Raw genomic sequence first — 57,671 nt, forward strand, 5'->3', positions numbered from 1 at the left:
TGGCACTCCATTAAACACAACACTTTGGTAGAAAGGCGTACTTGTACTAACACGAATAATATATCCTCTGCCGATATCCATAGGGGTATTACCTCCTTGTGCTTCCCAAGCTCCATTTGTATACCTGAAATAACGATCACTCGTCCACAAACCACCCAGTGTTTGACCTGCTACCGGAGAGCTCCAATATTCGTAATCTAAATCTTTCAATTCAGGAGTCGTGCGTTTATAAGTTATTGATCCGCTATTTACTGCATTATTATTTATCTGCACTAAACTCGCATTGTTCTCGAATGTCAATGTACCATGAACATCTAAACCGTTTATAATTTTTAATACTAATTCAGAACCAATAGCATCACCAATAGTAACCTTTTTACCCGAATTGATTACACAAGAACAAGAATTTACTGTAACTGGCAGGTTGTAATCAGCATCAAAAACAACATAATCGTTTATTGTTGGAACTCCAGCAGGTGACCAGGAGCCATTCCATATTTTTGTCACCAATGGCTGTATTGTAGCAGATGCACTTGCCGAAACACATGCTGCACCTGTTTGAGACGTTACTGCATAATCTCCCGCATCAAGTCCTGAAAAGCTTCCTGTAGTATTGGTTACTGCTGCCACCACCGGATTAGTACCTGTCAAAGTATATACAGTTCCTGGAGCTGTTGATGTAACAGCTATTTTTCCTTTAGGAGCTGCACAAGTAAGTGCTGTTACTGAAACTCCAGGTGCTGTTGGCGGAACTGTGCTTAACGTAACCCCTAAAAAACTCCAACAAGACAAATTATCTGCCTTAACCGAAACTATTTCTCTTAATAAACTAGTACCCGTTCTTACTGTTAAAGTTGTCGTTCCATGTCCGCTTAACTCTGTCCAATCCGATGGAATTATCCAAGTATAGCCTGTAGCTCCTGTAACTGGTGCTATACTAAAAACGGCTGTAGTTGACGGGCAATAAATTGCACTTCCATTTGAAGCATAGGATATTCCATTCAAAGAAATATTTCCTGAATCAGAATTTACATGTAACGTTACAACACTTGTGGTCACTGATGGTGTACAGGTTCCGCTTACCACACAACGATACTGATAGTTATTCATCCCTATAGTCGCTGCTGTGATGTTCATCGTGTCAGTTGTCACATTCGAATATACTCCAGTGTTTGAAAGATCATTAAAAATTGTTCCTCCATCGGTGCTTAACTGCCACTTATACGTAAGCCCAGCTCCAGAAGCCACTACGGCAAATGAAGTGTTATCTGATTCGCATACAGTACTGTTTGATGGCGGTGTGGTTATGGCTGGAGCAGTGTTGACTGTTACAGTTGCGCTTCCTGTAATTGTGGTAGAACAGTAAGCTGTATCTTGATACGCTACACTTTTTAAACTATATACAAAACTACCGCCAGAAGCTGTTGAAACTGCTACACTTGAAGTATTGCTTGCACCAACTCCTATATCTATTGTTTGATCCGAACCTCCATTGATTTTATAAGTTACAGTTACGGAAACGGTTTGAGGGTTTGTAAAAACAATATTGGGAGACGAAGCGCCTAAACACACACTGGTTGTACCGCTAATACCAGCTGTAGGTATTGGTCTAACTTCAAGATTAGCAGTTTCATCTGCAAATGGAGCCGTTCTTGTACAAGAATTTCCATTAGTAATTGAAATTAATGTATAAGCTGTATTAACAGTTGGGTTACCTCCTGCCGCAAAAGTAGTTAAAGATGCAGTTCCGATGGATTGAATATATAGTTGTGAGTTAGCCTCATTTCTATATGTAATACTATAACCAACAGCTGGTCCAAAAGACGAGTTCTCTGCGTCAAAAGTTAATTGTGGGCTGTCACCTGCACATATGGTTGGTGCAGAGAAACCACTAGATACGTTGTTGGGTAAGGCATTAATCAGGATTGCTCCCGAAACTGCACTTGTAACCGACGGTGCACATGTTCCGCTGACAACACAATAGTAATAAGTTGTTCCGGCTGTTGTAGTTGGCGGTGTATAACTCGATGATGTTGCTGAACCAATAGATGTACCTCCTGAATTGCTTGCTGTAGCATTGCTAAACCACTGATAACTAAGACCAGCTCCTGCTGCCGTTACCGACATGGCGGTCGCTGTTCCATTTAAGCAAATCGTTTGTGCCGCTGTTGACTGACTGCTAATTGCCGGCAGGGCATTGATCAGGATTGCTCCCGAAACTGCACTTGTAACCGACGGTGTACATGTTCCGCTGACAACACAATAATAATATTTTGTGCCTGCTGTTGTAGTGGGCGGTGTATAACTCGATGATGTTGCTGAACCAATAGATGTACCTCCTGAATTGCTTGCTGTAGCATTGCTAAACCACTGATAACTAAGACCAGCACCAGTAGCCGTTACTGACATAGCGGTGGCTGTTCCATTTAAGCAAATCGTTTGTGCCGCGGTTGACTGACTGCTAATTGCCGGCAGGGCATTGATTAGGATTGCTCCCGAAACTGTACTTGTAACCGACGGTGTACATGTTCCGCTGACAACACAATAATAATAGGTTGTGCCTGCTGTTGTAGTGGGCGGTGTATAACTCGATGATGTTGCTGAACCAATAGATGCACCTCCTGAATTACTTGCTGTAGCATTGCTAAACCACTGATAACTAAGTCCAGCACCAGTAGCCGTTACTGACATAGCGGTGGCTGTTCCATTTAAGCAAATCGTTTGTGCCGCGGTTGACTGACTGCTAATTGCCGGCAGGGCATTGATTAGGATTGCTCCCGAAACTGTACTTGTAACCGATGGTGTACATGTTCCGCTGACAACACAATAATAATAGGTTGTGCCTGCTGTTGTAGTGGGCGGTGTATAACTTGATGATGTTGCTGACCCAATAGATGCACCTCCTGAATTACTTGCTGTAGAATTGCTATACCACTGATAACTAAGACCAGCACCAGTAGCCGTTACTGACATAGCGGTGGCTRTTCCATTTAAGCAAATCGTTTGTGCCGCGGTTGACTGACTGCTAATTGCTGGCAAAGCATTGATTAGGATTGCTCCCGAAACCGCACTTGTAACCGACGGTGTACATGTTCCGCTGACAACACAATAATAATATTTTGTGCCTGCTGTTGTAGTGGGCGGTGTATAACTCGATGATGTTGCTGAMCCAATAGATGTACCTCCTGAATTGCTTGCTGTAGCATTGCTAAACCACTGATAACTAAGACCAGCACCAGTAGCCGTTACTGACATAGCGGTGGCCGTTCCATTTAAGCAAATCGTTTGTGCCGCGGTTGACTGACTGCTAATTGCTGGCAAAGCATTGATTAGGATTGCTCCCGAAACCGCACTTGTAACTGTACAACCACTAGAAAATGTAACTACACAATAATAATAAAGAGTACCCGCTGTGGCTGTAGAAGGAGTATAAGAAGCTGAAGTAGCTCCTGAAATACTGGTTCCTCCTGAAGCAGAAGCCGTAGTATTACTATACCATTGGTATGAGCTTATACTATTCCCCGACGCTGCACTAGCTACAATTGTTAAAGCAGTAGCAACACTATTTATACATACTGTTTGCCCTACTGTTGCCGGCTGAGTAGTGATTGCTGAAACATTTACGACAGCATTTACCGTAGCATAACAAGTATTAGGATACGTACTAGTAACTGTATAAGTGGTGGTGGTAGTTGGACTGGCTATAACTACATTTCCCGAAGAAGTGTTTAATCCTGTAGTAGGCGTCCAAGAATAGGTAGGGATTAAACCGTCACTAGAGGAAACTGGAGCCGTAGAAGTTGTCCAAGTAGGTGACCCCGACAAAGTAACCGATGACGACCCAACAGCACTATTTGAAATAGTACCCGTACCTTCATTTAATTTATAATAAGCCACCAAACCCGTACTGCTTAACGGCACAGTTTTATCCTTATATGCATTTATTTCTGTAGCTGATCTCGCTACATTCCATAAACGTATTTCATCCATAGTACCCGCCAAGTTAGGATCGACTCCATATTGTGATTTACCAAAATAGCTATTTGTTTTTGTGATAGCAGCAGGAGTAAGAGTCATGTTAGTATTTGAACCTATAGCTGCTCCATCCAAATACATAATACCTGTTTTTGCGGCTGCATTATAAGTTATGGCCAAATGATGCCATGTATTTGTAGTAATTGACGTGTTACCATCAATACGCTGCTCATTATTGTTACCATTAATGGTTATTGCATATCTAGGCAACTTATTTCCATCAAATCTTGGGGTAAAAAACATATTATTGGTCATACCTGAACCAAAATCAAAAATACGTTGCCAATTGGTGGTATTATCTGTCCAGTAAAGCATGGTCTCAAACGTAAAATCTGTTGTTGTGCTTAATGGGTCTCCATTAACAGTCATATAATTACCACCATCCATAGTCACTGCATTACCAGAATCACCAGCCGCTGTTAAAGTAACGGATTGCCCAGAACAAATGTTTGATGTTAATTTATCAACCGTAACTACGGGTACTGCGTTTACTGTTGCCGTTACTGCGGTTCTTGTAGCTGAAACACAATAATTTGTAGTATTTCTTGCTTCAGCATAGTAGGTTGTTGTACCCGAAATGGAAGGTGTTGTATAACTTGAATTATCCGTTAACAGAGCTGTACCCCCACTAGATGCTGCATACCAATCTATCGTTTGTCCAGAACCTGGAGTTGCTGATAAACTTACGATACCAACACCACAACGTGAGCCATTAGATACAGAAGAAGGGGGCGTAGGAGCCGTACAAGTAGCTGTACCTACATTAACAATACCTGTCGTTGCTGCAAAAAAAGTATTATTGGTATTGGCTGCAGTTGAACTTGTGCTTCCCCATGTCCCAGATGGTGTTGTGAAACCTCCTAAAGTTAGTGTCCCCGCAGGATGAGTTAAACCAGTACCCAAATTAGCTATTACTCCAGAAGCAATAGACAAATTGCTATTTATAGTTGTTGCTGCTCCAAAAGTTTTCGTTCCTGAACCAGATAATATAAGATTATTGTACGTTATAGCAGTTGTACCTAAGCTTTGTGCGCCAGCCTTATTGAATTCCACCGTTCCTGTACCCGCAGTAAAAGTTCCGCCAGTACCACTAACATCACCAGCTATTTCCAACACACTAGAACTTCCTTGCAAAGTCCCAGCAGTTCTTATCCAATTTCCTGTAAATGCATGTGTTAATGAAGTTCCTAAATTCAATGTTCCTCCTGTTCCATTTATCGTTAATCCTACTCCATTTACATTGCCTGTAAATGTGGCTGTACCTGCCGTTTTAGTCATTGAAACTGTTCCTGCAGTCGTAAATCCAGCTATACTTTGAGTAGCAGTTCCTGTAATTGTAACTCCACCTGATATACCTGTTATAGTACCGCTTCCACTATTTATAAGATCTCCGTTTAAGGTTAACAAAAAAGTTGACATATCTAAACTTGTATTATTATTCAGCGTCAAAGCGGCATTTGTAGTAACAGCTCCCCCTAATGTTTTAGTCCCAGAATTAGAAAATGTAAGATTACTATAGGTTACCCCCCCTTTTACTGTTTGATTACCCGCACCACTATAATTTACAGTATTACCGGCGGTATTTGCAGTAAGAGTACTAATTGTAGGTACAGTTAAATCATTTATATATAACACGCTTGTAGCCGTTGCGTTATTTAAAGATGTAATAGTTCCTGAATTATTAAGATTAATTATTCCTCCAGTACTATTGGTAATAGTTGCAATTGCACCAGAACCATTAAGATTTAGCGTACCTGTATTTGTAAAAGTCGTAGAACTTATTGCACCGGAACCTGGATCTATATTTGCTGTTGCATTATTGGTAATAGTAGCTATAGAGCTGATACCCTGAATAACAAGTGTATTCGATGCCGGCGATGCGTTGGTTATTGCACCTGTTCCCAAAAGTGCTGTCGAAATGTAAAGATTACCGTTGTTGGTAAGTGTAACACCTGTTACAGTAACATTTGGTATTGTTAGATTTCCTAATAATCCCTGAGCATTAGTACTAAATGTCTGAACTCCTGCACCTGCCGTAAAAGTTCCGTTATTCGTAATTCCTCCTCTGAATTCTATAGCTTCACCCGCTGTATTATTCCATGTTCCACCTGAATTTACAGTAACCAAACCTGTGAAAATTTTTGTTCCAGTTGTACTACTATGTATTAATGTTCCAGAGATTGAAGATGTACCGCTTACAGTAAAATTTTTGTTATTAACTGTCAAAGTAGCCGAAGCATTAATCGTTAAATTATTACATACTGCCGTAGTTCCAGATGTAGCTGTAGAGATAGTTGGCATATTTGGTACTCCGCTAGGTATTATTACATTAACAGCAGAAGTTGGCACTGCATTTGTAGACCAGTTGGCACCTGTATTCCAATCTGTACTTGATGAACCATCCCAAGTAGTCTGTCCTAAACCAAATTGAAAAATCAATAAACAAAAGAAAAGTATAATTCTATTCATAATATTTGGGGGTATTTGGAAATGCAAAAAAGTAATTTTAATTTCATATAATCAGATTCATTCAATTAGTGAATTGATTTCTCAGGCAAAAAATATTCATAACTCGAAATCCATGCGGATTCGAATACGAATACTAGCGATAATCTTTAGAAAAAAAAGGAAATAATAAGGCTAGCGCAAATACAAAAGATTTACTGAATCTTTTCTTGTGCTATCCTGTTTGATTAAGTGATCAAACACAACCATTATTATCAATTTTGACAAAATAGAATAATAATTTTTTAGCTTATTTATCTGGGGAGATAAAAAAGCAGCTACAGTAGGTAAAGTTTTATTCATACAATTTAGGCATTGGGGGTGAGGCTATTCTTTTATTATTCAAATTCACAAAACTGTTTCCATATTTTTTAGATACAAAAAACAGCTCTCATTTGTATTTTGTTTTATCTATTCTAAACAAAACACACTTAATATGCTACAAATCTAAACATTAAAAAAATAACAACAATCATATTTTTTTAAAATCGTATGAAAATTTCAGCAAAAATAGTAAAAGCCATCACATTCAAAAAATTGTGACGACATAAAAAAGCCTCATCTTGTATCTACAAAATGAGGCTAATAGCGATTTTTTTTTAGAAGCAAGATTATAAAATAACTTTACTGGTTGTCCATTTACCGTTTTTAAGCTGGGTTTTAATAATTAATACTTGCTTAGCAACACCTAAGTCGTTAATCACATATTCATTGGTATTGATATTTCTTTTTTCAAACAGCTGCTTTTGTCCCATACTGTATATAAAAATCTCATTTATGGGAGCTTCTGTTGCGTTAATCGTTATCTGATTATTTTCAACCGAAACAATCAATGGGTTTCCCTTTCCGCTATAAAGTTTTTTAAGAGTATTAGCATCAATTGAAACCAAATCTACTGGAACTGACACAATCGGTTCGGTTACTACTGGAGCAGGAACAACTGGAACTGTTACAACCGGTTCAGTTACAACTGGAGCAGGAACAACTGGAACTGTTACKATCGGTTCAGTTACGACTGGAGCCGGAACAACTGGAACTGTTATGATCGGTTCGGTTACGACTGGAGCAGGAACAACTGGAACTGTTACGATCGGTTCAGTTACGACTGGAGTCGGAACAGCTGGAACCGTTACAACCGGTTCAGTTACAACTGGAGTCGGAACAACTGGAACTGTTACAACCGGTTCGGTTACGACTGGAACAGGAACAACTGGAACCGTTACAACCGGTTCAGTTACAACAGGAGTCGGAACAACTGGAACTGTTACAACCGGTTCAGTTACAACTGGAGTCGGAACAACTGGAACAGTTACAACTGGAACAGTTACAACTGGAACCGTTACAACCGGTTCGGTTACAACTGGAGTTGGAACAACTGGAACTGTTACAACCGGTTCAGTTACAACAGGAGTCGGAACAACTGGAACTGTTACAACCGGTTCAGTTACGACTGGAGTCGGGACAACTGGAACTGTTACAATTGGCTCTACAGGAGGTGCAGGACTACTATTAACATAAAGTAACACAAAACGGTCATCAAATCTTCCAGCTAATGTTGTAAAACTGTAAGTGCCATTTTTTAAATTATGGGTAACGCCAGTAACTAAATCTTTAAGAAAAACATCTTGATTAACCAACAAGCCATCTACATGATCTATAGTAATATTAAATGTGCCAACTATCGTCGTTTTGTAACCCAATGGTACTTCATCGGTTATCAAAAATGGCAGGCCTCTTCCTTGAATGGTGAGATTCTTACCTCCATTAATACTGTAAAAATCAACATATGGATTCGAATCTAAAGTAACAGCATCATACAGTTTATCCCAGCCATTGGTTGCTCCAGTAATATAAGCAACCAATAATTGCTTAAAAGCTCCTTCTGCATTGGAAAAATTCAGCCAAACTCTATTTCTTTCTATAAGACTCTTTTTTGAGTCACTTGAATTCTTAAAAGCAATACGCTCTAACTTAATTTCATTATTACCTGCCGAAGCTTTTGCATTCATCTCTTTTCCGAAAGAAACTTGTGAAATCAAAAAAAGACCACACATTAAAAGTAAAATTGTTTTCATAAGAATAGCCTGTTAAATTTATATTCAGTATTCAATTAATCATCTAAATAGGTAATTTGTTATTCTGGAATTTAAAGCATACTCGAATTTAACGAATAAATTTAAAAAAACAGAAGAAAAGCATATTTAATCGATTAAAAACATATTTTATTATTTATAATAATAATTAACTTACAAATAATATTATTTAAATTTTACAAACAGCCCATTTGGCAATTAAAAGAAACAAACACTGAAAATTAAATTTTTGTCAATTTTATTTTGATCTCAAAAAAGAAAACTAAAACATTTTTGGAGAAACAATAAAAATGAAGCACATTCTATTTCTTCGTTCGAAAAAATTACTTTTGCGTCTAGACAACTAAAACATAACATTGCTCATGAAAGAAGTCTATTCGATCAAAGAAGCCATTCAAAAAATAGAACATTTTTGTGCTTATCAGGAACGCTGCCATGAGGAAGTGGTATCCAAGTTATGGAGCATGAAATTGGATGCGTCAGAAATAGACGAAGTTATAGTGCATCTAATTGAACACAATTTTCTTAATGAATCACGGTTTGCCTGCAGTTTTGCCCGAGGAAAACACCGCATTAAGCATTGGGGTAAAATCCGAATTACCAATGAGCTAAAAATGCGAAATATCAATCAAACACTGATTAATATTGCCCTGAAAGAAATTGAACCCGAAGAATACATCACCACATTTGAAGAATTGGCCGAAAGAAATTGGAACTCCATCACAGAAAAAAATGTCCTAAAAAAAAGAAAGAAATTTTGTGACTATATGCTCCGCCGAGGATTCGAGAGCAATTTAGTTTATGACAAAGTACGAGAGCTGGAGAATGCTAACGCCTGATACTGTTTTTCGTAAAGATTCACGAAGAAAACACGAAGATTCTCCAAATGAATTGAGAAGTAAACTCAAAAAAACTAAACATTCAATTGCTTATTTTAGACTAAAAAACTTTGTCAATCTCTGCAAAACCTTAGCAAATCTTTGAGAAATAGCTGGCTTTTATAAACTTAAAAGAACACTCACCGCATTTCCTCCAAAACCAACGGCATTGACCAAGACCTTACGAATAGGTTTCGTCTGTTTTTTTGCTTCCGCAAAAGGAACTCCGATGAACTGATTATGCTGCATCATCAAAATAGCCATTTCCAAGCTCAAAATTCCCGATGCGCCAAAAGTGTGGCCAATTTTCCATTTGTTGGTTGTCAGCAATGGCAAATCCGTACCGCCCGAGACTGAAGATCGAACTGACGAACTAAAAACTTTCTCAATCGCTCTGTACTCAGTCAAATCCCCTTTTATAGTTCCGGGAGCATGCATCACGATGGCATCAACTTCGGATAAATCTGTATTTGCTAAAGCCATTTTCATTGATTTTTGAAAACAGTCCGCTTCTGCCGAAATCGAAATGTTGTGTTCCAATATTTCAGTAGCATAGCCAATGCCTTCAATAAAAGCCAAGGCATTTTCTTTTTTCCCTATTTCGAGACAGCATACTCCTGCTCCTTCTCCCAAAATCATCGTATTTAGTTTTTTATCCAAGTCCAAAGCGCGATTTGGGTATTTTTCGTCACTTTTAGAATAAATTTTCAGAGCCCGCATTTGACCAATCGTAAAATCGGTTAAAGGTGCTTCACTGCCGCCAACCAAAAATTTATCGGCCATACCCGATCGCAGCCACGCTACTCCATTAAGAACCGCATGCAGTGCCGTAGAACAAGTGATCGAATGTGAAATTTCAGGTCCTGAACTCTGCAGATCATGTGCCACCCAAGAAGAAATATTCCCTAGTGTGGTCGTTGGCGAAGCCAAAGTCTGCGCTTTTCCACTCTCTAAGTATTCCTGAAAATGTTTTTCAAATAAATCAGTAGCTCCACGGGAAGAACCAATGTTGATTCCGAAAATATCCTTATCATTCCATCCCGCTTTTTTAATCGCTTTGCGTGAAGCAGCCATTGCAAACAGAACGGATTGATCCAGAGACTTATATTTTATGTCCGATTGCCGTAATGCATCAACTTCTGCCTTAGAATCCTCATCAAGTACGGCAACAGCAGTGTTTTGATGATCCAGAAATTGTGTTGAGAAACAAGGACTTTCAGAAAGGTAATTTTTCCAAACCGCATCAGACGAATTCCCTAATGACGAAATGGATGTTATAGCGGTTATGGAGATGATTTGTGACAAAATATTCTATTGTGATTTGACCGCAAAGGTCGCAAAGTTTTACGTAAAAAGACAACTATTTAAACACTAAGAGCACCAAGATTGCACTAAGGGCGCTATTTAGAATAAAAACTTTCTGGACATTGTGTCTTCTTAGTGCCCTTTGTGGCTAAACTCTAAACTATTTCCAATGCTTTTTCGACTACTTCATACACTTTTTGCAAGTGCGCATCAGTAATCACATACGGAGGCAAAATGTACACAATATTCCCAACTGGACGCAAAATCACGCCATTATCAATAAAGAAATCATAAAGCCTGTTGCGTAAAGTTCCGTAATAACTAGCAGAAGTCTCTGTTTTTATTTCCAATGCAAAAATAACCCCGAGCACTCTTGTGGCTGTAACCATAGGATGATTTTCAATCCGTTTTTTAAATGCTAAATGGMTTTTATTAATTCGGATCAAATTATGCTGCATTGCTGCTGTTTCCAACAAAGTCAAACTAGCCAAAGCAGCTGCACAACCCGTAGGATTTGCGGTGAAAGTATGTCCGTGAAATAACGCTTTATTGATATCTTCATCATAAAAAGCATCAAAAAGAGCTGAAGTAAAAGTAGTAATCGCCATAGGAATGGTACCACCCGTCAAGGCTTTAGACAAACACATCATATCCGGTTTTTGGGTCAAATAATCGCAGGCAAACGTTTTTCCGGTTTTTCCAAAGCCTGTCATTACTTCATCGGCAATTGTGAGAACATTGTTTTCTTGGCAAATTTGGATCAATTGATCCAATGCTTCGGGTTCGTACATCACCATTCCGGCTGCTCCCTGCACTAAGGGCTCAAAAATAAATCCAGCGCAATTATGATTTTTTATAACTGCTCTCAGCGTATCAAAACTTGCCTGCTCCTCTCCTTTAACCGGTACTGGAATCCGGACCACATCAATGAACATCCCTTGAAAAGCCTGCGTATAAAACGAAATTCCGCTAGCAGCCATTGCTGCAAAAGTATCGCCATGAAAAGCATTTTCAAAAGCTATTATTGTTGTTCTCTTTTCGCCTTTATTATAAAAATACTGCAAAGCCACTTTAATCGCCACTTCAACCGATGTTGAACCATTATCGGAGAAAAATACTTTCTTTTGATTAATCGGTAAAATAGCTAACAGTTTTTCAGCCAGAATAATGGCTGGCTCATGCGTAAACCCGCCAAACAAAACGTGCTCCAATGTGGTCAGCTGTTTGTAAATTGCATCGGCAATAAACTTATTGGAATGTCCATAAGGATTGACCCACCAAGAAGCAATGGCATCAATGTATTCTTTGTTGTTTTCGTCCCAAAGCAAAGCGCCTTCACCTCTGGTTATTGCAATAGGAAGAGCTGCCGTTTTGTGCTGTGTATAAGGATGCCAAAGATGTTGGCTGTCTCTTTCGATTAAAGTCATTAGATAAAAGAATTATAGAAAACAGAGTATAGAAAAAAGACTAAACACTGTGATTTTTGACAAAGATAAGAAAGTCTATTCTCTTTATTCTATATTCTATAGTCTTATAAGCTCAACAGTATCTCCCGAAACCGATCCGCATATTCTTTGATTACATTTTGGTCAAAATACGGTTCCTGTTCAATTCGTCCAATGCATTTAATCCCAGTTTTGTTCAAAATAATTAACTCTGTCGCTTTATTTTCTTCTCCGGAAAAAATAATTCCCCCAATCACTATTTTACGATTAAGCAACGCTTCTATCGTAAGCAGTGTATGATTGATACTGCCCAAATAATGTCTTGAAACCACAATTACTTTGTAATCGGGCTGGATTAAATCAATAATACAATCCGTATTATTCAAAGGAACAAAAACACCTCCAGCTCCTTCAACAACCAAATGGTTTTCGGTTTCTGGTTCAATTATTTGTTTCAAATCAATGGTTACTCCGTCTATTTCAGCGGCAAGATGAGGACTGGCCGGAGTATTCAGCAAATAGCTGTTCGGATGAATGATTGTTTTACCATTGGAAGCAAATGATTTTACTTTATGGCTGTCTGAATTGTCCAAATCTCCCGCCTGAACTGGTTTCCAATAATCGGCTTGCAAAGCTTCAACAATAATGGCAGAAGCAATAGTTTTGCCCACATCGGTAGAAATTCCTGTAATAAATAGTTTCATGATTTATGGCCACGGATAATACGGATACTACTGATTATCACTGATTTTTTAAATTAATTTTTCTGTCATTTGTATAGATAAACCTTTTAAACTCTGGTTCTTCTCCAAAATTCAACAATAAGCCTACTTCAATTTCTGTTGCTTTTAGATAATTCATTGTTTGAGCCACATGAACATTCATAAGTAATTCACAAGCTTTAAGTTCGACTATTACTTTGTTCTCAACTAATAAATCTGCGAAATAGTCGCCTATAAGTTGTTTTTTGAAATAAACTTTAATTTGCTTTTGAGCTTCAACTTTGTAGCCTCTTGCAATCAATTCAAAATACATTGCATTTTGATATACTTTTTCAAGGAAACCAGCACCAAGTTCATTATAAACTTCATAATAAACTTTTAAAATTGAATCTGTTATAGACCCGTGTAATAAATCTGCCATATTAATCTGTGTAAATCGGTAATATCCGTATTATCCGTGGTCCAATACGCAACGTTTTTAATTATTCTTTGCATGTCTTTATGTTTTCTCTTTGCGAAACTTAGCGTAATCGTACATTTCAAAACACAAAAATACCAATAAAAAAACAAACCCATCATTGCGATGGGTCTTGTTTTATTACTCTTCTCTTAGCTCATCAAGAACTTTCCTGATCTCTTTGGCATATTTCCCGTAAAAAAAATGAACCCACCATTCCAGAGCCAAACCCATAAACAAAATTGAAAAAATAACGATCGAAAATGTAGTAACCAAAAAAGGAGTACTGTTAAGCCCTTTAGCAAAAAAATCAGGAATTTGGTAATATATGAACCCCAATAAAAACAATATAACAAACGGTATTAACGCAAATCCGAAAGTTTTATACAGTTCCATATTCAGCCGAATATCAAAATAGGTCTCATACAGACTGTCTTTAGTACTTAAAGTTGTTCTTCCTAATCTCCTGTAAAAAATATATAATTTCACCAAATAATAAATGCAAACCGCAACAAATATGGAAAAAAGCAAATAAAATGGCATAACTGTATTGGCAGGAACTTCAAAAATAAAAGGAACAAATCCAATTATTACAATGGAAATTATTTGATATAAAAATTCCTTTTTTAAATTATTCTTAATTATTTCCAAAGGCGTATTTGCCGATTTTATTTTGTCCAAATGGGTAGGAAGACTCACGCTTTCTGTTTTTTCGTTCTCCCAAGCTGATTGTATATCCTTAAAGTCCATAACCTTGTTTTTTTATAATTTCTTTTAATTTGTCTTTTGCCCTGTTCAGCTTCACTCTTGCATTTCCTTCTGAGATACCTAAACTGACTCCTATTTCTTTATGTGAAAATCCCTCAAGCTGATAAAATATAATGGCTTTGTCAATTTTATCCAATTCCTGAACAGCTTTGTAAAAATGATGCAGCTGACTTTCTTTGTGGTCAGAATCACTTTCTTCTTCCTTGATGTTTTCTGAGGCTATTTCATATTTGTCCACCTTTCGTTTTTCTTTCTTCAAAAAAACTATCGAGGTATTAATCGCCACTCYGTACATCCAAGTCGAAAATTGACTTTCGCCTTTAAAACTGTCATAGGCTTTCCACAACTGCAGGACAATCTCCTGAAACAGATCCTGCTGATCGTCCCAATTATCCATATACATTTTAGAAACCTTATAGAGAATTCCTTTGTGCTGCTCAATACGGGCTAAAAACTCTTGCTCTTTGGTTTTCAAAATTTTAGTTCATTATAGGTTTCACTGTATATCCAGCTTTCTTTAATAATTTGATCACTCCACCTTCTCCTGCTAAATGCGCTGCGCCTACTGCAAAGAAAACACTTTCCTTACGCATCATTTCGGGCATTATTTTTAACCAATTTATGTTTCTGTTATCTAATAATATTTTTTTGGTGTTTACAGACATCAATTCTTTGTCAGTTGTCATCGCATAAAGACTGCCTATATCTTCATTTCTATAATCTTTTATCATAGTATCAGACATGTTGGCATTTATCTTTTGCAAATAAGCAAGCAGTTCATCATCAGTAAATGATTTGTTTAAAATATCCAATTGCTCAGTGGCTTTTTCGAGTCCAACGATTGGCTTATTGCTTTCTTTAGCCTTGGCAAGAAATTCCATTTCATAAAATTTCAAATCGGCACAGCCAAGCGACTTCATAAACAACAAACTCATAACAGTTTCCAGAGTATAACTATCGACCTGAGCCAAAGTAAGTCCTCCGCTATTTTTTAACACATCTTCCAATTGTGCAATTTGTTTTGGGGATAATGTTTTAGACAATGGTTCTTTGCCCATAGCTGCCTGCTGCACTATTTTTAACTCCTCAATATCACTCATATTAACTTCCAAAGCCAATTTTGAGGTTCGAGAGAAAGCGTCTGTGGCTTTAGGTTTCATAACAAAATCTTTCCCGCAGATCATGTGAATGGTTCCAAAAAGATAAGAAGGTTTTGCCAGTCCATTACCTGATACTTCCCACAATACTGAATTTTCACTTTTTTGAGTTTGTGCATTAACTGAAAAATTAAAGACTAATACCGTTACTGCTACAATTGATTTGAATACATTTTTCATAACTTGTTTGTTTTTTGATTGATGATTGAAGTAATCTTATTTAATTACAGCACGTAAGTAATCGAACAATCAAAACGTTACAAAAAAATATTTGTTTTTTTTAAAGAAGTGAGGAAAGGCAGGCCATCAGAGATGAAATTTCTTCTTTTGAATTGAAGTTATGGATACAAAAGCGCAATCTTTCCTGTCCTTCTGGAACGGTTGGCGAAAGTATCGCTTTGACATCAAAACCATTTTGCTGTAGCGAACTGGCAATATTTTTTACCTTTTCATTTCCAGGAATAATGGCGCTTTGTATTGCTGATTTACTGCGGATAAAAAGCGGATTTAAATACAGCATTTTTTTCACCTGATTAAAAAAGACAATGTTTTCTTTTAGTAGTTCAAGTGCATTTTTATCTTTTTCTAAATGATGGTAACCAACTAAAATCGTGGCCACCGAATGAGGAGAAAGTCCTGTGGTATAAATAAAGCTTCGGGCAAAATTAACGAGATACGATTTTAATTCACTAGATCCTAAAACAACTGCCCCATGACAGCCTAAGCCTTTGCCAAAAGTCATTATCCGGGCAAATATTTTGTCCTGCAGCTGCAAATATTGAATCAAGCCTTCTCCTTTTTCTCCAAAAACTCCCAAAGTATGGGCTTCATCAACCACTAAATAACAATTGTATTTCTCTGAAACAGCAATCAGTTCTTCCATATTCGGACAGTCGCCGTCCATCGAAAAAACAGATTCGGTCACAATATAGATTATTGCGGTTTTTTCATTGTTATTGCCATTGAAATTGACAATCTTTTTTTCTAAATCCTCAAAATCATTATGTTTGAACTTATAAGACTTGGCATTCGACAATTGAATTCCATCCCGAATGGAAGCATGGCACAATTCATCGTATAAAATCAAGTCTCCTTTTTGCGGAACAGCACTGAAGAAACCAACATTGGCATCATACCCTGAATTAAACAGCAAAGCCGATTCTGATTGATGAAATTGAGCAATAAAATTTTCTGTTTCAGTATATAAAAAATGATTACCTGAGATTAACCTTGATCCTGTTACCCCATTGCTTTTTATATTATGATCCAATAAAAATTGATGGGCAGCATTAAAAATAGCCTCCGATTTTGAAAAGCCAATATAGTCATTCGAAGAAAAATCGATTAATCCGCTAGGCTTCGGAAGAAAGCGCAATGATTTATTTTGTCTTCGGTTCTCGAGTTTATCGGTAAGATTTTTTGGAAAATTCATAAAAGCAAAGTTAAGAAAATATTGCTTTTAACTATTGGCTTTTAAATCTATCTAATGCAAAAAAAATGCCTGACATAAGTCAGGCATTTTCATTTTAGAACTGAATTGTCTTAATCTGCTAAAACAATTACTTTATTGTCTTTTAACTCRAGAGTCCCAGAGTTAATTTCTAATGTATAATTTTGATCATTTACTTTGGTAAATAAACTTGCTGTTTCTTCGTCTAAATCAAAGCTTGAAGCCGTAATATTAACTGTTCCTTTTTGCAGCAATGAAACTATTGGCGCGTGGTTATTCAACATTTGAAAACGGCCATCTACTCCTGGAACAGAAATAGAAGTGATTTCTCCTGAAAATAATTTTGCTTCTGGTGATACTATTTCTAAAATCATAATTAATTTAGTTAATAGTTGATCGTTGATCGTTGATGGTTGTTTTTAACAACTGACAACTAACAACTAACAACCAATTACGCTTCCGCTAACATTTTTTCTCCAGCCTCGATAGCTTCTTCAATAGTACCTTTAAGGTTAAAAGCTGATTCTGGCAAGTGATCTAATTCACCGTCAATAATCATATTAAATCCTTTGATAGTATCTTTGATATCAACTAAAACACCTTTTAATCCTGTAAATTGCTCTGCAACGTGGAAAGGCTGAGACAAGAAACGCTGAACGCGTCTAGCTCTTGAAACCGCTAATTTATCATCTTCAGACAATTCTTCCATACCAAGAATCGCAATGATATCCTGCAATTGTTTGTATTTTTGAAGAATTTCCTTTACTCTTTGTGCACACTCATAATGATCTTTACCGATAATGTGAGGAGCCAAAATTCTTGAAGTGGAATCCAATGGATCCACCGCAGGATAGATACCTAACTCAGCAATTTTACGAGACAATACAGTAGTAGCATCAAGGTGGGCAAATGTTGTTGCCGGAGCTGGGTCAGTTAAGTCATCCGCAGGAACGTAAACCGCCTGTACAGATGTAATAGAACCTTTATTTGTAGATGTAATACGCTCTTGCATCGCACCCATTTCGGTTGCCAATGTTGGTTGGTAACCTACTGCAGATGGCATACGTCCTAAAAGAGCCGAAACCTCTGAACCTGCTTGTGTAAAACGGAAGATATTGTCAACGAAGAACAATACGTCTTTTCCTTGATCAGAACCTGCACCATCACGGAAATATTCTGCGATAGACAATCCAGAAAGCGCCACACGAGCACGAGCTCCTGGAGGCTCATTCATTTGTCCGAAAACGAAAGTAGCTTTAGACTCTCTCATTCCAGGTAAATCTACTTTAGACAAATCCCATCCTCCATTTTCCATAGAGTGCATGAATTCCTCACCGTATTTAATAATTCCTGACTCCAACATCTCACGAAGTAAGTCATTCCCTTCACGTGTTCTTTCCCCTACTCCTGCGAATACAGAAAGTCCACCGTGACCTTTTGCAATATTGTTAATCAACTCCTGAATCAATACTGTTTTACCTACTCCAGCACCACCAAACAATCCAATTTTACCCCCTTTTGCATAAGGCTCAATCAAATCGATTACTTTAATACCTGTAAATAAAACTTCAGAAGATGTTGATAAATCTTCAAATTTTGGTGCTTGCTTGTGAATTGGAGTTCCGTTTTCACCTKTTTTTGCTAAAGCAGGCAAACCGTCAATAGCATCACCAATTACGTTAAACAAACGACCGTAAACATCGGCACCGATTGGCATTTGGATAGGATTTCCTGTCCCTACTACTTCATAACCTCTGCTCAAACCATCTGTTGAGTCCATCGAAATGGTACGAACAGTGTTTTCACCAATGTGAGATTGTACTTCAAGTACTAATAATGTACCGTCTTTTTTAGTGATTTCTAATGAATCATAAATTTTTGGAAGTTCAACATCTTTTCCGTTGAAAACTACATCGACTACTGGTCCAATGATTTGGGCAACTTTTCCTATTACTTTTGACATTACTTATGTATTTATTAAATAGCTATTTAGGTTTATGAAATACAGCCCATCGAAACTCATCGAATGGATACTTTTTTCAGAGTGCAAAGATAATTTTTTAAAATATAAAATCAATATTTTTTTTTACAAAAAAAGCTAAAATTTTATCGGATTGACTATAAAGCCGTTTCAAACTGTCAAAACAGTCTATTTTGTCTTAAAATCAAAAAACCACCTCGCCATAAACGGGTGGTTTTTTAGCATAAAAAAATTAGAATTATTTTATGACAGCAGGAAATAAACTTTGATATTGTGACAAATCCACTGTTCTCAATGTTGATTCATATTTAGTATTAATAGCATTTATAAAAAGATTAGCAATATAAGCATAACCTCTTGGTGTAGGATGAATTCCATCTAATGAAAAAGCGCCGCCTGTAACATAAGAAGCTGTCATCTGAAAATTCCCAAAACGGACTCCCGTTGAAGACAATTGAGTAAGTGCCGCTTTAGTATCCACAAAAGCAAGTCCTTTAGATTTTGCAACTGCATCGATAGTCACATTATAAGCATCTGTAGCTGTAGCCACTTCTTTAACTTCATCTTTTGAAAGCACCCATTGATCTGCTAAAGGAACAGAAACACCATTAATTTTCGTTTGATCTCCTCCAACCAAAGTACCAATGAAAGTTCTGGCAGTCAATACAACTAAATCTTCTTTGGTCACTTGCCTGTAAGATGGAAGCCCATAAGCTGATAAATTTGTCAAGTAACTGTCCACAATAACAACCGCATTATTACCAGCAGCAAATTTAATTGTTCTTCTTGCTGCTTCTTCAGCAGTCAGCAGTTTATTAGCAACCATGACTTGTAATCCGCCATTGTATTGTGCATAACCCGCATTTAATTGAGCCGCCTTTGTTGCATCCAAAGGAACTGGATTATAAGGAACAGTTGTAAAATAAGGCAACGACGTAACATATGGTAAATTTGCAACTACCCCTTTTGCTCCTTTAGCCGTCAAATTAGTAACCAAGGCGGTATATACATTGGCAAAAACATTTGGGTCTGTAATATCATTTGAACCATAAGTTGAAGGGTCTAAATTTCCTTTTTGATTTACACCCACACCTCCAGATATAGCAAAGCTTAAAACATCATTTCCTCCAATAAATAAAGAAAAGAAACTTGGCGACTGAACCAAAGCATCAGCCAAAACTGTAGAGCTTGCAGAAGTTGAAAAACGCGCATAATACGGATTCGCTTTCCCCGATGCCACTCCGGCTACATTTCCATATCCAGAAGCCACTAAATGATAACTTTTAGCTCCTGGAATTCCCAAATTGCTAAAAGGCCCCGTCAAATGACTCGTTACTTCTGTAGTCGGAGTTCCCGGTACTGAACCAATAATAGGCGATTTATCAGGATTAAATCCCAGAATAGCTTTTCTAGTTTCGGCAATTACATTTCCTCCCAACAACAAGCCTCCAACATTATCAGACATGAAGGGTATTGTAGCGGCTGTACCTCCGGCTGGCATAAACTGTTGCGCTAATATGTTTACATACGATGTTTCCTGACCCGCCTTAAAAAGAGCTCCATCACTATAACCTGCCGCAAAAGAATCTCCTAATGCCACATATTTAGCAAAAGAAGCCGAACCGGGAGTAATCGGAATTTCCGCTGGTGCCGAATCCTCATCATTATTATTACATGCTACAAAGCTTAAAGAAACTAACAGTAGCCATTTGAAATTTTTTATCATTACTATATCTTTTAAGTTTTTATCTTATTTTAATTAAGGATTAATTGTCAATGAAGCGAACCATTGCTGACCTATTGAACCTGCGCCTATTACTTGGATATAATCTTTACCCCCAATATTAGTCCCCCCTACTTTAAACAATAATTTATAAGCTGGAATAGCATAATTGATCTGAGCATCAACAACAGTTGTTGATGGAATCATGCCGTCTGCAAAAGAAGATTGCCATAAATACTCTGAGTTCCATCTAACATTTGTATTAAATCCAAAATTTTTAAACAATTTGGTATTTCCTAAAGATGCTTTTACTCTATGTTTTGGAGTATTAAAGCCTGTAACAAATCCAGGATCTTCAGACTGATCAAAATCTAATTGAGAATAATTGTAATTTGCTCCTAATTCAAAATTTTTATAGACTTTTTTGGATAATCCAACGCCAAAACCTAATGATGCAACATCTGCAGAAGTATTACTGTATACCTGATAAATTCTTCTGTCGCTTCTTGCCAAAGCATAGACCGGACTTAAAGGATCTGACAAATTGATTGCCGAATTAACATTTCCATAATAAACACCTGCTACCCTTGAAGTATTCAAGAAATGATTGTACTGATTATAATATCCATTAATATCTACTGAAAAGTCATTATTGATTATAGCCCTATACCCCAATTCATATGCTTTTACTTCTTCAGGACGAACTAAATTTATGTTTGCCGATTTTAATTTAGCAGCGGCTCCAGCCACATCAGATGGATTCTCAGCCAAGGCTTTACCAAAATCTTGTACCGAAACTAATGTGTATGAATTATTATAAGCATTATTACCGTCCATTGGAACAGTTGCACCAGCACCTGCCAACTGACCCGCAGAACTTACCTTTAAAACTTCAGAAAAACGCACTAAATTTTCTGGTGCAGAACCAATTAATGCAAACGGACCTAAATCAAGTCCAATATACTGATCCTGTGTGGTTGGATTTCTAAAACCTGTTTGATAAGAAACTCTAAAGTTGTGTGTTTTTTGAGCTCCGGCAGAATACACAAAAGATATTCTAGGAGAAACATTACCATCAAAATTTTGACTCTTATCATAACGTATAGACGCAACCAATTTCAAACGGTCTTCTAAAAACAATTTGGAAGCTTGAGTATAAACCCCATATTCGTTGTAACGAATCGGTCCGTCATAATCAGTAAAAATTGAACCGCTGGAATTCATTTCGTATTGACGGGCTGAACCTCCAACCTGAATTTCAGCAAACTTAATTAGCTCTTTAAAATTATAATTGACATCAGAATGGTATATTTTTGACTGATCCGTAAACTTTGCTCCTTCTGTAAAATCAGGATTGGATTTAACTGTATTGAGCGCATTTGCAAACTCGGGAGTTCCTGGCTCAAATCTTACCCCTCTTGGCGCTGAAGGATTTGTAGGATCAGTATTTGGCACTAAATTCAAGCCAGGCGATACATTAGTGTCAGCAAAAGTCCGTGCATAATTTGCCGCTTCATTCGCATCAAGCCCCAAAACAGCAGATGACAATTGGAACGATGTCGCATAATCAGTAAACCAGTTCGTATCCGATTTAGCCATTCTTTGCACATTCCAACCCGCGAAACGCATATCATACGAATTCCCAGCATCTTCGTTTGAACGATACGCTCTTGCAAAAAAGTTTTTCCCTTTCACTTCGATTCTTGTCTGACTCATAAAGAAATCATTCAAAGCATATCTGTTAGCTCCTTGGTAAATAGTATTTCCAATACCTAATTTATATTGAAGTATAATCTCAGTATCATTTGCCCACGGCTTAAAATGCATAGAAAAATCTGCCTTTACACTATTTACTTTATTATCATTTAAATCTTTTTCACGATATCCAGTTCTGCTTACATCCCCGACATTAGTAATAAAAGTAGATACCTCGTCTCCATAAATATTCAACCCGTCATAATTTTGATTAGCATCATGACCAATAGAACCTCCTTTCACACTTCTTCTGTCATCAGCTATCCATTCGGTAGCTTTCATATAATTAAAATTAGCTTTAACTGCAAAATGCTTACTAAAAGCAGTAGCCGCCCTAATTCCCATATCAAAATAATCATTGGTTCCAGCAACATCTTGAGAAGTCTGTCCATATTTTACATAAGAGCTGATTCCCTGATAAACAAAAGGACTCTTGCTGTTCATGAATAAAATTCCATTGAATGCATTTGCCCCATATAAAGCAGAAGAAGCTCCCGGTAAAAGCTCCACACTAGCCACATCAATATCCGAAAGACCAATTAAGTTCCCTAATACAAAGTTCAATGCTGGAGATGAATTATCCATACCGTCCACTAATTGCATAAAACGGGTATTTCCTACTGCAGCAAAACCTCTTGTATTTACTGTTTTAAATGAAATACTGCTGGTATTAAACTGCACTTCTTTTAAATTTTCTAAACCATCATAGAAAGTTGGAGCTGTTGTGCTTTTTACTTGCTGGATCCCCATTCTTTCAATTGTAACAGGTGACTGCAATACTCTTTCGGGTGCTCTCGAAGCAGAAACAACAATCTCATTTAATTTTGTCTCTTCTGAGTTTAATTTCACAATAACTTTTTGGCTAAATGATTCTACAGAAACACTGGAAGAACCATACCCGATAGCTTTAATTTCAAGAGAAAAAGGAAGTGTTTGCTTCGTAATTAAAACAAAAGAACCATCATAATCCGAAATTGCTCCTTCATTTGTTCCTGCCACATTGATACTGGCGCCTGCTACTGGCTGATTCTTTTCATCCGTAACAACCCCCTTGATAGAATTTTGCGCAAAAGATATGCTACAAAAGAATAATGTTAAAAAAAGTAAATACAATCTCATTTGGCTAAATTTTCTTGGTTAATGAAGCCAAATTACATATATTTTTTAATTATCAATAAAAAAAATAAAAAAAATTATTGTTATTATCATCAAAACAACAATATTGATAATAATATTGTATTTTCATAAATTGCATAATTATTAATAAAATAATGACTTATTCGCGTAAAATATTATGCATACATAGTAATTTAGCAATTTCTTTAAATTTATCATAAAAATTTACAACGTTTTCGTAAAAAGCAAAAAGCAAAAAAAAAGCAAGAATAGATCTCGCTTTTTAAAAAAATATGTAATACAGTTTTTATTTATTCAACCGTAACCGATTTAGCTAAATTTCTAGGCTGGTCAACATTACATCCTCTCATTACAGCTATATGATATGATAAAAGCTGTAATGGTATAGTAGTAATCAGCGGGGACAAAGCATCAGAAGTTTCCGGAATTTCAATAACATAATCAGCTAGTTCACGAACTTGTGTATCACCTTTAGTTACAACTGCAATAATTTTACCGCTTCTCGATTTAATTTCCTGGATGTTACTGACAATTTTATCATAATGCCCTTGTTTTGGAGCAATTACAATAACAGGCATCAATTCATCAATTAATGCAATTGGCCCGTGCTTCATTTCGGCTGCAGGGTAACCTTCGGCGTGTATATACGAAATCTCTTTAAGTTTTAAAGCACCTTCAAGTGCTACAGGAAAATTGTAACCACGGCCAAGATACAAACAATTAGGAGCATTCTTGAAAACAGCTGCAATTTCCATTGCTTTAGCATTAGTTTCCAAAGCCTCTTTCACTTTTTCAGGAATGATTTCCAATTCCTGCAGATAGGTATGGAAATCTGAATGAGTTAAAGTTCCTTTAGCTTTAGCTAAACGCAAAGCTAACATTGTCAAAACAGTAATTTGAGTAGTAAATGCCTTTGTTGAAGCTACACCAATTTCTGGCCCAGCATGCGTATATGCCCCTGCATGAGATTCTCTGGAAATAGAGGAACCTACCACATTGCATACACCAAAAACAAACGCTCCATGATCTTTCGCTAATTTTATAGCAGCCATTGTATCTGCAGTTTCACCAGATTGTGAAATTGCAATTACAACATCTTTGCTGTTAATGATTGGATTTCTATATCTAAATTCAGATGCATATTCGACTTCAACAGGTATTCTTGCAAATTCCTCAATAACATACTCAGCAACCAAACCAGCGTGCCAAGAAGTACCGCAAGCCACTATTATAATTCTGTCTGCGTTCAAAAATTTCTCAATATTATCTTCCACCCCAGCCAGTTGAACAATACCTTCATTAGCATGCAGTCTTCCACGATAAGTATCTTTAATAACACTTGGCTGTTCATAGATTTCTTTCAGCATGAAATGATCATAACCTCCTTTTTCGATTTGCTCCAAGTTCATTTGAAGCTCCTGAATATAAGGATCAACAATAGAGTCGTCCTTAATTTTACGAACTTTCATCGGTTTATGCAGTCTAATATTAGCCATTTCCCCGTCTTCAAGATACACTGCATTGGTAGTGTACTCAATAAATGGAGAAGCATCGGAAGCGATGAAATATTCCCCTTCGCCAATTCCAATCGCTAATGGGCTGCCCAGTCTTGCCGCAACAATTTCATTTGGTGTTTTTTTATCAAAAACTGCAATAGCATAAGCACCAACAACCTGATTTAATGCCACTTGAACCGCTTTGCCTAATTTTAATTGTTCCTTTTTTTGAACTTCTTCAATAAGATTAATTAAAACTTCAGAATCAGTATCAGAAGTAAAAGTATAACCTCTTTTTATCAGCTCAACTTTCAAAGGAGCATAGTTTTCTATGATACCATTATGAATTATCACTAAATCCCCAGAATTAGAAACATGAGGATGTGAATTTACATCATTTGGAACTCCATGGGTTGCCCAACGTGTATGACCAATTCCAATCGATCCATTTAGAGTAATTTCATTTTGAGCCTTAATTTCTAAATCAGAAACTTTGCCCTTGGTTTTTGATAATTTTAAAGATTCCCCATCATACAACATAACCCCAGCACTATCATATCCACGGTATTCTAATCGCTTAAGTCCTTTTATTATAATAGGATAAGCTTCTCTATGACCAATATATCCAACAATTCCACACATAGTTTTTCTTAATTAGCTTTAGTATAATAGATTTCAAATTTTACACGCTTGTCATAGTCGGCACTATTACTTGGTATATTATTTCCAAAAACAATAGTTCCTAATGGATTCATTACCGAAGCCATAGGCGCTTTTAACGGAAAATTAGTTTTATCCCTTACCGAATAGAAATTAGGTTTATTAATATTTTCAGTAACAACTAATCCTAGATCCACATTAGTTGAATCATTTTTAACAAGATTTCTAATATGTTCCGTTATTCTAAATTTATACGAATAATGAACTGCATTTGCGGTGGTTTCTTTAGAAAGAATTCCGCCAAAAACAAACTTATCATTTTTGGGATTCGAAGACGTTGTACGGTCGCCATAATCCGCCAAGACTTTACTGTTTTTAAAATCATATAAATAAATTCTTTGAGGAATTTCGCTTTTACCCATGGCAACAGCATTCAAGTGAAACGTTAAATTAGCCTGATTAATAAGAGATTTATTTTTTCTCAAATCATCAAGCTGATCCGAAACTCCATTTGCACCATTAACCAATTCATATCCATGATCAGTTAATTTATATCCATAATTGTCAGTTGGGCTAAATAGTTTCAAAACAGATAATGAACCTTCGCCACCTTTCAAATATAAATTTGGATCTCCTTGAACTTTATTGATATTTGCTGGAGTTGTAGCAGAAACATAATCGGCATTAGGATTACTTTGATTCAATAAACTAACCGTATTTCCAGTCAAATTCAATACAAAAGTTTTTTCAACATCTTTTGAATCAACAGTTTCTGTATATGTTATTGTTATTTTTCCTCCTTTAAAATTAATCATTGCCAACTCACCTGAACTAGCTTCAATATTAAAAAACAAACCTCTAAAATAATTTGTAAACACATTATTATCAACCAAAGAACCTGCTGGTGCATTCAATATTTTAGCTGTAAAAAAAGCTTTATTCAGATTCAGCTGCATTGCCGGAGGAGTCCAAGTTGTTACATCTTTGCCATCTGTAGTGGTTTTCACAGGGTGTTGAGAAGGATCAAAAAAGAATTCAGAATTCTGAGCAGTGTCTGAATCATCGTTTAAAGCATTCCCAATTATATTTTGAGTAAAATCCGAATATTGGTTGTTATAATATTTTTGAGGTTGTGTCAATTGATCCTCGGGATCCAAATTTCTCAAATAATAACCAGACTCATGAACACTGAGCTTCATTTTTGCCTTAGCAGACCCATAAATAGAATCTAAAATATACACCGTTTTTCCTTCACTGTCAACTGTTGCGTCAGGATCTTTATGACTAAAATAAGGAATAGACAAAACAACACTTTTTATTTTTGCAGTCTTTAAATCAAAAGTTGGGTTTACTGATGCCATTGTAAGCTGCGTCACAAAAGTTGCTGTAGTAGTACCAAAGGAAGGATTATCATACACTCCCAAAGCATTTATATCCAAATTATTGGATTGAATAGGTTCAATTTTTTCATTGTATGCAACAACTGGAAATTCTTCCTTAACTATACCAAAAGAATTATCTCCTATAATATCTTCACCAACAACACTAAATTCTTTATCACATGAATTTAAAAGAATAATAAAAAAAAGGAAAGGAATTGTTTTAAAAAAAGAATTTTTAAGCATATTTATTCGTAAAAGATTGATTTATAACAACATATTTTGATAGAATTCAGTATAAGCTACTGCAAATTCGTCCTTAAATTTCAAAGGTAGAAAAGGTTTATTGGAAGATTCTATAAATTTTGTTAAACTTGGAGATAGTCCGTCAGAAGCAATGATAACAGCATCCGAATTACGAACAGTAGTTTTCATAATATTTTCGTAATTAGGAACTTCTAATTCGGCAATAGCTTCATTAGGAATACCGTCAAAACGCACTTTATTTATCATTTCAGCATCTAATGTACCGTCAAAAGACTGGCTGTAAACAGAAGTAACTATCTTAGTATCCGAAAACAAGGCTTCATTCTTATAAAAATGCTTCATATAAACTGGCAGCATAGCAGCCATCCAGCCATGAACGTGGATAATATCTGGAACCCAGTTTAATTTTTTTACGGTCTCCACTACGCCTTTTGCAAAAAAGATAGCGCGTTCGTCATTATCAGGATACATCACTCCTTCTTCATCTGCAAAAGTAGCTTTTCTCTTAAAATATTCTTCGTTATCAATAAAATAAACTTGAATTCTCTCTTTTGGAATAGAAGCAACTTTAATAATAAGAGGCATGTCCAAATCATTCACCACCAAATTCATCCCAGAGAGCCTAATCACTTCATGTAATTGATGTCTTCTCTCGTTAATATTCCCATACCTTGGCATAAAAATTCTAATTTGCCCTCCTTGATCATTAATCATTTTTGGTACGTCATAAGACATTAATGAAACCTCATTTTCAGCGAGATAAGGTACAACTTCAGATGATACGTATAATATCCTCTTATCTTTCATAGTATAAATTGATTAATTATTGGCAATAAAAACCACGCAAAATTACAAAATTTTATGCAGTTATGGACTAAAATATTAAGTTTGCACCTAATTTAAACAAAACAGCCATGCAGATTTTCGACAGAAAAACAGCTTTAATGGATTATTTAAGTTCAATAAAGGCTACAAAATCTTCAATTGGATTTGTTCCAACAATGGGTGCTTTACATAAGGGGCATCAGTCACTGATGCTCCAATCAACACGGGAAAACGACATAACAGTCGTAAGTATTTTTGTAAATCCGACACAATTTAACAATCCGGAAGATTTAGAAAAATACCCCCGTACACTAGATGAAGATGTCATCAAAATTTCTCAAATAAACCCCAATATTATTGTTTTTGCTCCAACTGTGAGAGATGTGTATGAAGGAAAAACCTTGTCTCAGTCATTTGATTTTGACGGTTTGGAAAATAAAATGGAAGGAAAGTTTAGACCCGGCCATTTTGACGGAGTTGGGACTATTGTAAAAATCCTTTTCGAAATTATTCAGCCCACAAGAGCCTATTTTGGGGAAAAAGACTTTCAGCAAGTGCAAATTGTAAAAAAAATGGTCGAGAAAAACCATTTGCCCGTAACAATAGTTGTTTGTCCCATTTTGAGAGAAACCAACAACTTAGCTATGAGTTCTCGAAATGAACGCTTAACTTTGCAACAAAGAAAAGAAGCAGGCATCATTTATAAAATACTAAAAGAGGCTAAAAATAAATTTACAAATACTAGCGCCCAAAAAACAGCTCAATGGGTTCAAAACGAATTTGAGAAAAACAAAGAATTCACTTTAGAATACTTTGAAATTGCAGATGAAGATACACTTTCCACCTGCATCCGAAAAAATAAAAACAAAAAATACCGAGCGTTTATCGCAGTGTTTATCAACAGCGTACGCTTAATAGATACAATTTCTTTAAATTAAAATACCATGCAAATTCAAGTTGTTAAATCAAAAATTCATCGTGTAAAAGTCACAGGAGCCGACTTAAATTACATCGGAAGCATAACTATAGATGAAGCATTATTAGAGGCATCAAATATAATAGAAGGAGAGAGAGTATCAATCGTAAACATTAATAATGGAGAACGTTTTGATACCTATGCTATTGTTGGAGAGAGAAATTCCGGAATAATTACATTGAATGGCCCTGCGGCACGAAAAGTTCAAAAAGACGATATCATCATCATCATTTCATATGCTACATTAGACTTTGAAGAAGCAAAAACATTCAAGCCATGGATTGTTTTCCCTAATGAAAGTGACAACTCTTTGACATAACAGTTTAACTGTTTCATCTGTCACGATACAATAATAATTGTTTATATTGCACACTATTTCTTATAAATAACCAACCCCAAACATATGAAACATTTATTAGCAGTATTAGCAGCCTTTTTTTCCTTTTCTTGTCTTGCACAAATAAAGACAGTCAGTTTTAACTCTGAAAAATTAAAAGAAAAAAGAGACATTTATATCTTATTGCCAGCTTCCTATGAAAAAAACAAAACCAAACAATACCCTTTATTAGTTTTATTAGACGGAGATTATTTATTAAATCCTTTTACCGGCGCATTAACTTATGGTTCCTATTGGGATGATTTACCGGAAGTGATAATTGWRGGCATAAATCAGAACAAAAATGATCAAAGAAATATAGATTGCGGAGTAGATCCAATAACAGGAATGCCAGATGGAAAAAGTGTAGATTTCTTCGATTTTATTTCTCTGGAGCTCATCCCTATGGTTCAAAAGGAATACAGAATAACCAATTTCAAAATTATAGCAGGGCATGACACAACCGCCTCTTTTTTAAATTTCTTTTTATATAAAGACAGACCATTATTTAACGCATATATCTCATTAAGTCCAGAATTTCCTGTAAATATGGAACAAACGTTGCCAGATTTACTAGCAAATTCTAAAATCCCTCTTTTTTATTATTTATCAACTGCCGATGGGGACGAGAAAAAAATGAGAGAAAGAATTATAAATCTTGACACAAGTCTAAAAGCGATTAAAAACCCTGAACTAAATTATAAATTCGAAGATTTCAAAGAAGCCTCTCATTATTCTCTGGTTTTACATTCGATTCCTTCTGCTTTATATCAAATATTTTCAGCAGCAGAGCCAATATCTGTACTGGAATACAAGACTAAAATAGTCACTCTCAAAGAAGGCTATGTTGATTATTTGAAAAAAAAATATGATATAATTGAAAATTCATTTGGCATAAAAAGCCCAATAAGAATCAATGATTTTAAAGCTATAGAATCCGCAATTTTAGAAAACAAAGATTATAACGAATTGGATGCCTTAGCAATTCTTGCTGATAAAAATTACCCAAAAAGCATGCTAGGCGATTATGAACTGGCAATCATGTTTGAAAAAAAAGGAGATAATCCTAGAGCCGTTCGCTATTATATGTCAGGTTTTAATAAAGAAGAAATTGCCGATCTTACTAAAGACATGATGTTTGCCAAAGCAGAAGAATTAAAAAAAACCTATGCTAAAAAACCAAAAATAAAAGGCAAAGTTGGCCAAGACACTTCAACAGATGTACAAACTGATGCTCCTGCAACAGATGTTCCCTCAACTGAAACACCAATTATTGAAGAAAAAAAATAACAATGGCTAAAGTAAAAACAACGTTTTTTTGCCAGAATTGCGGTGCCCAATATTCCAAATGGCAGGGTCAGTGCAATTCCTGTAAAGAATGGAATACTATTGCCGAAGAAATTATACAAAAACAGGAAAAAGCTGCTTGGAAAAGTGAACCGTCTGCTACGAGTAAAGCACCAAAACCTTTACGTATTAATGAAATTGACAGTGCCGAAGAAATTCGTCTAGACACTACCGATAATGAATTAAACAGAGTCTTGGGTGGCGGAATCGTACCTGGCTCCTTAATTCTCTTAGGTGGTGAACCAGGAATTGGAAAAAGCACACTTTTACTGCAGATTTCATTAAAATTACCTTACAAAACTTTATACGTTTCTGGAGAGGAAAGCCAAAAGCAAATTAAAATGCGTGCAGAACGCATCACTCCAAACGGAGACAATTGCTATATTCTTACCGAAACCAAAACACAGAATATCTTCAAACAGATTGAAGCCATTCAGCCCGAAATTGTCATAATCGATTCGATTCAGACACTGCATACCGATTATATTGAATCAACGGCAGGAAGCATTTCCCAAATTCGGGAAACCACAGCCGAACTAATCAAATTTGCCAAAGAAACTAATATACCTGTCATCCTGATTGGTCATATCACCAAAGACGGAACGATTGCTGGTCCAAAAATATTGGAACACATGGTCGATACTGTGCTTCAATTTGAAGGAGACCGCAACCACGTCTATCGCATTTTGCGTTCGCTTAAAAACCGTTTCGGTTCAACCGCCGAAATTGGAATTTACGAAATGCTTGGAAGCGGATTGCGGGAAGTTTCCAATCCATCCGAGATATTAATTTCACACAAAGACGAAGAACTGTCAGGAACAGCAATTGCTACAACACTCGAAGGCATGCGCCCCTTGATGATCGAAATACAATCTTTAGTAAGTACCGCAGTTTACGGAACTCCGCAACGAAGCACAACAGGTTACAACGCCAAAAGACTGAATATGATTCTGGCCGTTTTAGAAAAAAGAGCTGGTTTTAGGCTTGGCGCCAAAGACGTTTTCCTGAATGTAACAGGTGGCATCACTGTAGATGACCCCGCTATCGATTTGGCAGTTGTGGCCGCCATTTTATCTTCCAATGAAGACATTCCTGTCGAAAAAGGGTTTTGTTTTGCTGGCGAAGTTGGGCTTTCGGGGGAAATCCGTCCTGTGAACCGAGTGGATCAACGCATCCAAGAAGCTGAAAAGCTGGGCTTTTCGACTATTTTTGTATCCAAATACAATAAAATTGCTTTGAAAAACACTGGCATAAAAATCCAATTGGTCGCCAAAATCGAAGATGTTGCCAGTCAGTTATTCGGATAATATTTTAAAAAAAGACTATCTTGCCTATTTCAATATGAAAACTAATAAACAAAAGTTTCTTCTTGCTTCCAAAATACTTGGAATCGTTATTGTTACACTCCTAATAGGTTTTCTTGTGTTTAGGGACGAACTTTTGGATCAAGCCATCGATAAAGTTTCTGCCACCATGAAACTGGAATATAATAGTGAATTTGCCATAAAAAAAGCTTCTTTTGATGGTATTTCCGGAATAGAATTGGACGAAATCACTTTGTCCCCAAAAAATCTAGACACGATTTTTAAAATTCAAAAAATAAAAACCAGTGTCAATTTATGGAGATTACTTATTGGTGATGTACAGCTGGGTACTCTTGAAATAAAAAACGGTTATGTTCAATTAACTAAAAAAGGCAAAGTCAAAAATTTTGGCGCTTTCCTAAAAAAAGACAAAAATGAACCGGTTAGTAATAAAAAAAGGGATTACGCCGAATTTGCCTATCGCATTATCAGCAAAGTCCTCAACTTAGTCCCAACGGATATGACTCTTGAAAATTTAGTTTTCAAACTCGATGACAATGGCAAAAAAGCAACCGTAAACTTCAAAAAACTAACTTTATTCGAAACTAAATTAGAATCATCCATCGATGTTCAAACTAATACTTTTGCTCAAAGATGGAGAATCAACGGAATGGCAGATCCTAGGAATAAAAAGGGAGACCTCCGATTTTTCAATATTGACACTGGCGCGATCAAAGTACCTTATTTTGACGAACGCTACAATCTGAAAGCCAGTTTTGACTCCATTCGGTTCAATATTCAGAATATTGACATGAGTCATGGCGAATTGCATTTTGACGGTTACAGTTCCATTTCTAATTTAAAAGTAAATCATAAAAGAATTGCCAATAAAGATGTTAATATCAAAAATGCCAGATTTGATTTCCGCTTCTTGCTGGGTTCTGATTTTATCTCACTAGACAGCAGTTCAACTTTTCAGTTTAACAAAATAAAAATACACCCTTACCTTTCCTATAACACAGAAGAAGATACTGTTTACAGGCTAAAAATCACAACTCCAAAAATGAAGACGCAGGATTTCATCACTTCACTGCCTGATGGATTGTTTACCCATTTTCAAGGCATGGAAGCTACCGGTGATTTTGATTATAAACTGGACTTCATGTTCAATAAAAACAAACCAAACACAATTGTTTTCAAGAGCAATGTAAACAAGCAAAATGTAAACATAACCAAATACGGAAACATTGATTTAGCCAAATTAAACGGAGAATTCACCTATAGAGCCATTGATAAAGGCGTTCCTCAACGACCCGTTTTTGTAGGCGCAAGTAACCCGTATTACACGCCTTTAGACCAAATTTCTCCTTACTTGCAAAAGTGTGTTTTAACGTCCGAAGACCCTTCTTTTATGTCGCATCACGGTTTTATAAACGAAGCCTTCAAACAGTCGATACTTAAAAACATCCGCACCAAAAAATTCTCCCGTGGAGCAAGTACAATAAGCATGCAATTGGTAAAAAACGTTTTCCTTACCAGAGAAAAAACCCTGTCTCGAAAACTGGAGGAAATTCTGTTGGTCTACATCATAGAAAACAACCGAATCACAAGCAAACAGCGTATGCTGGAGGTTTATTTCAACATTATCGAATGGGGTCCAAACATATATGGAATTGGCGAAGCTGCCGAATTTTATTTCCAGAAAAGACCAGCCGATTTGAATGTACGCGAATGTTTGTTCCTCGCTACGATAATCCCAAAACCAAAGAAATTCATGTGGCAATTTGATCAAGAAGGTTTGCAGAAAGCCTACGCTGCCAAACAGCAAACTTTTTTGAGAAATTTAATGTTCCGCCGTGGATTATTGGTTCCCGAAGACACTATTGGTTTGTCTGCTCCCATAACGCTTACAGGTCGTGCTCATTCTTTATTGAATATCAAACTAAAAGATACAACCGTAATCGATTCAACGGCGGTAAAAGAGGAGTTTGATTTTTAATTCTAGAAGGCAAATATAACCCGCAAAGGGCACTAAGAAAACTAAAAGTCCACTAAGCTTTGTACTTCTTTCTTAGTGCCCTTTGTGCAAACCTACTTAAAATTCCTCAAGAAATCCTCCTTATACGTTGGAGAAACCTCAATTTCAGTAGTGTCGTTTAAAGTAATAATACCACCTTTATTATACGATTTCACACAATTCAAATTGATAATATGGGATTTATGAACCCGAAGAAAAGGCAAAGGCAGGATTTCGGAGAAATGCTTTAGAAAACGGCAGACCATTTTCTTGTTTCCGTTATGAAGATACAAATCAGTGAAATTTCCGTTCCCGCGAAGGCGGACGATTTCTTCCATTTTTACCACTTCAAAACCTTCCAAAGTTGGCAAAATTACCTGTTGCTTTTCGGGTTTTGTTTCCTGAAAATTTTCAACGATTATCTTGTTTCGGTTAAAAATCTCGTGATTAAGGATTTGATGATGCACTTTGTTTACCGCAACAATTAATTCTTCAATACTAATAGGTTTCAGCAAATAATAAGCAGCGCTTTGATTCAGCGCTTTCAGCGAATATTCAGAAAAAGCCGTTACAAAAATAGTCTCAAAATGTAAATCCTTGCAGGCTTCGAGAACATCAAAAGCATTTCCAAAAGGCATTTCCACATCCAGAAAAACCAACTGTGGCTGTAATTCGTGCAAAAGCGGAACAGCTTCTTTTATGTTTTGGGCTTCGCCAATAACCTCCACTTGCGGGCAATATTTGCTCAAATAATTCTTGAGCACTTCACGCGCGGCCAATTCATCTTCGACGATAACACTTTTTATCTTTTGAAAATTCATCCTATTTTATCAATTAATGTACAACTAATTTCGACTATAGTTCCCGTTTCCGGCAAGGCTTTCTCATAAATTTGAAAAGAAATATTCTTTTTGTACAACTCATTAAGCAGACCAATACGCTCTTTGGTATTACTCATTCCCCGGGATTGATGCGTTTTCTGATTGCTCGTTTTCAGCTCCTTGCTTTTGGTTAAGCCAATGCCATTATCTTCAATCCGAATCACCACTTTTCTATTGGTCAAATGAACTTGCAACTGCAATAATCCTTTGGCATCCAAATACCGCAATCCGTGCCAAATAGCATTCTCCAAATGAGGCTGAATAATCATATTGGGAACCATCACCCTTTCGGCATCCAATTCTGGGTCAATGCTGATCTTAAAATCAAATTTATCCTGAAAACGCAGGTGTTCCAATTCCAAATATTTTTGCAACTGCTCCAATTCATTGTCCAAGGTAATAAAATCCTTGTTGGAATTCTCCATCGTATTTCGCATCAGATTAGAGTAGGAAGTCAAGTATTTGTTAGCCTCCCGTTCCTTATTTTCGGCTATAAACTGATTAACGCTATTGAGACTGTTGAAAATAAAATGCGGATTCATTTCACGGCGCAACGATTGCAATGCGATTTCTTTGTTCTTGGTTTTGATGGAAAAAAGCGATTTTACAATCCACAGAAACAACAATAAAAGCAATCCTATCGAACTCAAAAGAAAGTAATTGAACGTATTTGTCTTGGTGATTAATTCGTCTTTCAACGATTTCTCTTTTTCCAATTGGCGAATTTTATCTTCACTAACCTGAAACGCTTTTGTATCAATCAGAGTCGTATCGGATTGCACCAATTGATCGAAATTTTGAAGAAATTTATCGTACAAAGCCAAACTTTCTTTGCTATTCCCTTTTCCATTGTAATACTGAGTTAAGGAAATCAAACTCTTTTTGGCTTCGGCAGAATTCCCTTTCTGCAGTGCCAAAGCAAAGGCTTCTTTCAAGGCCGTGATGGCTTTATTAGGTTCCTCCTTTTTGAAATAAAGAGTCGATAATGATCGTAATTGCTTAATCTGAGTAGTAAAATCCTGCTTGGTTTTGGCATCCGCCAAAAGCTTTTCGTTGATTCCAATCGCCTTTTCAAATTGGTTGTCTGAAGCGTAAACCTTGGCAATTTCATTATTGATTTTGATGATCGTTGCCGGCTTTCCTTTTGCGTAAGCGAGCGCCTGATTGTAATTTTCAATAGCAACTTCCTTGTTCTTTTGTTGCAAAGAATTCTCGGCCTTTTGGACATACGCCACCGAAACTTCTTCCAATTTATTTTCCTTTTTGAGCAACTCAATGTTCGAATTGACATAGCCTTCCTGAACCACCGGACTCGCTACGGAACGCAAGCGATTGGCATCATTCAAATTGATTTTTTCTAGGCTTTTGTCTTCCGATATTTCACCTGCTACTTCATAACTCTTAATCGCCGATTTATAATCTTTCTGTGATTCCTGCACCTTGGCGAGGCTTCTCGTTACTCGGGTTTTGTCCTCCGCCAGCTTTAATTTGGTGTAGCTGGCAATCGCTTTTTTAAAGTATTCTTCGGCCTTGGCATAATCTCCTTTATTTTGAAATTCATTAGCCAACCGTTCATAATTTTGAGCGATCTGCGCTTCGTCATTTACATCCAAAGATTTTTGTAAATCATAGGTTGCCCTACTCATCTTAGAAGCGGGCATTGCTTTACTTTTGGACAAAGAATCCTGCGCCTTTGTCCCAAAAGGCAACAGCAACAGACCAAAAAAGAACAAAAAATATACAGTCAGTAAACGCATTTTTTTAAGTTTCTGAGTTACTAAGCAAATTAATAATAGTTGGAGCATAAAGATTTAGCATTTTTATCAGCATTAGTCCCGCTATCCGCTTCAATCTTGTGTCCCTCTCGTCTTTTGAGACGAGACGGTCCACAAGGATTTTCGCTTCTATCGGGGCTAAGAGTCAACATTTTGTTTTTTTAAGTTTCTAAGACATTTAGAATCTTAGCAAATCTCAAAAATCCACTCTGTAAAGTAAAGTATTTTAAACTCCTTTTACAACTCGTTTCACCAAGTGGAAAAACAGTTTCACCATTTGTCCAAAAAAGCAGTGTTTTTAGTTTCTAAGTTTGGTCTGTAATCAACCTTTAAAAAMTAGAAATTATGAAATCGACTCTATTTATCTCAGCCCTTTTGGCAACCACAATCTCTTTCGCAAGCTGTAATCCTTCTAATGCAAGACCGATAAAAAACACTGTGACTGAAAAGCCAAAAACTACAGAAAACAACAAAATTCAAGTCGCACTATTATTGGACACTTCCAACAGTATGGACGGATTAATCGATCAAGCCAAATCCAGGCTTTGGAATATTGTAAACACGCTGACCACGCTAAAATATTCCGGCAAAACTCCCGATATCGAAATTGCTTTGTATGAATACGGCAACGACGGACTCGCGCAACAATCCAATTATATTAGACAAGTAACACCGCTTACCACCGACTTAGACTTGATTTCCGAAAAATTATTTGCTTTAAAAACCAACGGCGGTAACGAATATTGTGGAGCAGTAATCCAGGATGCTACCAAAAAACTGCAATGGGGAAAAGACAACAGCAATATGAAACTCATCTATATTGCAGGAAACGAAGCTTTCAACCAAGGTGGCATAAACTACAAAGAAGCCATAAGCGATGCGATGAAAAATGATATTTATGTAAACACTATTTTCTGCGGAAGCAGTTTGGAAGGAATCAATACCTTTTGGAAAGACGGAGCCGACTATGGAAAAGGAAAATACTTCAACATTGATTCCAACTTAACAGTACAAAACATATCAACGCCTTATGACGATCAAATATCCAAATGCAATGTAAGGATAAACAACACCTATATTGGTTATGGAGCAAAGGGTTCTTCCAAAAAAATGAACCAAGAAGCACAAGACAAAAATGCACAAGGAGTTTCATCTGCCAATTATGCCGAACGCGCCGTAAGCAAATCCAAAGCAGTTTACAAAAATGAAAGCTGGGATCTTGTTGACCGAGTAAAAGAAGATCCAAAAGCCATCGCAAAAATTAAAAAAGAGGAATTGCCAGCAGAACTTCAAAACAAATCGGAAGCCGAACTGGAAGTGATTATTATCAAAAAAACCAAGGAAAGAGAAATCATTCAGAAAGAAATAGGCGAACTGGGTAAAAAACGCCAGCAATATATAGATGCCGAATCCAAAAAATCAAAATCACAAGACGATCTAGGAAATGCAATCAACACTTCTATTGTGGCATTGGCCAAAATGAAAGGCTATACGGTAGAAAGATAAAAGTTTGTATCACAAAGATTCCGAACAAAAAAGAAGATTCGCAAAGTTTTTACCATATAAGACACAATATTTCACTCAAGCCAGAAGCTTTAAAATTTCACTTACATGGCTTATATGTTTCAAAAAACACGTTATTTGTAATGCTTATCACATAAAATTAAAACACTTACTTATGTTTAAAAAAACGCTATTATCTGCCTTTTTATTGATTACCGCTTTTGCTTTGGCACAAAAACCAATTTTCACGACTGCCAAAGTTAAATCGGCAACCGTATATTTTAATGCTGCCGAAATTTCGCAAACCACCAATGTGAATCTGCCAATAGGTACAAGTGAAATCGTCATTAAAAATGTCGCAGTTGACCTAAATGAAAATTCGGTTCAAATAGGCGCTCCAGCTTCTGTAACGGTACTTTCCGTTCAATTCACTAATGACTATGTTTCGGAATATGAAGTAGATTTGAAATCACCTGCGCTAAAAAAAGTGAAAGACAGCATTATTCTAGTACAAAAAGAACTTTTAAAAGTGGGTAATACCAAAAACGCAGAGACCAAAACATTGGCACTTTTAGACAAAAACCAACAAGTTTCAGGGGTAAATTCAGGTTTGAATGTAGTGGAATTAATGAAAATGGTGGATTATTACAAAGCCAAACAAACTGAAATCGCAAATACGATAAATACTCTAACTGAAAAAGAACAAAAGCTCAATGAAATTCTTCAAAAACTAAACAACAAACTCGAAGTAGATACGAGCAAAGAAGAGAAAACCTCATCTGGAAAATTGATTGTTCAAGTGATGAATAATTTGGCTGGTGCCGTTCCTTTGGATATCACCTATTTGTCAAACAATGCTTCTTGGACACCTTTTTATGATTTACGTACCGAAAATGTAACGGCACCAATCAATATGATGTACAAAGCGCAAGTAATTCAAAACACAGGAATCGATTGGAAAAAAGTAAAACTGACTTTGTCCAGCGGTATTCCTAACCAAAATAATGAAGCGCCTTTGTTAAGTTCTTGGTTTTTGAACTACAGAACAAATGACAGGTTACAGGAAGTGGTTGTAGTTGGCTATGGTTCTAGAAAAAAAGGAGTAGCAAATCAATTACAGGGAAGAGTTGCAGGTGTTCAAATTGCTAATGAAGAAATAAAAACACAACCGATAATGCTGGCAGAATCTTCTGTCTCTAACTACACCACAGTTTCTGAAAACCAACTGAATATTTCTTTTGACATCGATATTCCTTATGATATTTTATCGAATGGAAAAGTACACAGCGTGTCTCTAAAAGAAATTAAACTTCCTGCATCCTATAAATTTTATGCAGTTCCAAAAGCAGAAAAAGATGCTTTTTTACTGGCTCAAATTGCAGATTACAGCAAATACAATCTGCTGAGAGGAGAAGCCAATATTATTTTTGAAGGCATGTATGTCGGCAAAACTTTTATAGAACCTAATCAGACTAGCGATACTTTGAGTTTGAGTATGGGCCGTGATAAAAAAGTGACCATCAAACGGGAAAAAGTAGTGGATCAATCGGGTACAAAATTTTTGTCTTCCAAAAAAGAACAAACCTTTACCTTTGATATAACCTTAAGAAACAACAAAAAAGAAGCGATTGAAATGCTGTTAAAAGACCAATATCCATTAAGTTCCAATAAAGACATTGAAATAGAACTACTGCAAAGCGATAATGCTAAAGTTAACCTTGAAACCGGAATCCTAACCTGGCAACTACAGATGAAACCGAATGAAACCAAAAAAATTAGGATTAGTTATAAAGTACGATATCCCAAAGATCAGGTTATAGAGAATTTGTAAGCTTCTTTCAAAACACAATTATAATAACAGGTAACCTTAAAAGGATTCGCTTTTTAATTAAAGTTGAATCCTTTTTTTAATAACAAAAATGATAACCCCTTCTTCACACTCAATTAAACTATTGATTATTAAAAACTTACATAATTAATTTTATTTGTAATTTTGAATTACATTAAAACCTGAAAATTATGAAAACATCCGTTTTGTTATTATTGTTTTCTATACATTTTTCCTATTCACAAACCATCGGCCTGCAAAATTTTGCGTCCGGTTTTACAAGACCTTTGGAAATCACAAATGCCGGAGATGACCGGTTGTTTGTTGTCGAGCAAGGTGGCGTTATAAAAATCCTGAATAAAAATGGAACTATAAACACCACCGCCTTTCTTAACATTACGGGACAAGTGAGTACTGGTAACGAACAAGGTCTACTCGGATTGGTTTTCCACCCCAATTACGCTTCAAATGGCTTTTTTTACACTAACCATACCAACACCTCCGGAAACACGGTAATCACACGATATTCTGTTAACAGTACAAATCAAAATCTGGCCAATGCATCAAGCGGGACAGTACTTTTAACCATTGCACAGCCTTATGCCAACCATAACGGAGGAACTTTAAAATTTGGGCCCGATGGCTATCTGTATATCGGAATGGGCGATGGCGGCAGTGGTGGAGATCCAGAAAACAGAGCACAAAACATAAATGAATTATTGGGGAAAATGCTTCGTATAGATGTAAACTCTGGAAATCCATATGGCATTCCAGCCGGAAATCCGTATGTAGGAATTGCAGGTGCAGATGAAATTTGGGCAATCGGTCTAAGAAATCCCTGGAAATTCTCTTTCGACAAAACACTGGGAAATTTATGGATTGCCGATGTAGGCCAAAATAATATTGAAGAAATCAACATTGCTCCAGCCACACAATCTGGATTGAACTATGGCTGGCGCTGTTACGAAGGTGATGATGCATATAATACTGCAGGCTGTCCTTCACAAACGTCCATGAAATTTCCATTAAAAACAATAAATCATTCTACGGGCGCCTGTTCCGTTACCGGAGGCTATGTTTATAACGGAACCGCATATCCTAATTTTAAGGGATTGTATTTCTTTACGGATTATTGCAATCCGCAAATCGGAATGATGACTTCCAATGGCACCCTCACTTATTCACAAGCCTTTGATGGAAATAACTTTTCGACATTTGGGGAGGACAAAAATGGAGAATTATACGTGGCAGACATTACAAACGGAAACATTTTCAAAATTATTGATACTTCCCTTGCAGTCGACACTTTTGACAAAACACAATTTGCAGTATATCCAAACCCAGCCAATTCTGAAATCATTATCCAAAAATCAAATAAAAACTACCCTACAGAAGTCACGCTTTATGACATGGAAGGCAAAATGCTTTTGAAGAAAAAAACGGAAAATAAGGAATTAAATATTCTCAAAATGGATAATTTTTCAAAAGGCTTTTATATCGTAACTGTCAAAAATGAACAAGGGCATATTTATACCTACAGATTGATAGTGGAATAGCTTAAATAGAAGCCATTACAGGCATTATTTTAATTTAAAAACCCTGTAAAAGTTTTGAATTTGACAGGGTTTCAATTTGTTATTCATTTCCGTATTAAGGAGCTGGATCAGGAATAACAGCCTGAATAGCATCAATCTCTTTTAAAATTTCATTCGATAAGGAAACATCAATGGTGGCAATATTTTCTTTAAGCTGCTCCATTGTTGTTGCGCCGATAATGCTACTGGATACAAAAGGCTGTTGCTGCACAAAAGCCAAAGCCAATTGCGTTAATGTCAATCCATGTTTGCTGGCTATTTCTTGATACAATTTGGTAGCTTCTGCACATTTTGCACTACTGTATCTTGTATATTGCGGAAACAGGCTCAGCCTAGCATTTGGATGACTTTCACCTGTCAAAAATTTGCCAGACAAAACGCCAAAAGCCAATGGTGAATACGCCAATAATCCCACATTTTCACGAAGACAGACTTCTGCTGAAGCATTTTCGAAAAGGCGGTTCAGCAAAGAATATGGATTTTGAATGGTTTTGATTCTGGTCAGATTATGGTATTTGCTTTCTTCCAGAAAGCGCATCAATCCCCAAGGATTTTCATTGGAAACTCCCACGTGTTTTATTTTTCCCGCTTTTACAAAACCGTCTAATGCTTCCAAAACTTCGTGAATATTATCTTCCCAGGCATCTTCTTGAATTTTAAGTCCGCGCTGTCCAAAGCAATTGGTTTTGCGTTCCGGCCAATGCAATTGATAAATATCCAAATAATCGGTTTGAAGCCGCTCCAAACTCTTGTCTAATGCATATTGAATACTCGCTGGTGAAAAATCCAGCTTTTCGCGCATGTAGCCAAAATTAGGATTTGGACCTGCAATTTTGGAAGCCAAAACTACTTCTTCCCTTTTTCCTGTTTTCTTGAACCAAGCACCAATAATTCGCTCGGTACTTCCATAGGTTTCTTTTTTTGACGGAATGGAATACATCTCGGCTGTATCAAAAAAATTAACTCCTTTCTCCAGTGCATAATCCATTTGGGCATGTCCTTCGGATTCAGTGTTTTGCTGCCCAAAAGTCATTGTTCCAAGGCATATTTTACTGACTTTGATATCAGTGTTCGGTAAAGTGGTGTATTTCATTTTTTGGGCAGCTAGGATTCTAAGACGCTAAGTTTTGTTTGAAAGCAAAGATAAAAATTAGTTCATCGATTGTGGATTTACCTAGCTTAATTTTAATCTAGATTGCAAAATAGCCCACAGATCAAACAGATTTGCACGATTTTTTTATCGCTATGCAAAAAGCAAACTGCCATGATTCGAATTTGGATTTTGATGTTTAACAAAAAAGGTCCGCATATAAACAGCGAACCTTTTCAAAACTTAGTATCTTAGCAACTTAGAATCTTCTACTAAAACTCATTCAGCATTTTTGAAATTTCATCCAATTTAGGAGTCAGAATAATTTCGATTCTACGATTTTTTGCTTTTCCTTCGGCAGTTGTATTGCTTGCCAGTGGCGAATATTCACTTCTTCCTGCTGCCGTAAGATTTTGTTTGTTTACTTTTTTATTTTCGCCCAAAATAGTAACTATAGCCGTAGCTCTTTTAGTCGAAAGATCCCAGTTATCAGCAATTGGACCTGAACCTTCATACGGATCATTATCAGTATGCCCTTCTATTAATACGGAGATATCAGGATTATCTCCCAATACTTTCCCTACTTCTACAACTGCTTTTTTCCCTTCGCTTCCTACAGCCCAGCTTCCAGAATTAAAAAGCAGTTTGTTTTCCATAGAAACATAAACTTTTCCATTTTTTTGTTCCACTGTCAAACCTTTGCCTTCAAAACCATTTAAAGCTTTAGAAAGCGTTTCTTTCAGTTTTTTCATACTGGCTTCTTTGGCAGCAATTAAGTCTTCCAGCTCTTTTAACCGCTGGCCGCTTGCATTTAATTTTTCTTGTTCCAATGCTAATGCTTTTGCTTTTGCATCCAATTGTGCCAATAGATCACGATTTTTTTTCATGTTGGCTTCCAATGCTTCATTGCTGTTTTTTTCTAAAGCGGCATACGAATCCTGCATCACCTTCATTTTGTTCTTGGCAGCTTCATAATCGGCTTGCACTTTGGCCAAATTAGCATTAACATCATCCAAATTCTTTTTTAATGCTTCCTTCTCAGATTCCAATTGCGTTTTGGAGGCCAAAAGAGCTGCATTTTCATCAGAAATGGCTCTGTTTTCTTTTTTTAAATCGGCAAACTTGGTTTCCAGTTCATTGTAGATTTTCTTGGAAACACAAGAAGTAGCCAATGCCAAAATTAAAAGTCCGATGGAAATTTTTTTAATCATTTTTGTTAAATTTAAATATTTATGTGTCGTATTTGGGTAACCGTTCTTGAGATACGAAATGCCCTAGCCCAGATAAAAGTGAAAATCCTTTTTATTTTTTTCTTTAAAAAATAAAAAGATTGCAACGAATAGCTGGATTAGCTCCTAAAAATTTTCATTATTTCAAATTGCCATTGATATTCTCATTGAAATTATCTCACTCTATTTCGACCAAAACGGGACAATGATCGGAATGCATGGCATCTGGCAATATAACGGCTCTTTTGAGTTTATGTTTTAGGGAATCGCTCACTAAATTGTAATCAATGCGCCAGCCCTTATTATTACCGCGGGCTCCGGCTCGGTAACTCCACCACGAATATTGATGCGGCTCGCTGTTAAAATGACGAAAACTGTCTACAAAACCAGATTTCATGAATTTATCCAGCCAAGCTCTTTCTTCTGGCAGAAAACCCGATACGTTTTTATTTCTGATGGGGTCATGAATATCAATCGCCTCATGACAAATATTATAATCTCCGCAAATGATTAGATTAGGAATGCTTTTTTTGAGTTCGTCAATGTAGCTTTGAAAGTTATCCATATACATGAATTTGTGGCTCAGACGATCAATATTGGTTCCCGATGGCAAGTACAAACTCATTACAGAGCAGTCATCAAAATCGGCACGCAGGTTTCGGCCTTCGAAATCCATGTGCTGAATACCAGTTCCGTACTCTATGTTATTGGGTTTTATTTTGGAAAGAATCGCTACGCCGCTATAGCCTTTTTTGGTAGCTGGATAATAGTATTGGTAAGGATAGCCAGCGGCTGTGATGTCGGATACGGGGATTTGTTCTTCGGTTGCTTTGATTTCCTGTAAACAGATAACATCTGGATTGGCGTGCTGCAGCCATTCAATAAATCCTTTGGTGATTGCAGCCCGAATTCCGTTTACGTTGTATGAGATTATTTTCATGTATCTAAATTTGTTTTATATCCGAAACAGTATGCACAGTAAGAAGATTCTTCTACACCCCCCTCTATCAGAACCTTGGATTATTTTCTGCTGTGGAATCCAAAAGTAGTAAAAAGTAAAAAGATTGATTCAAAAAAAAACATAAAAAAATGGAGTATTTTGCTATCTTTGTCTCTTGCTCAAAAAAGAAAAATAAATGGGTTTAGTTACCGCGAAGGAAGTTGCAAAGGCAATAAATACGGACAAGTACGGAGTTTTCGGCACTTTTTCAGGTTGGTTGCTGATGAAAGTTTTGAAGATTTCGACATTAAACAAAATATACGACCGCAACAAACATTTGAAAAAGTTGCCGTTCTTGAATGCTATATTAGATGAGTTTCAAATTAAATTTGAGATTCCGGAAGAAGATTTTAAACGTTTGCCGAAAGATGGTGCCTATATTACTATCTCGAATCATCCGCTTGGAGGGATTGACGGTATTTTGCTATTGAAATTAATGCTCGAAAAGGAGCCCAATTTTAAAATAATAGCCAATTTTTTGCTGCACCGCATTGACCCGATGAAACCTTACATCATGCCGGTGAATCCTTTTGAAAACCACAAAGACGCCAAGTCAAGTGTGGTGGGAATTAAGGAAACGCTACGCCACCTTAGAGACGGAAAACCGCTGGGAATGTTTCCTGCCGGTGAAGTTTCGACCTATAAAGACGGCAAACTTGTAGTAGATAAAGCTTGGGAAGAAGGCGCTATAAAAGTAATCCGAAAAGCTCAAGTTCCCGTAGTACCTATTTATTTTCATGCCAAAAACAGCCGTTTATTTTATTTTTTATCGAAAATAAATGACACCCTTAGAACTGCCAAACTTCCTTCGGAATTATTGACACAGAAAGACCGCATAATCAAAGTAAGGGTTGGAAAACCTATTTCGGTTGCTGAGCAAAACGAATATAAATCGATTGAGGAGTACACAGAATTCTTGAGAAAGAAAACCTATATGCTGGCGAATCCATTTGAAAAAGAAAATAATTTTTTGAATACCGCCAACTTGATACCTCCAAAACCTCCAAAAAAAATTGTTACTCCTGCCAGCACAGAGAAAATGATTGCCGAAGTAGAAGCTTTGAGAACAGCTGATCTTCGTCTTTTGCAAAGCAAAAATTACGAAGTATTTTTTGCCGAAGCCAAACAAATTCCGAATATCCTTCATGAAATTGGCCGTTTGCGCGAAATCACTTTTAGAGAAGTAGGCGAAGGAACCAACGAGTCCATTGATATTGACAAATATGACCAATATTACCGCCATCTCTTTTTGTGGGATGATGATACCAAACAAATTGCTGGAGCTTACCGCATGGGATTGGGATCCCATATTTATCCTAAATATGGCATCGAAGGTTTTTATTTGAACGGACTATTCCGTTTTGAGCCTGAACTTCACGACATGATGAGTAAGTCTATCGATATGGGAAGGGCTTTTATCATTAAAGATTATCAGCAAAAACCAATGCCGCTGTTCTTATTGTGGAGAGGAATCATACATACTACTTTACACTATCCGGAACATAAATATTTATTGGGTGGCGTGAGTATCAGCAATCAATTTTCGGATTTCTCAAAATCTTTGATGATTGAGTTTATGAAATCCCACTATTACGATCCTTATATTGCGCAGTATGTACATCCTAAAAAGGAGTTCAAAGTCAAACTAAAAGATGCGGACAAAGATTTTATTTTTGATGAAGCTGAAGCCGATTTAAATAAATTCGACAAGCTGATTGACGAACTGGAACCGGGAATTTTAAGGCTTCCGGTATTGATTAAAAAATACATTAAGCAAAACGCAAAACTTGTTGCTTTTAATGTTGACCCTTTATTTAACAATGCCATAGATGGATTGATGTACATTCGAATTGCAGATATTCCGGAAAGCACAATGAAGCCCGTGATGGAAGAATTTCAGGCCGAATTGGAACGCAAGCAAAATGATAAGGAAGAGTAGATTTTAGATGATTGAGAACAGAATATATCAGATTTAGAATTATAAAAAAGCTCGAAAATTTCGGGCTTTTTTATTTCCAGATAGATTCTTTTAAAATGGAATCACAAGTATTATTTTCTACAAAATAAGTAATTCGTACTATTTGATAGCAAATCAGAAAACAAGCCAGAAGATAGGCTAGTTTTTTATTGTACAAAATTCCATTTAAATATTCTTTTTTTGTAATTAATTCTGCTAATAAAACAAATATCGTTACTACGCAAAAAAGAACCACGAACGGCCCCAGAATATGATAATAAAGGCTTTTATATAAATCACCCTCATAAAAATAAACCAATGACTTTGTTATACCGCAACCAGGGCAAGGGAAACCGGTAAGCATCTTGAAGGGACATAAAGACTGATCCGTTTCAAGATGATTATTCTGATTGTGCAGCATTAAAAAAAACGGAATTACAAGAGTCAATACAGCTCCTATAATTCCGAGTATTTTACGTTGTCTTTTCATTTCTTTATTAATACAACTTGTTGATTTCGTTTTGTAAAATCATTGCTGCGACCATTGGAAAAAACAAGCCTAAAATCAAATAAAGCAATGAATCATCTTTGACTGGCAAACCAAGTCTTTTTTGAACAGCAGGCAAACCGTCTTTTCCTGCCAAATAAAAGAAATAGCAATTTATAGGGTAGCAACAACCTGCAAAAATGGCGATAGGGCTCGAGATAATTTCTCTTTCTGCAACTGCATTTAATACTTCGGATGCTTTTAAATTCCAATAGATTAAATACAGTCCACAGGTTAAAAAACTCAAAATTAACACTACAATTGGGTCAACTTTGAATGTTGGTATTGGATTCCTGGGCGTATTCCAAGTTTCTTCAGGTTTACTTTCCATAATTTGGTATTTGATTGTTAATTCGACTAATTTATAAAAAATATCTCAAAACACTCTATTTTAGCAATTAAAAACCTCACAAAACTAAACTTTCCCGTACAGGGCTTTAATTTTATCCACGATTACTTGTGCCAATCGTTCATGACTTTCGTAAGTCCAACCAGCAATGTGCGGGGTCAAAATCACTTTTCGTCCATCCAATAAATACTGAAAAGCTTCTGGAGTGTTTTTATCTTGAAAAAGGTTTTCAAAAGACAATTTCTCATATTCCAAAACATCCAATCCTGCACCAAGCACTTTACCAGATTGTATCGCGGTAACCAAATCGGCAGTTATGATGTTTTTACCTCTTGAGGTATTGATGATCCAGATGTCTTTTGCGAAAGCATTAATAAAATCCGAATCCACCATTTTGTCCGTTTCAGGAGTCCATGGAATGTGCAGGCTCAACACATCAGTTTTTTGCTGTAATTCCTGTAGTGAAACCTGTCTGGCATTAGCATCTCCCACATTTTCCCTGATGTCATAACACAACACTTCTACATCAAAACCACGGAGTTTTTTTGCAAATGCTTTCCCCATATTCCCATATCCGATAATCCCGACCGTTTTGCCGTCGAGTTCGTGACCTCGGTTTTTTTCTCTATTCCATTCGCCGGAACGGATCTCGCTATCGGCTATGTTTAATTTATTGAACAAAGACAAGATCATTCCCAAAGTATGCTCACCAACTGCATTGCAATTTCCTTCTGGAGCAGCTATTAATGCCACATTCTTTGAAATGGCATAATCACAATCAATACTTTCCAGACCCGCTCCTACCCTGGCTATGAACTGCAGATTGGTGGCTTTGTCCAAAAATTGTTTATCAATTTTAAAACGGCTTCGAATAACGACTCCTTGATAATCTTGAATTTTAGCTTCAATTTCCTGTTTGGAAGAAGTAAAATCGGCGTGGTTTATAAAACCTGCCTGTTCCAATTGTTCCCAAAGCAAGGGATGATTGCTGTCAATATGAAGGATTTTGATGTCCATATAAAAATATTACTAAATTAGAGTTTCAAAATTAATTAAAAAATTACGGTTAATAACAGGTCAAACGCATGAGCTTTAATAATAACCGCAGATTCGCAAATTTATTTATTGAAAAGCTGAATTTTGAGATTTTAGACAAATTAATCTACTTTGTCAATCCGCTTCGCTAGTGTGCTCAAATTTTGCTGAAAGGTACTGGCTTCAGTATGGAATTTTTATTAAAAATTGCATATCTCGGGTAACATAACACATGCTCTGTCTTATTCTTTATAATTTGAATCCAGAATAATTAACCTACAATGCTTAAATTAGCAATCTGCAATATAAATCAAACAAGCAATGAAATTAACCCAAACGTTTACTGCATTTTTTCATAGCGAAAAAGCGGGTAGCCTATTGCTTCTTTTCGTAACCGCAGTTTCCTTACTGTTGGCCAATTCTTCCATTCAAACGGAATATATCGCTTTTTGGAACACCGAAATCGGACATCATTCCATTACACATTGGATAAATGACGGGTTAATGACTATTTTCTTTTTACTGATTGGTTTAGAATTGGAACGGGAATTATATCATGGAGAATTGGCCAGTATCAAAAACGCCATACTCCCAATTTTTGGAGCTTTGGGAGGAATGATTGTACCCACAGGAATTTTTATGATTTTAAACCTCGGAACACTTACCCAAAACGGAGCTGGAATTCCTATGGCTACCGACATCGCTTTTGCTATTGGTGTTTTGTCATTATTAGGCAACCGCATTCCTGCCTCATTAAAAATCTTCCTGACAGCACTGGCCGTTATTGATGATTTGGGAGCAATTTTTGTCATTGCTCTATTTTATACACAAACCATCGCATTAGACAATTTACTTTATGCTTTTATCATCTTGGGTTTTCTATTTATCCTGAACAGACGCAAAGTGCATCATCTAACACCTTATTTAATTGGAGGTGCTTTTATATGGTATTTTATGCTGAATTCGGGAGTTCACGCAACAATAACGGGAGTATTACTGGCCTTTGTAATTCCGTTTGGCGATGGAGGAAAAAAAACAGCTTCCTACAGACTGCAGCATTCTCTGCACAAACCGGTAGCTTTTGCCATCCTTCCTTTATTTGCAATAGCTAATACCTGTATTCCAATCGACACAAACTGGCACGAAGGATTAAGTCATCAAAACTCACTTGGAATTATTTTGGGCCTTGTGATAGGAAAACCGTTGGGAATTTGGCTGTTTTCTTTCCTTGCCGTGAGTTTGGGCATTAGTAAATTGCCTAAAGATTTGAAATGGAAAAACATTTTGGGCGCAGGAATGCTTGGTGGAATTGGATTTACGATGTCTATCTTTATCACCTTATTAGCTTTTAAAAACGATGGAGAGGAAGTCATAACCTACTCAAAAATTGCCATTTTAATTGCTTCGTTTCTGTCTGGAACTTTTGGTTTTATATGGCTTAAACTGACTTTCAAAGAGACTGAAAAATCGATTAAAATCAAATAAATGAGATAAAAAACGTATTAAATAAATCTGAAAAAGAAATTTTATCCTTTCCTTTGCAGTACCATTGATTACAGGTATTGACCAAAACTTTGCAACAAAATATGTAATGAAAAAAATTTATTTTATCCCCTTATTATGTTTTGTCTTTTTATTCCAAAGCTGTTTTGAAGTGATTGAAGAGGTAAAAATGAAAGACGAYGGAACAGGGCATTTTAATTTTGTAATTAATTTTAGCCAAAGCAAAACCAAAATCAATTCGGTTTTGAAGATGCAGAAAATCAACGGCTATAACATTCCTTCGAAAGAGGAAATTAAAAACGAAGCTTCTAAAATAGAGGCACTGGCACAGAACACTGAAGGAATTTCCAACGTAAAAACCAATATTGACTTAACAAACTATATTTTTGCCATCGACTTAGATTTTCAAAAAATCAGCAACCTTAACGCCGTTTTTTTAAAACTGAAAAACAGCAAAAAAATAAGCCCAACAATTGCCACGGACTATTTTACTTTCAATGACAAAAAGTTTGTCCGCAGTCAAAAAGTACCTATAAAAGCTTTATACGATAAATTGGAAAAAGCGGATAAAGAAGTTTTCCAAACCGCCAAATACACTTCGGTTTACAAATTTGATTCGGTCATCAAATCTTTTACCAACAAAAATGCAGTCACGTCCAAAAGCAACAAAGCCATTAAACTAAACGGTTCCATAATCAACGTGATTAACGGAAACGAGAAGATAGAAAATACGATTATACTTAATTGAAAATGATAGGGAATTGATTTTTGACTAGAAGATATAAACAATTTTTGCTCAAAACAAGATACCTACAGATCTAAAAAACTTTGTGAGACAACAAACAATACGACAAAATCATTGAACAAGACCTACAAACATCAACACTAACAAATAACTTTACATAAATGAAAAATCTTATCCTATTCATTGCCATTTGCTTTTCCACAGCAATAAATGCCCAAGATTTAGCCAGCAAAGTTCCAGACAATGCTCCTTTTGCCTTGTGCTTTAACGGCAAAAACCTAAACGAGAAAATAGCTATCAAAACTATTCAGGAATATCCTTGGATGCAGGCTTTACTGGAAAAAGAATTGAAATTTTTGCCCAAAGATTTAAGCCAAACCGGAATTGATCTTACCAGCAAACAATATCAATACTACATCAGCAAAGATACAGTAATGAATTATGTAGTGATGCTTCCGCTAAATAATGCAGGGCTGTTTGAAAAAATAGTTCAAGCCAAATACGGAGACAGCTTAAAAGTAAAAAAACAAGCAAACTATACAAGTGTCAGCACTTCCAAAAACCATCATTTGGCGTGGAATGACAAATTTGCCGTTTTGGTAAATGCCAGCTACACCAAACCTAAAAAAAGCAGTTATAGTAACATAGAGCCGTATGCCGATTTACCAAGCATAGACTCAGCTGCCGTAATGGTAGATTCTGCAGTTGTCAACTATGATACTGTCGCGGCTGCCTATGCACCCAAAGAAGTAAAGTCAACTCCAATTCCTGTAAAAGAAAAAACAAAAAAAGGAAAAAACAAAAAGGGAAAGAAAACCCAAAAGACAGTTGAAGACCCCATCTATACAGGGCCAACCGAAGAAGAAATTTATGCAGCCCAAGAAAAAGCTAATGCGGAATTGGAAGAAACCAACCGAAAACTATTAGAACTCGAATTAAGAAAGAACGATTCCATCGAAAGATTAAAAATTGACCCAGTTGTTGAATCGATTTTCAAAGAATCTTTCGATTCCAAAACAGAAACAGCTGCAATAAATTCGAATATATTTAAAAACAGCAGCCCCAAATCTGATTTTTATATTTTTGCCGATTTGGATGCATTAACCACACAGCTGTACTCCAGTTTTGCAGGTTCTAATACCGCTTTAGCCAGTATTTACAAAAACGGAATGCTAAACAGCAATTTTTATCTGAACGGGTATTTTGAAAAAGACAAAATCAGGCTGAATCAAGTCTTGGCGCCCAAAAACGAAGAAACAAAAAAATCATACCAAGAAATGTGTGATTCGAAAGTAGACAAAAACCTATTAAATTATATAGGCAATAATATCTTGGGGTATTACTCCATCGCAATGGATACGCAAGCGATTATGGACTACGAATACAAAATATTAAAAAACACCTTGAATTCGGTTTACCAATCCTACACAAAAGATGCCAGCGGGAATGAAGCTGATGTTTTAATTGATGCCGTTGCCCTATTTTTAGACGAAAAAGCCATTGCTGACCTTATCCCGGGCAATGCGGTTTTTGTTCTTCACGATCTCAAAAAAGTACAAAGAGACTATATTGACATCACTTATAATGATAATTATGAGCAAATAGAAACCAAAGGCACCAAAGATGAAATTCAGCCTGACTTTACATTTGTGATGAATACGCGAAATGAGTCATTTGTTAACAAATTACTCCAGCTTCCTCTGAATAAAAGTAAATTTACCGCTACCGATTATCAATTGACCAACGGCTATTACACTATTCATTTTGAAAAAGACAATCTTCTTGAAAACTTATATTTTGGACTAAAGAACGGTGTCCTAATGATAACAACTTCTAAAGTAAATATTGAAAACCTTATCCAACAAACTGTAATGCCATTACAGGCTGATTTCAAAAAATCTATTTCCAAAAATAATGCTGCCGCTTGGTTCGATATTCAAAAAATAGTAGCCGCATCCAAAACTGAATTGGACAAAGACGCCAAAAGCAATTACTATAACATCGCATTGAAAAACGCTGGGCAAATTACAGTAGAAACCAAATTCAAAAATGGGGCTATTGTTTCGGATGCATCCTACACCATTAAGGGAGAACACACGAACAGCCTGCAATATTTCTTTGATGTCATCAATGAAGCATATGCCGAAAACAAAAAAGAAACAATTGTTACGGAGTAAACCGTATTTAATTTAAACATATAAGTCATTTAAGTTTTTAAAAAAAATTGCCAGATAAATGTTTTAAAAAAGAGAATATAAGTTAAGAGCCTTCTTTCTAAATTTAAGTTACTTTGCTTAAATGAACTAATGGCTTTTCTCAGTTTTATTCGAATTAAAACTTATATGACTTATATGTTTAACAATGGTATACCATAAAATGCTGAAAATTTTAGAATTAAGCACAAAAAAATATTTCTGCAGAATTGCCATATTCCTTATTGCCATTGGGAGTATGGCTTTTCTGTATTGGTATGGTTTTTACAAAAATTTTGACGAAAAATGTATTTCTCAAAATGCGGATGCCATTGCTATGACCGACATCAAAAACATTCGGAATCATTTTGTTTTTTCATGCCTAAAAAACCCATCCGAATGGGAATGGAATACAAGTAGAATTTCGATAAAAAAGAAATTTGACCTTTCTGGTTTCGGAATAAAAACTCCGGATTATTTGGCTTTTTTCCACATTGAAAACCAACCCCTCACACAATGGCTTGTTGCCATAGAGCTTGAAGATGAAACAATATTTGAAAAAACGATAACTGAAAAGCATTTTAGTAAAACTAAGCTTCAAAACGGAATGGATTCTTATTATTCCAAAGCATTGAATCTTTGCGTTATTAAGCATTTGAACCAAATTCTGGTTTCGAACATTCCCGAAACCCAAAAACAAATTGCGGTAAAAACTGCTGAAGATTTATTTTTGAAAAAGCTTTTTTTGGACGCTGCGAAAACTGCAAAAACAATTGGCAACTCCAACGCCATAACGTTTTGGATCAAAAAAAACAGTTTGCTCAAAGAAGACGGAATTCTGAACCTAACATTGAAAGACAACGAAATAGCGGTTGACGGGCAACTGCATTTCAAATCGAAGTTTCAAAAAGAATGGCAATTCACTCAAAATCCAAATGCATTACTGTCTTTTGGATTTGATTTTAAAATGATTCGCAATCAAAAATTCATTACTGAAAATGCAACCAAAATCAGCAAAATGATTGGTTTTGATTTTGATTCTATTTTGACCCAAAACCCAACCAAAACTGAATTATTGCTAAACAAAATAATAGAGAAGAAAGACTCCGCCATCAGTTATGACTATGACGATGACTTTAATCCCATAAAAAAAATGGTAGTCCATACGAATCGTGAACCTTCTTTTTATTTCTCTATGCAGACTTCTAATCCTAAAAAGATTTTTGATTACCTAAAAAGCCAAAATATCATTGACGATCATAGTGTTTATGTCAATTTCCCTTTGGCACAAACAAAAGCATTAGTCAACAATAATTCTTTGAAACTGGAAGCTAATCCTTTAAAGAATACACTTCAGCGTTCTGTTTCAAAAATTGGTTACCTACAAGCACATTTAGACCAACTCCAACCGAAAGATTGGTATTTTATCATTGCTAAAAATAAAAATTTAGATTTTTTAAAGTCTTTTGAAACCATAGGAATTGATCTTTCAAAAGAAAATAACTTAGCACGTTTTAGAGCAAGCTTGAAAACAAAAGATAGAAAAAGCCTGAGTGCCATTTTGGAATAAGGCAACTTAACTTTCTTTCGCAGAAAACTCATATTTGCTAAATACCTGCAAATTATGCAATTATTAAACATAAAATTGTAATGTGTGTTCTAAAATATTGAATTCCAACATTTATATTGAAAAAAAACATAAATAAAATTATAATAAAATCATATTTTTGCGTTGTACTTTAAAAAAAAAATTATGAAAAAATTTATTCTAATTATTGCATTTGGTTTTATATCAAATGGTGTATTTGCTCAAAGTCCGCTTGAAGAAGGTGGAGTACAATTAAATGCCGGTGTAGGAATTTCAGGCTGGGGAGTTCCAGTTTATTTTGGTCTTGATTATGGAATCGCTAAGGATTTCACCCTTGGAGGCCAATTGTCATTTCAAACAGATAATGACTATAACGGCTATGCTTACCACTACAATTCATCAGCAATTGGAATTGGCGCTAATGGGAATTATCATTTCAATAGAATTCTGCATATTCCAAGCAAATTTGACTTCTATGCAGGAGCAAATCTTACGTATTACATCTGGAATTATGACGATTACAATGGATATCCACATCCTGACAACGATTCTTTAGGTCTCGGATTACAAGTAGGAGGACGTTATTTCTTTACCGATAACTTTGGTATCAATTTAGAACTGGGAGGAAACACCGGAACCAGCGGTGCAAAATTTGGAGTTACTTTCAAATTATAAAAACACAATACGACCTATACTAAAAAACCATCCGAGACATCAGATGGTTTTTTTTATAATTATCAATTCTTAAAAAACTAATGCTAATTGCAACTTTCTTTATCAATTAGTTTGGATTATTAAATGGAATCCGATTCACTATTATTCTTTTTCTGATTCATTTTTGCAACTAAAGCTTTCAAACGCAATGCTTTTTCTTTTTTCTCTTCTTGAAGTTTTGTCTTTTTTCGATTTAGCAATTTGGTATGTAAAGTCTTATTTTTAGTGTTTTTTTCAGGTCCTTTTGCCATGATTTGAAATCTTAGTTAATTGTGCACTGCAAAGATAACAAATTGCTAATTGTGATTACTCCGCCTTTTCCAAAAACATAATGAACTGATAAAGAAACAAAACGCATTGAACAAAACGAAATGCCCTAGCCCTGAGAAAAGTGGAAATACTTTTGCTTTTTAAAGAAAAAAACAAAAGATTGCAACGAATTGCTTCGCCAGTTCGGCTTTCAGCCTCATGTGCGGGAAACTGCTCCTAATAAAAACCATACAACTCTCGATTCTATTGCTTATTTTTGCACTCAATAAAATTGAATCATGACACAGAATCCAGAAAGATATACAATTACGGCGGCATTGCCATATACTAACGGGCCAATACACATTGGGCATTTGGCGGGGGTTTATGTACCTGCCGATATTTATTCGCGCTACTTGCGTCTGCAGGGAAGAGATGTTTTGTTTGTTTGCGGAAGCGATGAACACGGTGTTGCGATCTCGATGAAAGCCAAGAAAGAAGGTATTACACCACAGGAAGTAATCGATAAATATGACGGAATTATTAGAAAATCGTTCTCAGATTTTGGAATTGCATTTGATAATTATTCTAGGACTTCGGCTAAAATTCATCACGATACTGCTTCGGAATTTTTTAAAACCTTATATGACAAAGGTGATTTTATTGAAGAAACAACCGAACAATTGTATGATGCCAAAGCAGATCAGTTTTTGGCAGACCGTTTTGTAGTTGGCACTTGCCCGAAATGCGGTAATGAAGAAGCTTATGGTGACCAATGCGAAAAATGCGGTTCTACGCTAAATGCTACCGACTTAATCAACCCAAAATCGACCATTACAGGAGAAACACCAGTTTTGAAATCGACCAAACACTGGTTTTTGCCTTTGGATCGTTATTCGGACTTTTTKAATGAATGGATTCTGGTTGGGCATAAAAACGACTGGAAGCCTAATGTTTACGGACAAGTAAAATCTTGGATTGACGGCGGATTAGAGCCTCGTGCAGTAACGCGTGACCTGGATTGGGGAATTGATGTTCCGGTTGAAGGCGCTGAAGGAAAGAAATTATATGTATGGTTTGATGCGCCAATTGGATATATTTCGTCTACCAAAGAATGGGCTCAAAGAGAAGGAAAAGACTGGACACCATACTGGAAAGACAAAGGAACAAAACTGGTTCACTTTATTGGGAAAGACAATATTGTTTTTCACTGTGTGATTTTCCCGGCGATGCTAAAAGCCGAAGGAAGCTATATTTTACCGGACAATGTTCCTGCAAATGAGTTCTTAAATCTGGAAGGAAACAAATTATCAACTTCTAAAAACTGGGCGGTTTGGCTGCACGAATATTTGGAAGAATTTCCAAATCAACAGGATGTTTTACGATATGCTCTGACATCCAACGCTCCCGAAACTAAGGATAATGATTTTACTTGGAAAGATTTTCAGGCGAGAAACAACAACGAATTGGTAGCAATTTTTGGAAATTTCATTAATCGTGTGGTGGTTCTAACCAATAAATACTACAACGGAATTGTACCTCAGCCAAATGAATTTTCAGAAGTTGACGAGACAACTTTGACCGAATTGAAAGCATATCCAGCCGTGATTTCGAGTTCATTGGAAAGATACAGATTTAGAGAAGCATTGGGCGAAATGATGAATGTGGCCCGACTTGGAAACAAATATTTGGCCGACGAAGAGCCTTGGAAAATGATCAAAACTGATGCAGCACGCACACAAACCCAAATGTATGTGACCTTGCAAATTGCCGGAGCTTTGAGCGTTTTGTGCGAACCTTTCTTGCCGTTTACAGCAAATAAATTAACTCGTA

General features: G+C 36.2%; 42 protein-coding genes (2 of these 42 cut by a window edge). 16 read left to right on the forward strand and 26 right to left on the reverse strand.

The annotated features are described in order from the left end of the window. Together AC1DVP_RS14225 and AC1DVP_RS14230 are read right to left on the reverse strand one after the other, a co-directional pair. Window positions 1–6,504, reverse strand: partial view of an Ig-like domain-containing protein gene (locus AC1DVP_RS14225; protein WP_477184144.1) — the 5' portion only. Its footprint begins 1,116 nt before the window's first position; the window shows 6,504 of its 7,620 coding nt (coding positions 1–6,504); its start codon is at window positions 6,502–6,504; its stop codon lies beyond the left edge, outside the window. A 647-nt stretch (window positions 6,505–7,151) separates the two neighbouring features. Beyond that, the gene (locus AC1DVP_RS14230) at window positions 7,152–8,615 is read right to left on the reverse strand and encodes a hypothetical protein (RefSeq protein WP_477184145.1); all 1,464 of its coding nucleotides are present in this window, start codon (window positions 8,613–8,615) and stop codon (window positions 7,152–7,154) included. Window positions 8,616–8,995: 380 nt separating this feature from the next. Between AC1DVP_RS14230 and AC1DVP_RS14235 the strand changes: the two genes are divergently transcribed. Then, window positions 8,996–9,472 (forward strand): regulatory protein RecX, encoded by a 477-nt coding sequence (locus tag AC1DVP_RS14235; protein ID WP_477184146.1) that lies wholly within the window; start codon window positions 8,996–8,998, stop codon window positions 9,470–9,472. Window positions 9,473–9,631: 159 nt separating this feature from the next. Here AC1DVP_RS14235 and AC1DVP_RS14240 read toward each other — a convergent pair whose 3' ends face one another. The 15 genes from AC1DVP_RS14240 to AC1DVP_RS14310 all read right to left on the reverse strand — a co-directional run bounded on the left by AC1DVP_RS14240 (window position 9,632) and on the right by AC1DVP_RS14310 (window position 28,020). Then, window positions 9,632–10,816 (reverse strand): beta-ketoacyl synthase N-terminal-like domain-containing protein, encoded by a 1,185-nt coding sequence (locus tag AC1DVP_RS14240; RefSeq protein WP_477184147.1) that lies wholly within the window; start codon window positions 10,814–10,816, stop codon window positions 9,632–9,634. A gap of 155 nt (window positions 10,817–10,971) precedes the next feature. Further along, window positions 10,972–12,243 carry an adenosylmethionine--8-amino-7-oxononanoate transaminase gene (bioA, locus tag AC1DVP_RS14245; RefSeq protein WP_477184148.1) on the reverse strand — a complete coding sequence of 424 codons (1,272 nt, stop codon included), beginning with the start codon at window positions 12,241–12,243 and terminating at the stop codon, window positions 10,972–10,974. Between the two features lie 104 nt (window positions 12,244–12,347). Then, the gene (bioD, locus tag AC1DVP_RS14250) at window positions 12,348–12,965 is read right to left on the reverse strand and encodes a dethiobiotin synthase (protein ID WP_477184149.1); all 618 of its coding nucleotides are present in this window, start codon (window positions 12,963–12,965) and stop codon (window positions 12,348–12,350) included. A 37-nt stretch (window positions 12,966–13,002) separates the two neighbouring features. Then, the gene (locus AC1DVP_RS14255; protein ID WP_477184150.1) at window positions 13,003–13,404 is read right to left on the reverse strand and encodes a GxxExxY protein; all 402 of its coding nucleotides are present in this window, start codon (window positions 13,402–13,404) and stop codon (window positions 13,003–13,005) included. Between the two features lie 177 nt (window positions 13,405–13,581). Continuing rightward, window positions 13,582–14,190, reverse strand: a complete 609-nt coding sequence (locus AC1DVP_RS14260; protein ID WP_477184151.1) for a hypothetical protein — start codon at window positions 14,188–14,190, stop codon at window positions 13,582–13,584. Beyond that, on the reverse strand, window positions 14,180–14,683 hold the full coding sequence (locus AC1DVP_RS14265; protein WP_477184152.1) for an RNA polymerase sigma factor: 504 nt from the start codon (window positions 14,681–14,683) through the stop codon (window positions 14,180–14,182). The genes AC1DVP_RS14260 and AC1DVP_RS14265 overlap by 11 nt, the downstream gene beginning before the upstream one ends. 4 nt (window positions 14,684–14,687) lie before the next feature. After that, on the reverse strand, window positions 14,688–15,545 hold the full coding sequence (locus AC1DVP_RS14270; protein WP_477184153.1) for a TraB/GumN family protein: 858 nt from the start codon (window positions 15,543–15,545) through the stop codon (window positions 14,688–14,690). A 100-nt stretch (window positions 15,546–15,645) separates the two neighbouring features. Then, window positions 15,646–16,797: an aminotransferase class I/II-fold pyridoxal phosphate-dependent enzyme gene (locus AC1DVP_RS14275; protein ID WP_477184154.1), complete on the reverse strand. Its 1,152-nt coding sequence runs from the start codon at window positions 16,795–16,797 to the stop codon at window positions 15,646–15,648. A 110-nt stretch (window positions 16,798–16,907) separates the two neighbouring features. Beyond that, entirely contained in the window at window positions 16,908–17,189 is a 282-nt protein-coding gene (locus AC1DVP_RS14280) for a FoF1 ATP synthase subunit delta/epsilon (protein WP_477184155.1), read from the reverse strand. 77 nt (window positions 17,190–17,266) lie between these two features. Continuing rightward, the gene (gene atpD, locus AC1DVP_RS14285) at window positions 17,267–18,778 is read right to left on the reverse strand and encodes a F0F1 ATP synthase subunit beta (protein ID WP_477184156.1); all 1,512 of its coding nucleotides are present in this window, start codon (window positions 18,776–18,778) and stop codon (window positions 17,267–17,269) included. A gap of 256 nt (window positions 18,779–19,034) precedes the next feature. Next, on the reverse strand, window positions 19,035–20,522 hold the full coding sequence (locus tag AC1DVP_RS14290) for an SGNH/GDSL hydrolase family protein (RefSeq protein ID WP_477184157.1): 1,488 nt from the start codon (window positions 20,520–20,522) through the stop codon (window positions 19,035–19,037). Between the two features lie 33 nt (window positions 20,523–20,555). Beyond that, on the reverse strand, window positions 20,556–23,393 hold the full coding sequence (locus tag AC1DVP_RS14295; protein ID WP_477184158.1) for a carboxypeptidase-like regulatory domain-containing protein: 2,838 nt from the start codon (window positions 23,391–23,393) through the stop codon (window positions 20,556–20,558). A 308-nt stretch (window positions 23,394–23,701) separates the two neighbouring features. Continuing rightward, window positions 23,702–25,549, reverse strand: a complete 1,848-nt coding sequence (glmS, locus tag AC1DVP_RS14300; protein WP_477184159.1) for a glutamine--fructose-6-phosphate transaminase (isomerizing) — start codon at window positions 25,547–25,549, stop codon at window positions 23,702–23,704. An 8-nt stretch (window positions 25,550–25,557) separates the two neighbouring features. Beyond that, window positions 25,558–27,192, reverse strand: coding sequence for a DUF4270 domain-containing protein (locus AC1DVP_RS14305; RefSeq protein WP_477184160.1), 1,635 nt, complete (start codon window positions 27,190–27,192; stop codon window positions 25,558–25,560). A gap of 21 nt (window positions 27,193–27,213) precedes the next feature. Next, a complete protein-coding gene (locus AC1DVP_RS14310) occupies window positions 27,214–28,020 on the reverse strand; it encodes a glycogen/starch synthase (protein ID WP_477184161.1) in 807 nt (268 codons plus the stop codon). A 107-nt stretch (window positions 28,021–28,127) separates the two neighbouring features. Between AC1DVP_RS14310 and panC the strand changes: the two genes are divergently transcribed. From panC to AC1DVP_RS14335, 5 genes are all read left to right on the forward strand, one after another. Continuing rightward, window positions 28,128–28,976: a pantoate--beta-alanine ligase gene (gene panC, locus AC1DVP_RS14315; RefSeq protein WP_477184162.1), complete on the forward strand. Its 849-nt coding sequence runs from the start codon at window positions 28,128–28,130 to the stop codon at window positions 28,974–28,976. Window positions 28,977–28,982: 6 nt separating this feature from the next. Further along, window positions 28,983–29,333, forward strand: coding sequence for an aspartate 1-decarboxylase (panD, locus tag AC1DVP_RS14320; RefSeq protein WP_477184163.1), 351 nt, complete (start codon window positions 28,983–28,985; stop codon window positions 29,331–29,333). Between the two features lie 84 nt (window positions 29,334–29,417). After that, on the forward strand, window positions 29,418–30,680 hold the full coding sequence (locus AC1DVP_RS14325) for an alpha/beta hydrolase (protein WP_477184164.1): 1,263 nt from the start codon (window positions 29,418–29,420) through the stop codon (window positions 30,678–30,680). 2 nt (window positions 30,681–30,682) lie between these two features. Then, window positions 30,683–32,044: a DNA repair protein RadA gene (gene radA, locus AC1DVP_RS14330; protein ID WP_477184165.1), complete on the forward strand. Its 1,362-nt coding sequence runs from the start codon at window positions 30,683–30,685 to the stop codon at window positions 32,042–32,044. A gap of 34 nt (window positions 32,045–32,078) precedes the next feature. Continuing rightward, on the forward strand, window positions 32,079–34,040 hold the full coding sequence (locus tag AC1DVP_RS14335; protein WP_477184166.1) for a transglycosylase domain-containing protein: 1,962 nt from the start codon (window positions 32,079–32,081) through the stop codon (window positions 34,038–34,040). A gap of 92 nt (window positions 34,041–34,132) precedes the next feature. Here the strand turns inward: AC1DVP_RS14335 and AC1DVP_RS14340 are convergent, their stop codons facing one another. Beyond that, window positions 34,133–34,879 carry a LytR/AlgR family response regulator transcription factor gene (locus tag AC1DVP_RS14340; RefSeq protein ID WP_477184167.1) on the reverse strand — a complete coding sequence of 249 codons (747 nt, stop codon included), beginning with the start codon at window positions 34,877–34,879 and terminating at the stop codon, window positions 34,133–34,135. Further along, complete coding sequence (locus AC1DVP_RS14345) at window positions 34,876–36,696, reverse strand: tetratricopeptide repeat-containing sensor histidine kinase (protein WP_477184168.1); 1,821 nt, start codon at window positions 36,694–36,696, stop codon at window positions 34,876–34,878. The genes AC1DVP_RS14340 and AC1DVP_RS14345 overlap by 4 nt, the downstream gene beginning before the upstream one ends. Before the next feature lie 363 nt (window positions 36,697–37,059). On the opposite strand from AC1DVP_RS14345, the gene AC1DVP_RS14350 reads away from it, so the two are divergent. The 3 genes from AC1DVP_RS14350 (at window position 37,060) to AC1DVP_RS14360 (ending at window position 41,601) form a co-directional block, all read left to right on the forward strand. Next, entirely contained in the window at window positions 37,060–38,220 is a 1,161-nt protein-coding gene (locus AC1DVP_RS14350) for a vWA domain-containing protein (protein ID WP_477184169.1), read from the forward strand. A 172-nt stretch (window positions 38,221–38,392) separates the two neighbouring features. Then, complete coding sequence (locus AC1DVP_RS14355) at window positions 38,393–40,048, forward strand: DUF4139 domain-containing protein (protein ID WP_477184170.1); 1,656 nt, start codon at window positions 38,393–38,395, stop codon at window positions 40,046–40,048. Window positions 40,049–40,236: 188 nt separating this feature from the next. Continuing rightward, window positions 40,237–41,601, forward strand: a complete 1,365-nt coding sequence (locus AC1DVP_RS14360; RefSeq protein ID WP_477184171.1) for a PQQ-dependent sugar dehydrogenase — start codon at window positions 40,237–40,239, stop codon at window positions 41,599–41,601. 94 nt (window positions 41,602–41,695) lie between these two features. Here the strand turns inward: AC1DVP_RS14360 and AC1DVP_RS14365 are convergent, their stop codons facing one another. The 3 genes from AC1DVP_RS14365 to AC1DVP_RS14375 all read right to left on the reverse strand — a co-directional run bounded on the left by AC1DVP_RS14365 (window position 41,696) and on the right by AC1DVP_RS14375 (window position 44,899). Next, window positions 41,696–42,733: an aldo/keto reductase gene (locus AC1DVP_RS14365; RefSeq protein ID WP_477184172.1), complete on the reverse strand. Its 1,038-nt coding sequence runs from the start codon at window positions 42,731–42,733 to the stop codon at window positions 41,696–41,698. Between the two features lie 269 nt (window positions 42,734–43,002). Continuing rightward, window positions 43,003–43,941, reverse strand: a complete 939-nt coding sequence (locus tag AC1DVP_RS14370) for an OmpA/MotB family protein (protein WP_477184173.1) — start codon at window positions 43,939–43,941, stop codon at window positions 43,003–43,005. Between the two features lie 196 nt (window positions 43,942–44,137). Continuing rightward, complete coding sequence (locus AC1DVP_RS14375) at window positions 44,138–44,899, reverse strand: exodeoxyribonuclease III (protein WP_477184174.1); 762 nt, start codon at window positions 44,897–44,899, stop codon at window positions 44,138–44,140. Between the two features lie 196 nt (window positions 44,900–45,095). Between AC1DVP_RS14375 and AC1DVP_RS14380 the strand changes: the two genes are divergently transcribed. Then, window positions 45,096–46,898: a GNAT family N-acyltransferase gene (locus tag AC1DVP_RS14380; protein ID WP_477184175.1), complete on the forward strand. Its 1,803-nt coding sequence runs from the start codon at window positions 45,096–45,098 to the stop codon at window positions 46,896–46,898. Window positions 46,899–46,968: 70 nt separating this feature from the next. Here the strand turns inward: AC1DVP_RS14380 and AC1DVP_RS14385 are convergent, their stop codons facing one another. From AC1DVP_RS14385 to AC1DVP_RS14395, 3 genes are all read right to left on the reverse strand, one after another. After that, on the reverse strand, window positions 46,969–47,406 hold the full coding sequence (locus AC1DVP_RS14385) for a DUF2752 domain-containing protein (protein ID WP_477184176.1): 438 nt from the start codon (window positions 47,404–47,406) through the stop codon (window positions 46,969–46,971). A 7-nt stretch (window positions 47,407–47,413) separates the two neighbouring features. Beyond that, window positions 47,414–47,794: a DUF4234 domain-containing protein gene (locus tag AC1DVP_RS14390; RefSeq protein WP_477184177.1), complete on the reverse strand. Its 381-nt coding sequence runs from the start codon at window positions 47,792–47,794 to the stop codon at window positions 47,414–47,416. A gap of 84 nt (window positions 47,795–47,878) precedes the next feature. After that, entirely contained in the window at window positions 47,879–48,829 is a 951-nt protein-coding gene (locus tag AC1DVP_RS14395; RefSeq protein ID WP_477184178.1) for a 2-hydroxyacid dehydrogenase, read from the reverse strand. Window positions 48,830–49,168: 339 nt separating this feature from the next. On the opposite strand from AC1DVP_RS14395, the gene nhaA reads away from it, so the two are divergent. The 5 genes from nhaA (at window position 49,169) to AC1DVP_RS14420 (ending at window position 55,550) form a co-directional block, all read left to right on the forward strand. Then, a complete protein-coding gene (nhaA, locus tag AC1DVP_RS14400) occupies window positions 49,169–50,332 on the forward strand; it encodes a Na+/H+ antiporter NhaA (protein ID WP_477184179.1) in 1,164 nt (387 codons plus the stop codon). A 187-nt stretch (window positions 50,333–50,519) separates the two neighbouring features. Next, complete coding sequence (locus tag AC1DVP_RS14405; RefSeq protein ID WP_477184180.1) at window positions 50,520–51,098, forward strand: hypothetical protein; 579 nt, start codon at window positions 50,520–50,522, stop codon at window positions 51,096–51,098. A gap of 158 nt (window positions 51,099–51,256) precedes the next feature. Next, window positions 51,257–53,272 carry a hypothetical protein gene (locus AC1DVP_RS14410; RefSeq protein WP_477184181.1) on the forward strand — a complete coding sequence of 672 codons (2,016 nt, stop codon included), beginning with the start codon at window positions 51,257–51,259 and terminating at the stop codon, window positions 53,270–53,272. 199 nt (window positions 53,273–53,471) lie between these two features. Next, complete coding sequence (locus AC1DVP_RS14415) at window positions 53,472–54,857, forward strand: hypothetical protein (protein WP_477184182.1); 1,386 nt, start codon at window positions 53,472–53,474, stop codon at window positions 54,855–54,857. A 183-nt stretch (window positions 54,858–55,040) separates the two neighbouring features. After that, complete coding sequence (locus AC1DVP_RS14420; RefSeq protein ID WP_477184183.1) at window positions 55,041–55,550, forward strand: outer membrane beta-barrel protein; 510 nt, start codon at window positions 55,041–55,043, stop codon at window positions 55,548–55,550. A gap of 119 nt (window positions 55,551–55,669) precedes the next feature. Here AC1DVP_RS14420 and AC1DVP_RS14425 read toward each other — a convergent pair whose 3' ends face one another. Then, on the reverse strand, window positions 55,670–55,840 hold the full coding sequence (locus AC1DVP_RS14425; protein ID WP_477184184.1) for a hypothetical protein: 171 nt from the start codon (window positions 55,838–55,840) through the stop codon (window positions 55,670–55,672). A 297-nt stretch (window positions 55,841–56,137) separates the two neighbouring features. Here AC1DVP_RS14425 and metG point away from each other — a divergent pair, with 297 nt between their 5' ends. Beyond that, window positions 56,138–57,671, forward strand: partial view of a methionine--tRNA ligase gene (gene metG / locus AC1DVP_RS14430; protein ID WP_477184185.1) — the 5' portion only. Its footprint extends 527 nt past the window's final position; the window shows 1,534 of its 2,061 coding nt (coding positions 1–1,534); it begins with the start codon at window positions 56,138–56,140; its stop codon lies off the right edge, out of view.

This window comes from Flavobacterium sp. P3_A6 (genome assembly GCF_056403035.1).

Excerpts from the sequence above, each read along its gene's own strand:
- AC1DVP_RS14365 (WP_477184172.1), bottom strand. The coding sequence starts at position 42,733 with ATGAAATACACCACTTTACCGAACACTGATATCAAAGTCAGTAAAATA.
- radA (WP_477184165.1), top strand. The coding sequence starts at position 30,683 with ATGGCTAAAGTAAAAACAACGTTTTTTTGCCAGAATTGCGGTGCCCAA.
- AC1DVP_RS14255 (WP_477184150.1), bottom strand. The coding sequence starts at position 13,404 with ATGGCAGATTTATTACACGGGTCTATAACAGATTCAATTTTAAAAGTT.
- AC1DVP_RS14415 (WP_477184182.1), top strand. The coding sequence starts at position 53,472 with ATGCTGAAAATTTTAGAATTAAGCACAAAAAAATATTTCTGCAGAATT.
- AC1DVP_RS14275 (WP_477184154.1), bottom strand. The coding sequence starts at position 16,797 with ATGAATTTTCCAAAAAATCTTACCGATAAACTCGAGAACCGAAGACAA.
- panD (WP_477184163.1), top strand. The coding sequence starts at position 28,983 with ATGCAAATTCAAGTTGTTAAATCAAAAATTCATCGTGTAAAAGTCACA.
- AC1DVP_RS14370 (WP_477184173.1), bottom strand. The coding sequence starts at position 43,941 with ATGATTAAAAAAATTTCCATCGGACTTTTAATTTTGGCATTGGCTACT.
- AC1DVP_RS14345 (WP_477184168.1), bottom strand. The coding sequence starts at position 36,696 with ATGCGTTTACTGACTGTATATTTTTTGTTCTTTTTTGGTCTGTTGCTG.
- AC1DVP_RS14385 (WP_477184176.1), bottom strand. The coding sequence starts at position 47,406 with ATGAAAAGACAACGTAAAATACTCGGAATTATAGGAGCTGTATTGACT.
- glmS (WP_477184159.1), bottom strand. The coding sequence starts at position 25,549 with ATGTGTGGAATTGTTGGATATATTGGTCATAGAGAAGCTTATCCTATT.
- AC1DVP_RS14305 (WP_477184160.1), bottom strand. The coding sequence starts at position 27,192 with ATGCTTAAAAATTCTTTTTTTAAAACAATTCCTTTCCTTTTTTTTATT.
- AC1DVP_RS14360 (WP_477184171.1), top strand. The coding sequence starts at position 40,237 with ATGAAAACATCCGTTTTGTTATTATTGTTTTCTATACATTTTTCCTAT.
- AC1DVP_RS14340 (WP_477184167.1), bottom strand. The coding sequence starts at position 34,879 with ATGAATTTTCAAAAGATAAAAAGTGTTATCGTCGAAGATGAATTGGCC.
- bioD (WP_477184149.1), bottom strand. The coding sequence starts at position 12,965 with ATGAAACTATTTATTACAGGAATTTCTACCGATGTGGGCAAAACTATT.
- AC1DVP_RS14335 (WP_477184166.1), top strand. The coding sequence starts at position 32,079 with ATGAAAACTAATAAACAAAAGTTTCTTCTTGCTTCCAAAATACTTGGA.
- AC1DVP_RS14290 (WP_477184157.1), bottom strand. The coding sequence starts at position 20,522 with ATGATAAAAAATTTCAAATGGCTACTGTTAGTTTCTTTAAGCTTTGTA.
- AC1DVP_RS14375 (WP_477184174.1), bottom strand. The coding sequence starts at position 44,899 with ATGAAAATAATCTCATACAACGTAAACGGAATTCGGGCTGCAATCACC.
- AC1DVP_RS14420 (WP_477184183.1), top strand. The coding sequence starts at position 55,041 with ATGAAAAAATTTATTCTAATTATTGCATTTGGTTTTATATCAAATGGT.
- nhaA (WP_477184179.1), top strand. The coding sequence starts at position 49,169 with ATGAAATTAACCCAAACGTTTACTGCATTTTTTCATAGCGAAAAAGCG.
- AC1DVP_RS14390 (WP_477184177.1), bottom strand. The coding sequence starts at position 47,794 with ATGGAAAGTAAACCTGAAGAAACTTGGAATACGCCCAGGAATCCAATA.
- AC1DVP_RS14295 (WP_477184158.1), bottom strand. The coding sequence starts at position 23,393 with ATGAGATTGTATTTACTTTTTTTAACATTATTCTTTTGTAGCATATCT.
- AC1DVP_RS14395 (WP_477184178.1), bottom strand. The coding sequence starts at position 48,829 with ATGGACATCAAAATCCTTCATATTGACAGCAATCATCCCTTGCTTTGG.
- panC (WP_477184162.1), top strand. The coding sequence starts at position 28,128 with ATGCAGATTTTCGACAGAAAAACAGCTTTAATGGATTATTTAAGTTCA.
- AC1DVP_RS14380 (WP_477184175.1), top strand. The coding sequence starts at position 45,096 with ATGGGTTTAGTTACCGCGAAGGAAGTTGCAAAGGCAATAAATACGGAC.
- AC1DVP_RS14410 (WP_477184181.1), top strand. The coding sequence starts at position 51,257 with ATGAAAAATCTTATCCTATTCATTGCCATTTGCTTTTCCACAGCAATA.
- AC1DVP_RS14310 (WP_477184161.1), bottom strand. The coding sequence starts at position 28,020 with ATGAAAGATAAGAGGATATTATACGTATCATCTGAAGTTGTACCTTAT.
- AC1DVP_RS14350 (WP_477184169.1), top strand. The coding sequence starts at position 37,060 with ATGAAATCGACTCTATTTATCTCAGCCCTTTTGGCAACCACAATCTCT.
- AC1DVP_RS14355 (WP_477184170.1), top strand. The coding sequence starts at position 38,393 with ATGTTTAAAAAAACGCTATTATCTGCCTTTTTATTGATTACCGCTTTT.
- AC1DVP_RS14260 (WP_477184151.1), bottom strand. The coding sequence starts at position 14,190 with ATGGACTTTAAGGATATACAATCAGCTTGGGAGAACGAAAAAACAGAA.
- AC1DVP_RS14425 (WP_477184184.1), bottom strand. The coding sequence starts at position 55,840 with ATGGCAAAAGGACCTGAAAAAAACACTAAAAATAAGACTTTACATACC.
- AC1DVP_RS14235 (WP_477184146.1), top strand. The coding sequence starts at position 8,996 with ATGAAAGAAGTCTATTCGATCAAAGAAGCCATTCAAAAAATAGAACAT.
- AC1DVP_RS14270 (WP_477184153.1), bottom strand. The coding sequence starts at position 15,545 with ATGAAAAATGTATTCAAATCAATTGTAGCAGTAACGGTATTAGTCTTT.